This window comes from Rhodococcus jostii NBRC 16295 (assembly GCF_001894825.1).
Taxonomy (GTDB): domain Bacteria; phylum Actinomycetota; class Actinomycetes; order Mycobacteriales; family Mycobacteriaceae; genus Rhodococcus_F; species Rhodococcus_F jostii.
This window is the reverse complement of sequence record NZ_BCWY01000042.1, coordinates 1-57,671: the sequence shown is the minus strand read 5'-3', so window position 1 is coordinate 57,671 and position 57,671 is coordinate 1. Positions and strand designations below refer to the sequence as shown.

52 protein-coding genes and 2 pseudogenes (1 of these 54 running past the window's edge) are annotated in these 57,671 nt (G+C 65.2%); 26 read left to right on the top strand and 28 right to left on the bottom strand.

Annotated elements, in window-relative coordinates:
- The 10 genes from RJ1_RS47880 to RJ1_RS25395 form a co-directional block, all read left to right on the top strand.
- On the top strand, positions 1–307 hold the 3' portion of the coding sequence (locus RJ1_RS47880) for a hypothetical protein (protein ID WP_240319672.1). The gene continues 14 nt to the left of window position 1, outside the view; 307 of the gene's 321 nt are visible here — the last part of the coding sequence; its start codon lies off the left edge, out of view; the stop codon is at positions 305–307.
- Between the two features lie 31 nt (positions 308–338).
- Positions 339–656: a hypothetical protein gene (locus RJ1_RS25435; RefSeq protein ID WP_073365045.1), complete on the top strand. Its 318-nt coding sequence runs from the start codon at positions 339–341 to the stop codon at positions 654–656.
- An 11-nt stretch (positions 657–667) separates the two neighbouring features.
- Positions 668–1,183 (top strand): flavin reductase family protein, encoded by a 516-nt coding sequence (locus tag RJ1_RS25430; protein WP_073365043.1) that lies wholly within the window; start codon positions 668–670, stop codon positions 1,181–1,183.
- 70 nt (positions 1,184–1,253) lie between these two features.
- Positions 1,254–1,916 (top strand): TetR/AcrR family transcriptional regulator, encoded by a 663-nt coding sequence (locus tag RJ1_RS25425; RefSeq protein ID WP_073365040.1) that lies wholly within the window; start codon positions 1,254–1,256, stop codon positions 1,914–1,916.
- Between the two features lie 228 nt (positions 1,917–2,144).
- Positions 2,145–3,560 (top strand): aldehyde dehydrogenase family protein, encoded by a 1,416-nt coding sequence (locus RJ1_RS25420; protein WP_073365038.1) that lies wholly within the window; start codon positions 2,145–2,147, stop codon positions 3,558–3,560.
- A gap of 45 nt (positions 3,561–3,605) precedes the next feature.
- On the top strand, positions 3,606–4,796 hold the full coding sequence (locus tag RJ1_RS25415; RefSeq protein WP_073365036.1) for an aromatic ring-hydroxylating oxygenase subunit alpha: 1,191 nt from the start codon (positions 3,606–3,608) through the stop codon (positions 4,794–4,796).
- Positions 4,797–4,860: 64 nt separating this feature from the next.
- Positions 4,861–6,210, top strand: a complete 1,350-nt coding sequence (locus RJ1_RS25410; protein WP_073365034.1) for an MFS transporter — start codon at positions 4,861–4,863, stop codon at positions 6,208–6,210.
- A gap of 116 nt (positions 6,211–6,326) precedes the next feature.
- Positions 6,327–6,473 carry a DUF1059 domain-containing protein gene (locus tag RJ1_RS25405; RefSeq protein ID WP_073365032.1) on the top strand — a complete coding sequence of 49 codons (147 nt, stop codon included), beginning with the start codon at positions 6,327–6,329 and terminating at the stop codon, positions 6,471–6,473.
- A 110-nt stretch (positions 6,474–6,583) separates the two neighbouring features.
- Positions 6,584–7,465 (top strand): SDR family NAD(P)-dependent oxidoreductase, encoded by an 882-nt coding sequence (locus RJ1_RS25400; RefSeq protein WP_073365030.1) that lies wholly within the window; start codon positions 6,584–6,586, stop codon positions 7,463–7,465.
- A gap of 5 nt (positions 7,466–7,470) precedes the next feature.
- Entirely contained in the window at positions 7,471–7,704 is a 234-nt protein-coding gene (locus tag RJ1_RS25395) for a ferredoxin (protein WP_073365028.1), read from the top strand.
- Positions 7,705–7,738: 34 nt separating this feature from the next.
- Here the strand turns inward: RJ1_RS25395 and RJ1_RS49340 are convergent, their stop codons facing one another.
- Positions 7,739–7,927: a TA system antitoxin ParD family protein gene (locus RJ1_RS49340; RefSeq protein ID WP_378380555.1), complete on the bottom strand. Its 189-nt coding sequence runs from the start codon at positions 7,925–7,927 to the stop codon at positions 7,739–7,741.
- Positions 7,928–8,067: 140 nt separating this feature from the next.
- On the opposite strand from RJ1_RS49340, the gene RJ1_RS25385 reads away from it, so the two are divergent.
- Positions 8,068–9,660: an HD domain-containing phosphohydrolase gene (locus RJ1_RS25385; RefSeq protein ID WP_073365026.1), complete on the top strand. Its 1,593-nt coding sequence runs from the start codon at positions 8,068–8,070 to the stop codon at positions 9,658–9,660.
- A 37-nt stretch (positions 9,661–9,697) separates the two neighbouring features.
- On the opposite strand, the gene RJ1_RS25380 is transcribed toward RJ1_RS25385, so the two are convergent.
- On the bottom strand, positions 9,698–11,461 hold the full coding sequence (locus tag RJ1_RS25380; RefSeq protein ID WP_378380540.1) for an ABC transporter ATP-binding protein/permease: 1,764 nt from the start codon (positions 11,459–11,461) through the stop codon (positions 9,698–9,700).
- A gap of 142 nt (positions 11,462–11,603) precedes the next feature.
- Here RJ1_RS25380 and RJ1_RS25375 point away from each other — a divergent pair, with 142 nt between their 5' ends.
- Positions 11,604–12,728 carry a serine hydrolase domain-containing protein gene (locus RJ1_RS25375; protein WP_073365022.1) on the top strand — a complete coding sequence of 375 codons (1,125 nt, stop codon included), beginning with the start codon at positions 11,604–11,606 and terminating at the stop codon, positions 12,726–12,728.
- Positions 12,729–12,835: 107 nt separating this feature from the next.
- Here the strand turns inward: RJ1_RS25375 and RJ1_RS25370 are convergent, their stop codons facing one another.
- On the bottom strand, positions 12,836–13,102 hold the full coding sequence (locus RJ1_RS25370; RefSeq protein ID WP_174695016.1) for a hypothetical protein: 267 nt from the start codon (positions 13,100–13,102) through the stop codon (positions 12,836–12,838).
- A gap of 822 nt (positions 13,103–13,924) precedes the next feature.
- On the opposite strand from RJ1_RS25370, the gene RJ1_RS25360 reads away from it, so the two are divergent.
- The 3 genes from RJ1_RS25360 to RJ1_RS25345 all read left to right on the top strand — a co-directional run bounded on the left by RJ1_RS25360 (position 13,925) and on the right by RJ1_RS25345 (position 15,918).
- Positions 13,925–14,272, top strand: a complete 348-nt coding sequence (locus RJ1_RS25360) for a hypothetical protein (RefSeq protein WP_073365016.1) — start codon at positions 13,925–13,927, stop codon at positions 14,270–14,272.
- A 267-nt stretch (positions 14,273–14,539) separates the two neighbouring features.
- Positions 14,540–14,869, top strand: a complete 330-nt coding sequence (locus RJ1_RS25355; protein WP_073365014.1) for an ANTAR domain-containing protein — start codon at positions 14,540–14,542, stop codon at positions 14,867–14,869.
- A 749-nt stretch (positions 14,870–15,618) separates the two neighbouring features.
- A complete protein-coding gene (locus RJ1_RS25345) occupies positions 15,619–15,918 on the top strand; it encodes a hypothetical protein (protein ID WP_240319671.1) in 300 nt (99 codons plus the stop codon).
- A gap of 94 nt (positions 15,919–16,012) precedes the next feature.
- On the opposite strand, the gene RJ1_RS25340 is transcribed toward RJ1_RS25345, so the two are convergent.
- Positions 16,013–16,216: a cold-shock protein gene (locus RJ1_RS25340; RefSeq protein ID WP_073365012.1), complete on the bottom strand. Its 204-nt coding sequence runs from the start codon at positions 16,214–16,216 to the stop codon at positions 16,013–16,015.
- Positions 16,217–16,525: 309 nt separating this feature from the next.
- Here RJ1_RS25340 and RJ1_RS25335 point away from each other — a divergent pair, with 309 nt between their 5' ends.
- Positions 16,526–17,818: a wax ester/triacylglycerol synthase domain-containing protein gene (locus RJ1_RS25335; RefSeq protein WP_073365110.1), complete on the top strand. Its 1,293-nt coding sequence runs from the start codon at positions 16,526–16,528 to the stop codon at positions 17,816–17,818.
- 20 nt (positions 17,819–17,838) lie between these two features.
- Here RJ1_RS25335 and RJ1_RS25330 read toward each other — a convergent pair whose 3' ends face one another.
- The 5 genes and pseudogenes from RJ1_RS25330 to oxdA form a co-directional block, all read right to left on the bottom strand.
- Positions 17,839–19,071 (bottom strand): GTP-binding protein, encoded by a 1,233-nt coding sequence (locus RJ1_RS25330; protein ID WP_073365010.1) that lies wholly within the window; start codon positions 19,069–19,071, stop codon positions 17,839–17,841.
- Between the two features lie 115 nt (positions 19,072–19,186).
- Positions 19,187–19,825 (bottom strand): nitrile hydratase subunit beta, encoded by a 639-nt coding sequence (gene nthB, locus RJ1_RS25325; RefSeq protein WP_073365008.1) that lies wholly within the window; start codon positions 19,823–19,825, stop codon positions 19,187–19,189.
- A 25-nt stretch (positions 19,826–19,850) separates the two neighbouring features.
- Positions 19,851–20,474, bottom strand: coding sequence for a nitrile hydratase subunit alpha (gene nthA, locus RJ1_RS25320; protein WP_073365006.1), 624 nt, complete (start codon positions 20,472–20,474; stop codon positions 19,851–19,853).
- 73 nt (positions 20,475–20,547) lie between these two features.
- On the bottom strand, positions 20,548–22,107 hold the full coding sequence (locus RJ1_RS25315; RefSeq protein WP_073365004.1) for an amidase: 1,560 nt from the start codon (positions 22,105–22,107) through the stop codon (positions 20,548–20,550).
- 13 nt (positions 22,108–22,120) lie between these two features.
- Positions 22,121–23,195, bottom strand: a pseudogene (gene oxdA, locus RJ1_RS48895) (aliphatic aldoxime dehydratase).
- A gap of 738 nt (positions 23,196–23,933) precedes the next feature.
- On the opposite strand from oxdA, the gene RJ1_RS25300 reads away from it, so the two are divergent.
- Positions 23,934–24,980, top strand: a complete 1,047-nt coding sequence (locus RJ1_RS25300; protein ID WP_073365001.1) for a helix-turn-helix domain-containing protein — start codon at positions 23,934–23,936, stop codon at positions 24,978–24,980.
- Between the two features lie 186 nt (positions 24,981–25,166).
- Here the strand turns inward: RJ1_RS25300 and RJ1_RS25295 are convergent, their stop codons facing one another.
- The 3 genes from RJ1_RS25295 to RJ1_RS25285 all read right to left on the bottom strand — a co-directional run bounded on the left by RJ1_RS25295 (position 25,167) and on the right by RJ1_RS25285 (position 28,317).
- Positions 25,167–26,354 carry a cytochrome P450 gene (locus tag RJ1_RS25295; RefSeq protein ID WP_073365108.1) on the bottom strand — a complete coding sequence of 396 codons (1,188 nt, stop codon included), beginning with the start codon at positions 26,352–26,354 and terminating at the stop codon, positions 25,167–25,169.
- 159 nt (positions 26,355–26,513) lie between these two features.
- Complete coding sequence (locus RJ1_RS25290) at positions 26,514–27,227, bottom strand: class I SAM-dependent methyltransferase (protein WP_143048852.1); 714 nt, start codon at positions 27,225–27,227, stop codon at positions 26,514–26,516.
- Between the two features lie 622 nt (positions 27,228–27,849).
- Complete coding sequence (locus tag RJ1_RS25285) at positions 27,850–28,317, bottom strand: pyridoxamine 5'-phosphate oxidase family protein (RefSeq protein WP_073364997.1); 468 nt, start codon at positions 28,315–28,317, stop codon at positions 27,850–27,852.
- Positions 28,318–28,681: 364 nt separating this feature from the next.
- Between RJ1_RS25285 and RJ1_RS25280 the strand changes: the two genes are divergently transcribed.
- The 4 genes from RJ1_RS25280 (at position 28,682) to nrdF (ending at position 32,231) form a co-directional block, all read left to right on the top strand.
- Positions 28,682–28,972 carry a hypothetical protein gene (locus tag RJ1_RS25280; RefSeq protein WP_073364995.1) on the top strand — a complete coding sequence of 97 codons (291 nt, stop codon included), beginning with the start codon at positions 28,682–28,684 and terminating at the stop codon, positions 28,970–28,972.
- Between the two features lie 469 nt (positions 28,973–29,441).
- Positions 29,442–29,831: a hypothetical protein gene (locus RJ1_RS25275; protein ID WP_073365106.1), complete on the top strand. Its 390-nt coding sequence runs from the start codon at positions 29,442–29,444 to the stop codon at positions 29,829–29,831.
- 101 nt (positions 29,832–29,932) lie between these two features.
- Positions 29,933–31,048: a CapA family protein gene (locus tag RJ1_RS25270; protein WP_073364993.1), complete on the top strand. Its 1,116-nt coding sequence runs from the start codon at positions 29,933–29,935 to the stop codon at positions 31,046–31,048.
- A 202-nt stretch (positions 31,049–31,250) separates the two neighbouring features.
- Positions 31,251–32,231 carry a class 1b ribonucleoside-diphosphate reductase subunit beta gene (nrdF, locus tag RJ1_RS25265; RefSeq protein ID WP_073364991.1) on the top strand — a complete coding sequence of 327 codons (981 nt, stop codon included), beginning with the start codon at positions 31,251–31,253 and terminating at the stop codon, positions 32,229–32,231.
- Positions 32,232–32,349: 118 nt separating this feature from the next.
- On the opposite strand, the gene RJ1_RS25260 is transcribed toward nrdF, so the two are convergent.
- Positions 32,350–34,542: a putative bifunctional diguanylate cyclase/phosphodiesterase gene (locus tag RJ1_RS25260; RefSeq protein WP_073364989.1), complete on the bottom strand. Its 2,193-nt coding sequence runs from the start codon at positions 34,540–34,542 to the stop codon at positions 32,350–32,352.
- 27 nt (positions 34,543–34,569) lie between these two features.
- Complete coding sequence (locus tag RJ1_RS25255; protein ID WP_073364987.1) at positions 34,570–35,058, bottom strand: hypothetical protein; 489 nt, start codon at positions 35,056–35,058, stop codon at positions 34,570–34,572.
- 746 nt (positions 35,059–35,804) lie between these two features.
- Here RJ1_RS25255 and RJ1_RS25250 point away from each other — a divergent pair.
- Positions 35,805–36,785 (top strand): alpha/beta hydrolase, encoded by a 981-nt coding sequence (locus RJ1_RS25250; RefSeq protein ID WP_073365097.1) that lies wholly within the window; start codon positions 35,805–35,807, stop codon positions 36,783–36,785.
- A gap of 434 nt (positions 36,786–37,219) precedes the next feature.
- Here the strand turns inward: RJ1_RS25250 and RJ1_RS47860 are convergent, their stop codons facing one another.
- From RJ1_RS47860 to RJ1_RS25240, 5 genes are all read right to left on the bottom strand, one after another.
- Positions 37,220–37,342: a hypothetical protein gene (locus RJ1_RS47860; protein ID WP_255284905.1), complete on the bottom strand. Its 123-nt coding sequence runs from the start codon at positions 37,340–37,342 to the stop codon at positions 37,220–37,222.
- A 90-nt stretch (positions 37,343–37,432) separates the two neighbouring features.
- Positions 37,433–38,854, bottom strand: coding sequence for a WS/DGAT/MGAT family O-acyltransferase (locus tag RJ1_RS25245; RefSeq protein WP_073364985.1), 1,422 nt, complete (start codon positions 38,852–38,854; stop codon positions 37,433–37,435).
- Between the two features lie 394 nt (positions 38,855–39,248).
- Positions 39,249–39,401 (bottom strand): hypothetical protein, encoded by a 153-nt coding sequence (locus tag RJ1_RS46845; protein WP_162850312.1) that lies wholly within the window; start codon positions 39,399–39,401, stop codon positions 39,249–39,251.
- A gap of 174 nt (positions 39,402–39,575) precedes the next feature.
- The gene (locus RJ1_RS46840) at positions 39,576–39,731 is read right to left on the bottom strand and encodes a hypothetical protein (RefSeq protein WP_162850288.1); all 156 of its coding nucleotides are present in this window, start codon (positions 39,729–39,731) and stop codon (positions 39,576–39,578) included.
- 116 nt (positions 39,732–39,847) lie between these two features.
- Positions 39,848–40,771 (bottom strand): LysR family transcriptional regulator, encoded by a 924-nt coding sequence (locus RJ1_RS25240; protein WP_073364982.1) that lies wholly within the window; start codon positions 40,769–40,771, stop codon positions 39,848–39,850.
- A gap of 185 nt (positions 40,772–40,956) precedes the next feature.
- On the opposite strand from RJ1_RS25240, the gene RJ1_RS25235 reads away from it, so the two are divergent.
- Positions 40,957–42,243, top strand: a complete 1,287-nt coding sequence (locus tag RJ1_RS25235; protein WP_083400416.1) for a glutamate dehydrogenase — start codon at positions 40,957–40,959, stop codon at positions 42,241–42,243.
- Between the two features lie 43 nt (positions 42,244–42,286).
- Here the strand turns inward: RJ1_RS25235 and RJ1_RS46070 are convergent.
- Positions 42,287–42,463 (bottom strand): annotated as a pseudogene (locus RJ1_RS46070) (transposase); the annotation flags it as partial.
- Positions 42,464–42,791: 328 nt separating this feature from the next.
- Here RJ1_RS46070 and RJ1_RS25225 point away from each other — a divergent pair.
- Positions 42,792–44,162 (top strand): MFS transporter, encoded by a 1,371-nt coding sequence (locus RJ1_RS25225; RefSeq protein WP_073364980.1) that lies wholly within the window; start codon positions 42,792–42,794, stop codon positions 44,160–44,162.
- A gap of 569 nt (positions 44,163–44,731) precedes the next feature.
- On the opposite strand, the gene RJ1_RS46065 is transcribed toward RJ1_RS25225, so the two are convergent.
- From RJ1_RS46065 to RJ1_RS25190, 5 genes are all read right to left on the bottom strand, one after another.
- Positions 44,732–45,295, bottom strand: coding sequence for a hypothetical protein (locus tag RJ1_RS46065; protein WP_143048851.1), 564 nt, complete (start codon positions 45,293–45,295; stop codon positions 44,732–44,734).
- A 500-nt stretch (positions 45,296–45,795) separates the two neighbouring features.
- Entirely contained in the window at positions 45,796–46,278 is a 483-nt protein-coding gene (locus tag RJ1_RS25205) for a hypothetical protein (protein ID WP_073364973.1), read from the bottom strand.
- Positions 46,275–48,449 carry a hypothetical protein gene (locus RJ1_RS25200; protein ID WP_240319669.1) on the bottom strand — a complete coding sequence of 725 codons (2,175 nt, stop codon included), beginning with the start codon at positions 48,447–48,449 and terminating at the stop codon, positions 46,275–46,277. The genes RJ1_RS25205 and RJ1_RS25200 overlap by 4 nt, the downstream gene beginning before the upstream one ends.
- Positions 48,446–50,266, bottom strand: a complete 1,821-nt coding sequence (locus RJ1_RS25195; protein ID WP_073364971.1) for a hypothetical protein — start codon at positions 50,264–50,266, stop codon at positions 48,446–48,448. The genes RJ1_RS25200 and RJ1_RS25195 overlap by 4 nt, the downstream gene beginning before the upstream one ends.
- A complete protein-coding gene (locus tag RJ1_RS25190) occupies positions 50,263–51,813 on the bottom strand; it encodes a tyrosine-type recombinase/integrase (RefSeq protein WP_240319668.1) in 1,551 nt (516 codons plus the stop codon). Before RJ1_RS25190 ends, RJ1_RS25195 begins: the two co-directional genes overlap by 4 nt.
- A gap of 95 nt (positions 51,814–51,908) precedes the next feature.
- On the opposite strand from RJ1_RS25190, the gene RJ1_RS25185 reads away from it, so the two are divergent.
- A complete protein-coding gene (locus RJ1_RS25185; protein WP_240319667.1) occupies positions 51,909–52,292 on the top strand; it encodes a helix-turn-helix domain-containing protein in 384 nt (127 codons plus the stop codon).
- A gap of 788 nt (positions 52,293–53,080) precedes the next feature.
- Here the strand turns inward: RJ1_RS25185 and RJ1_RS25175 are convergent.
- The 3 genes from RJ1_RS25175 to RJ1_RS47305 form a co-directional block, all read right to left on the bottom strand.
- A complete protein-coding gene (locus tag RJ1_RS25175; RefSeq protein WP_073364967.1) occupies positions 53,081–53,695 on the bottom strand; it encodes a hypothetical protein in 615 nt (204 codons plus the stop codon).
- 960 nt (positions 53,696–54,655) lie between these two features.
- Positions 54,656–55,438, bottom strand: coding sequence for an IS630 family transposase (locus RJ1_RS46055; RefSeq protein ID WP_218026510.1), 783 nt, complete (start codon positions 55,436–55,438; stop codon positions 54,656–54,658).
- Positions 55,327–55,797 (bottom strand): helix-turn-helix domain-containing protein, encoded by a 471-nt coding sequence (locus tag RJ1_RS47305; protein WP_073364963.1) that lies wholly within the window; start codon positions 55,795–55,797, stop codon positions 55,327–55,329. Before RJ1_RS47305 ends, RJ1_RS46055 begins: the two co-directional genes overlap by 112 nt.
- 652 nt (positions 55,798–56,449) lie before the next feature.
- Here RJ1_RS47305 and RJ1_RS25155 point away from each other — a divergent pair.
- Positions 56,450–57,358: a hypothetical protein gene (locus RJ1_RS25155; RefSeq protein WP_073364961.1), complete on the top strand. Its 909-nt coding sequence runs from the start codon at positions 56,450–56,452 to the stop codon at positions 57,356–57,358.
- Positions 57,359–57,671 lie beyond the last annotated feature (313 nt).

Genomic DNA, 57,671 nt, shown 5'->3' with positions numbered 1-57,671 from the left:
CGTCGTCCACATCGCGACCGACGCTCGCACAGCGCGCTCCGAAGTGATGTGGGAGCGAGAACATCCGTCGGCTGCGGACCCGGTTGGGGTCGACGCCGTCGTCTATGTCGGAACGCCGGGCGGGCTCGCGAGCTTGATCCTCGACATCGGTGCGGCGGATGTCGCCGACGGCGTCACGGTGGTTCCGGCCGTTGCGGCGGGGGATTCGCGTGATGCATGCGTGCGCCTGCTCCTGGCCGAGGTGCTGCCGATTCTCGAAACCCATGGCCTGACGCCGGACCCGACGGTGCGCCGACGTGCCAGCTGAATTCCATCCACCACCGAGAGCGCAGTAGCCCGTGCGGATCGTTGTCGACAGGACACCCGGAGCGCCACAGATCCGGCTCGAAGAGGCCGGCGAGTTCGGTTCCCTCCATATCGAACCCGCTGATCCGGAGCAGGGTATCTCGGCAGAACAACTTTCGTCCCTCGGCCGTCTGTCCGGCGGGCGGAACGTCTTCGTGGATCCGAACACGATCCGTGCCCTCGCGGGGGCAAGGGCGTCCGACGATTCGTGGTCGGCCGGATTCGAGGCGATGATCGAGTATGCCGAGCGTCGCGGATGGCTCAGTCCCGCAGGGGAGATCAGGGTGCACATCATCGCAGCGAGTGAATGAGAGGACGACACATGTCGACACGATTGGACAGGAGTGCGCGCTCGGTGGTGGACACTCGGGCGTTCCGCGACGTTTTGGGACATTTCTGTTCCGGCGTGACGGTGGTGACGGCGGTGGTAGGCGACGAACCGGTGGGCTTCACCTGCCAGTCGTTCTCGGCACTGTCGCTGAACCCGCCCCAGGTGTTGCTGTGCCCGAGCAAGCGTTCGACGAGTTGGCCCACGATTCGTACAGCCGACACGTTCTGCATCAACGTGCTCGCCGCGGGGCAACGCGACCTCAGCGATCGCTTCGCGCAATCGGGTGGCCCGAAGTTCGACGGAGTGCCGTGGCGTCCCGCCAAGCACGGAGCGCCGATCCTGGACGGTGTGGCGGCCTGGTTCGAGGTGGCGCTCGGTGCGGAGCACGACGGTGGCGATCACCTGATTGCAGTCGCCGACATGCTCGACTTCGAGGCCGACTCGGCCACGCAACCTCTGGTTTTCCACCGTAGCCGGTACGGCGAGATCGTAAGCACGGGTTCATGAGTGAGACGATTCCGTCGCCGCGTTATCGGACGGATGCGTGCGATCCGATTTTCGATCGAAAGTGGGAGTGATGGGACGACCGGTAAAGCCTCTGATCAGTCGGAGTTCGACGATCGCGGCAAGCATCGAGATCATCGACACCGAAGGAATGGATGCATTCAGTCTGCCGCGCGTCGCCAAGCACCTGAACGTGAGGACGTCCTCGCTGTATCACCACTTTGCTGATCGTCGTGAGCTCATGACGGAGGTGGCGAAGGAGATCATGACGGAGGCTCTCGTTCCCGATCTTCCGCCGAACACGCATTGGGTGGAGTGGTTCGTCGACCTCAGTCTCAACTACCGTGACGCGATTCTCCGTCATCCCAATGCGGCGCTGGTGCTGGTGCAGTTCCTTCCGCGCGACGTACTCACGAGCACATACGAGAAGTGCGCTCGAATCCTCGACGACGCGGGCGTACCGGCATCTCTGCACGTGGTGATGTTGGACGGGCTGGAAAAGCTCTCTCTCGCGACCACTCTCACCGATCTCATGCGCGACCCGGTCGACAGCAGGGAGATCTTCCCGAACGTCGATGCGGGGAGGCACCCGACGCTTACCCACGCCCTGGCGGCCAATCGATGGTCGTCGCGCGAACTCTTCGTAGTGACGATCCGCGGATTCCTGGCCGGTGTGATGAGCGGGGCCACGGCGGCACCGAGTGACGCAAGCCTGCGAGATCTCATCGGATCGTGAGCGGTGTCGAAAATATTGCAGCCTAGGCCTTTTCGTCTCTCGGACGTGCGTTGTCTGCCTTGACATCCTGGTACCTACAACCTTAAGGTATGTTCCAGCCGGGTGATCCTGTCCAGAGCGAAGAGTGACTTCAGCGCCGGCCTCGTCCATTGCGGGGTGTGAGACCTGTCAGGACATTCATTTCGAGCTGCCCGGTGAATTCGAACTACCGATGCGGAGTGAGCCATCGTGACCTTTGATTTGTATGTGGATGGTAAGTGGACTACCTCCGCGAGTGATGAGCGTATCGACGTGGTCAACCCGACCACGGAGGAGCTGATCGGGGATGTCCCCGCCGGCTCCGCAGAGGATGTCGATCTCGCGGTCGCCGCTGCGAGAAGGGCGTTGGAGCGATGGTCGCACACCGGGCCGAGCGCACGGGCGGAACTTGTTTCCCGTCTGGCCGACGAACTGGAGCGGCGGCAGGACGAGATCACCGACCTCGTTGTCGCCGAGGTCGGAACCCCGCGCAGGGTCGCTCGTTGGGCACAGGTCGGATTGGGCATAGTCGATCTGCGTGAGGCGGTGACCGCTGCCGAGGACTTCCCGTTCGAAGAACCGCTCCGCAATTCCCTGATCGTGCGCGAGCCGGTAGGTGTGATCGGATGCATCACGCCCTGGAACTACCCGTTGCACCAGATCACTGCGAAGATCGGCGCTGCACTCGTCACCGGGTGCACGGTGGTCGTCAAGGCCAGCGAGGTGGCCCCGTTCTCCGCCCGCGCCCTGGCAGAAGCGGTTGATGCAGTCGGGATCCCACCCGGTGTGTTCAACCTCGTCCATGGATACGGACCGATCGTCGGCGAGGCCATCGCCGTTCATCCGGACGTCGACATGGTCAGCTTCACCGGATCGAACTCGGTGGGCAAACGAATCCTCGAACTTGCCGCCCGAACGGTGAAGCGGGTGTCGGTCGAACTCGGTGGAAAGAGCGCAGCGGTGCTGCTCGAGGACCTCAGCGACGAGGAGTTCGCCAACGCCGTGCCGCACACCGTGCGCGCGTGCTTCATGAACGGCGGACAGTCCTGCAATGCGCAGACCCGCATGATCGTGCCGCGCTCTCGCCTTGCCCAGGCCGAGAAGCTCGCGGCTGCGGCCGTCGCTGCATACGCTCCGGGTGACCCGACCGACGGCAGCACGAAGCTCGGCCCCATGGTCACCGCAGCCCAGCGAGAGCGCGTTCTCGGCTACATCCGAACGGGCGTCAAGGAAGGCGCGAAGCTCGTCGTCGGCGCGGTCGACGCACCGGCACGCACCGGTTTCTTCGTGGAACCGACCGTGTTCTCCGACGTGGACCCGGACGCCACGATCGCACAGGAGGAGATCTTCGGACCGGTGCTGTCGATCATTGCGTACGACACACTCGAGCAAGCGATCGAGATCGCGAACGGCACGATCTTCGGTATCGCAGGCGCCGTCTGGTCCTCCGACCCCGCGCGCGCGAAGTCGGTTGCACGAAGACTGCGTGCAACGCAGATCGAGGTCAACGGTGGGAAGTTCAACGGCGCTGCGCCATTCGGCGGATTCAAGCAGTCCGGTCACGGGCGTGAAGGCGGGGCATTCGGTCTCGACGAGTTCACCGAAATCAAGAGTCTGCAGCTTTAGCGTCGTTCTTGCAGGGCCTTTCGGGCCCCCGAAGGAGTGTGCACGATGTTATATACCGATCTACCGTACGACGAGGCGACGAAGGCTGAATTCGCACGATCGATGTTCGATCACATCGAGAACGGCACCACCGATATGGCGCCGGCGATCCTCGAGATCGATCCGAGGGTCTATAACGATCCGGAACTGGCGGCCCGCGAGCGCATCGAATTGTTCGGATACGTTCCGATCATCGCAGCGCACAGCACCGAACTGCCCGGTAAGAACGACTTCCTGACCGTCCAACTGCCCAACAACGAAGTTGTTCTGGTCCGGCAGGCCGACGGGGGAGTGCGTGGCTTCGTCAACACCTGCCGGCACCGAGGAGCCAGGCTCGTGCCTGACGGCAAGGGCACGAAGCGGGTCTTCTCGTGCCGCTATCATGCCTGGGCCTATGGGAGCGACGGCACCCTGCGGTCGATCGCGGACGAGCCGACGTTCGGAACGGTCGATCGCAGCTGTATGAGCCTGCTGGAGGTCCCGGTAGAGGAGCGGCACGGCTTCGTCTGGATCATCGACTCCGCTGCCGGTGATCGCAAACTCGACGTCGCCGAGTGGCTCGGCCAGGAGTTCGACGATTCCCTCGCCGCCATGGAGATGGACAAGTACACCTGCTACGTCGCCGAGAACTTCGATGTGGACATCAACTGGAAGGTCCTGATGGACGCCTTCCTCGACGGCTATCACATCACCTCGACTCATGCCGGAACTGTTGCCCCGTACTTCTACAACAATGCACAGTTCTGGCAGCCGATGGGTAGGCACGGCCGAATGGTGTCGGCACGCAAGAGCATCGACACGGTCCGCGGTGAGGAACCCGGGGACGCGTCGATCGATCGGCACATCACCGTTGCGCACTTCCTGATGCCGAATATGTCGGTCCTGCGTCAACCGGACCATCTGGAGGTTCTCAACTTCGTACCTGCTCCGGGCGTGGCCGTCGGGACTCGCATGCAGATGCGCCTCCTCACCCGGGAACCCGCCGTGACCGACGAGCAGAAGGCGCGGTGGGACAAGAACTGGAACATCCTCATGGCCGTGCTCCGCGACGAGGACCTCGTCGTCAACGAGGGACTGCAGAAGGCGGTATCGAACACCGACATAGGACCGCTCCTGTTCGGGCGCAACGAGATTGCAAACCAGCACTTCCATCGGTGGATGGCCCGGGCGTCGGCGGATCCGCGAAGGTGGGGATGATAAGAACCCACCGGCACGTCGCCGACTCATCGGACCCAGCTACTCCAAACCTGAAGGAACTACCATGTCGAAGCTATCCGGTCCGGGGACGGAGAGGGCCGTCTCGGGCGCCCGCTCCGTGGTGCTCACCTGCTTGGCAATTACCATCCTCGATGGTGTCGACCTCATCATGTTCGGCGCGGTTCTACCGACCTTGCTGGAAACAAAACAGTGGGGAATCACCACCGCATCGGCGGGGCTGATCGGAAGCCTGTCGCTGTTCGGAATGATGGCCGGTGCGATGCTGGCCGGCTACATAACAGATCGTATCGGTCGGCGACCCGTCGTACTCGCCTGCATCGCGAGCTTCAGTCTGTTCACCGGGTTATGCTCCCTTGCACCGAACCTGGAGGCATTCGGCCTCTTCCGGCTGATAGCGGGCCTCGGCTTCGGCGGTGCACTCCCCACCCTGATCGCGCTCACGCAGGAATACGTCAAGGTCGATCGACGACAGTTCTACAACGGCGTCATCCAGACCGGCTTCCCCATCGGAGGTGTCCTGGTCTCCATTGCCGCCATCTTCATGATCCCCGCCTTCGGTTGGAAATCGATGTTCGCGGCGGGTGGGATCCTGGGCGTCGCCCTGTTTGTCATTGCATTCCGGCATCTGCCCGAATCGATCGCCTTCCTCACGAGCAAGGGGCGGCACGACGAGGCCCGCGCGCTGGCCGACCGCTACGCGATCGATGACGGTGCGGAATCGGGCATGGCCCTCGGCCGGTCGCGAAGCGCAGATACCGAGACGATGTCGGGACTGAAGCTCCTGCTCGCACCCGGCTACCGGATCGCGACGATCATGTTCCCGCTGATCACCTTCTTCGGCCTCCTCGTGTCGTACGGCATGAACACCTGGATTCCGCAGATGTTGCGGTCGTCCGGCTACGATCTCGGATCCGCACTTGCCTTCCTGCTCGCCTTCAATCTCGGTAGCGGGATCGGCATGGTCGTCATCACGGGTCTGGCGGATCGACTGGGTTCACGCCCAGTGATCTCGGTGAGCTTCATCGGTGGTGCGCTCGCTGTGGCCGCACTGACTCTGCAGCCGGCACAGGCGCTGGTGTTCGGGTTGGTCCTGCTGATCGGATTCTGCGCCTCGTCCACGACCGCTGTCTACGGATTCGTCGGCGTCTTCTACCCCGCTGCGGCACGTGGCACGGCGCTCGGACTCGCGGTGGGTCTCGGTCGGTTGGGCGGCGTCGTCGGCCCCATTCTCACGGGCCTGATCATGAGCTCCGCCCTCGGAGCAACCTGGGCCTACTACGCATTCGCCATCGCCGGAGTGGCTGCCGCGGTGCTGGTGGCGTCGGTTCCTCGGAACGAGCGAGCCGTGAGCGAGACGCCTGCGGCTGTGGAGAAGGCCACGGAACCTGCCTGACCACGAATCGAGCCCACGACCTTGAAGGGACAACATGCGAGCGGGTCACGAAGACCATCAACGGGCAGAAGTCACGTCGACTTCAGGAAGGCACAGAAAGGCCGACAACTATGAGAATGAAAACGAGACTGACCTGCCCGTGCGGCACAGCAATCGCCGGCAGTGACGAAGACGATCTGGTGGTGAAGACTCAGGCGCATCTCGCTGAGTCGCACCCGGGAATGGAGTATTCCCGCGACGAGATCCTCTTCATCGCGTACTAGCCCAAGCGCGTGTACGCACATTCGACCACACCGCAGCGTTGCTCCGACTGGAAGTCGCTGTGATCCACCATTTTCCATCCCTGTTCACATGCTCGAGCTGAGGAGATTCCATGAAACTCGAAGGTAAGGTCGCGTTGATCACCGGTGCCGGGTCCGGACTGGGGCGAGAGGCGTCGCAATTGTTCGCGTCGGAGGGCGCGAAGGTCGCCGTCGTCGACATCGATCCGGAGCGCGCGAAGGGCACGGTCGAGCTGGTCGAGAAGCAGGGCGGTTCCGCGATCGCGGTCGCTGCGGATGTGCGAGTCGAACAGCAGGTGATCGATGCGGTGGCGGCGACGGTGGCGGCGTTCGGCAAGCTCGATATCGCGTGGGCCAACGCGGGCATCGTCTCGCGTGGTGGTGTGCCGTCGGTCGCGGGTGGTGAGCAGGTCGAGTTCCAGGATCTGACCGACGCCGACTGGCAGGACGTCATCGGCGTGAACCTGTCGGGTGTGTTCTACACCGCGAAGGCTGCGGTGCCGGCGCTGCGGGCCAACGGTGGGGGTGCCATCCTGGCGACATCGTCGGCGGCATCATTCGTGGCGTACCACAGCATCGCGGCGTACTCGGCGACGAAAGCCGGTGTGAACGGTATGGTTCGGGGGCTGAGCCTGGATCTGGGCAAGTACGGAATCCGAGTCAATGCGATCGCGCCGACGCACGGAATGTCGCCGAACTTCCTGGCCCCGGCGGGTTCGCCGGTAGTGGGGCAGTCGTACGAGGAGGTGGCAGGTCTTTGGGATCCAACAGTGTCGCCGATCCCGCTCAAGCTCAATCGTCCACCGTCGCTGAAGGATAACGCACGTGCTGCACTGTTCCTGGTGTCGGATGAGTCGGCGTACATCTCGGGGGTGACGCTTCCGACGACGGACGGCGGCACGTTGTCTCGTGTGGCGATGATGTTCCCGGAGGATGGGAACAATCCGCCGCCCATGGTCACCGGCGAAGAGTGACATTGATGACTGAGCACTACTTGGAGTCGCATCGCGACACGCGCCGACTGCTCGTAGATCGGTCGGTGTGCGCCGGGCACGGTATGTGTTACAGCCGTTCCCCCGAGGTCGTCGACTGTGACGATGCCGGCTATCCGATGATACTCCGTGACGCACTCGGGTTCGACGAGCACATCGCGGCGGCCGAGGAGGCCGTTGCGGTGTGCCCCGAACGGGCACTGACTCTTGCGTCGTCCTGACTCTGCTGCCTGAAGCGACGGCTGTCCGACTCGTCTATCCGCAGCTCATGTGCGACTCCGCAGCGGCGAGGGCTGCGGGCTCGGGAGGCACAGAAGTCGAGATCCAGCCGCCGCGCGGCTTCGTGTACGACGCCACCCGAGCCCAGTGTTCGAGTTGCAGGCGGTCGGTGCGGTGCTGTCGTTGTCCCTCGGCCGTGGCGCCGGCCACCAGGTCGGCAGCCAGGCGAGTGACCGTGTCCGCTGTCCCAGGAATCGCTTCGCTCTCTCCCCACTGGGTGCAGCTATCTGCTACATACTGGAGCGAATCGGCCGTTGGCTCGTCTTTCGCGCCGGCATGGCCGTGTTCAGGTGGACAATGGGAAGATGCACCCGCATGGGACGCTGTCCGGCTCGGGAAAAGGTCTGAGCCGAGCTGAACTGCTGGCCGCGGTATCGCTGGCGATCGACCTCGGTCTGGGTCAGCCGATGGAACACATGCTTCGGTCGTCCTTGATCGCGACGCGGATCGCCGAGCGGATGGGCCTCGACCCGCAACAGCGCGCGACCGTGTACTACGCCAATCTGGTCGGGTGGATCGGTTGTCACGCCGACTCCCACGAACTCTCGGCGCTCTTCGGCGACGACATTGCGTTCCGGGCCGACACCTACGCGGTGGACATGACCGGCCTGCCGTTTCTGCGGCTGATGATGAGTCACGTGGGACGCGGATTGCCGGGCTGGGAGCGCGGCATCCGTGCCGCTGTCTTTCTGGTCGCGGCTCGCAGCCAGGTCGCCACGCTGATCCACTCGCATTGCAGTTCCGCCGGGGTTCTTTCCGATCGGATGGGCCTGGACGGGCAGGTCGGAAAGGCGCTGGCCTACGTCTTCGAGCGCTGGGACGGCCGGGGGTTGCCCAACGGTTCCCGCGGAGAGGGTATCCCCGTCGAGATCCACATTGCTCACGTGGCAGACGTCGTCGAGGTGCACCTGCGGACGGGTGGACTCGAGCACGCGAAGGGCGTTCTTCGTTCCCGGCGCGGCAGTCAGTTCAGCCCGGCCGTGGCGGACGTGTTCGAACGTGACGCGGCGGCGATCGTGGACGGACTGCTCGAAATGGACGTCTGGATCGCGGCGTTGGCTCGTGCGCCGGATCGCGACCGAACCCTGACGGCCGAGGAGAGCGACGAATTGCTCGGGGCCATGGCTGATTTCGTCGATCTCAAATCTCCGTTCACCCTGGGGCATTCGCGTGGCGTCGCGAATCTGGTGGCCGGGGCGGCCCGACGCCTGGGCATGTCGCCGTCGGACATCACGCATCTCTACCGTGCCGGCCTCGTGCACAGCCTCGGCAAAATGGGAGTGTCCAACCAGATCTGGGAGAAGAAGGGGCCGCTCACTACCGCTGAATGGGAACGGGTACGGATGTATCCGGATCTGACCGGCCGGATACTGAGCCGAGTCAGCGGCTTGGAGCCGGTGGTGTCCGTCGCAATGAAGCACCGGGAACGGATCGACGGGTCCGGCTTTCCCCGGGGGATCGCCGGCGCGGAGTTGACCGCGCAGGACCGGCTGCTTGCCACGGCTGATGCTTATCAGCGATTCCTCGAACCGCGTCCATACCGGCCGGCGCTCGATCCTCGTGGCGCTGCTGATCGGTTGCGAGAAAAGGCGCGCGCCGGACGCCTCGACGCCGAGTCGGTGACGGCCGTGCTGGCGGCGGCCGGGCAGCGGCTGTCGCGGCGGACGCCCTGGCCAGCCGGCCTCACCGACCGCGAGGTCGAGATCCTGCGACTCGTCGCGCAGGGCCGGTCGAACCGAGAAATTGCCGCTGAACTGTTCATCGCCGAGAAGACGGCGCGCAACCACGTCGAACGTGTCTACGCCAAGCTCGGTGTCAACAACCGCACGCAGGCCAGTCTCGCCGCGATCGATCGGGGTTTGGTGGGCTTCCCGGTAAATGCGGTCGTCGGGAAGTGAAGCATCAGGAATCTGGCGGGACCGGCTGCGCGGGGCGTCATCGCCGGGATGCGCCGGGCCGGGATCGCCGGTCCAGTACCCACACCGTGGCCAGCGTGAGGCCAACTGCGAACGCGGCGAGCGCGACGAGGCTGGCGCCGGTGCCTCCGTGGAAGGTGTCGCCGTAGGCGGACATGGCCGGCAGCGTGGTGCTGTACCGGTCGAGATCCAGGTCGCGACCCAGTGCTTCGAAGGCGTGGCGGTTGGAGAGTCCGAGGCTCATCAAGCGTCCCGGGACGGCCATAGCGTCAACGGGGACTATCGCGCCACCGAACAGAACCTGAGGGAAGCAGAGCATCGGCAGGGCGAGGGCGGCCTGTGCGGCGTTGGAGACCGCGGCGGAGGCGAGCAAGCCGAGGGCCAGTGCCGAGGTCGCCTCGATCAGAATCGTGACGAACAGGAAGGCGGATACGTCCCATCCGACGGCGGGGAGCCGACCGAGGGCCCGCAGGACACCGAGGAGCAGTGCGCTCACTCCAGCCAGCGCCGGAAGCAGCGCTGTCACCTTGGATGCCACGTAGGCGCCCACGCTGAGCCCGGCCAGGCGCTCCTGCCGGAAGACGGCCATCTCCCCGACGATCTGGAGAAGGCCGTACGTCAGGCCGAAGAAGAAGCCGGCGAATGCGATCCAGAACACGATCTGGGCCGGGCCGAGGTCGGCTGCGCTATGCGGATCGAACGCGCCGCGCTGGAACAGCGTCGCCATCATCGCCGTGACCAGCACCGGTGAGCCGAGCAGGACCGCCAGGGTCAGCCGGTTGCGGAGGAGAACGTCAATGTTGCGTCGCGTGAGTAGCCACCATTGCCGCACCATGCCTGTGCGTTCGACGGCTGAACGGGTGGCCGGGATGGGCAGTGGAGCCACGGCAGGCCGGGCTTCCGACGTCCCACCGCTGGCCGCGAATCGCTGCGCCCAGATCTGAGGAGTGTGCTCACGCGCCAGCCGGTCGTACACGTCGGCGAGGTCTTCCACGTCGAAGTAGCGCCGAGCCTCGGCGGGGCTGCCGGTGAAGGCCAGGTGGCCGTCGCGAGCCAGGAATACCACTCGGTCACACCGGTCGATCCCGGCCGGCTCGTGCGTCGTGAGGACGACTGTGACCCCGTGTCGGCTGAGTCGGCGCAGCAGGCGCATCACGTCGGCTGCGGTTGACGGATCGAGCCCGGAGGTGGGTTCGTCGAGGAAGAAGAGGTGTGGTCGGGTGAGTAGCTCCACGGCGATACTGGCCCGCTTGCGCTGGCCGCCGGAGAGTGCACGGACCGGGACCTCGGCCTGATCTGCCAGGTCGAGGTCTTGCATGGTCTCCTCGACTACCCGGTCCGCTTCGGCCGCAGACGTGCCGGCAGGCAGCCGTAGCCGCGCCGCGTAGCGCAGCGTGCGCCGCAGGGGCATCTCGCGGTGGATGATGTCGTCCTGGGGCACGTAGCCGATACGGGAATCGGCGCTGAGTCGGGCGCCGCGAACCACGCCGTCGTGCCGAACCTCCCCGGAAGACGGTGGTTGCAATCCCGCGAGGATCTCCAGCAGTGTGCTCTTTCCTGCTCCACTGCCGCCGGCAATGGCGACCAACTCGCCTGGTTCGACCGACAGTGACAGGTCCTGGAGGATCTGCCGCGCCCCGACACGCCTGCTCACGTCGACGGCATCGACCCGCCCGCCGCCCTGCGCTCCGGGTGCGTGATCGGAAGTCCGCGTATCGTCCCGCTCGCACGTCAATTCGGTCATGACCGGTGATCTTCGTGATTCCTGAATTCGTTTTGTCATGCCCTGATCATCGGTCCGCCGCTTCCGTGGTCGCATGGGGCGTTTGCCTCAAATTGCGAGGTCCCCGAAAACCGATCCAAGTCGGAGCCGATAAGGCAAGCTTCGGGCAGATCGACGTTGCAGGCATGGATTGGGGAGAGGTGTGGCACAAACATTTCTCAGGCGGCGAATCGTCGCCGTCTCGGCGATCTTGATGACGGGTCTGGTGGGATGCGGTGAGTCGGGAGTACAACCAGCTGGGTCCGATGTGCAGCTCACCGAAACGATTCCGAAGGCGATGGCGCAAGCCGCGATTCCCGGGGCAATCGTCGGTGTCTGGCAGGACGACGCCGCGCCCTACGTCCAGGCGTTCGGGGTACGCGACACGGCGACCGGCGACCCCATGGCGCCCGACTTGTTCATGCGCGTCGGCAGCGTGACCAAGACCTTCACCACCACCGCCGTGCTGCAACTGGTCGATCAGGGAAAGGTAGGCCTCGACGATTCGATCGCCAGGTATGTGCCCGGAGTCCCCAATGGAGACACGATCACCATCCGTCAGTTGGCGGCTATGCGTAGTGGGCTTCCCGACTTCACGGACGTGGTGATCCCGGCGCTCCCGAGTCAGCCGCAGCGCCAGTGGACGCCCCAGGAACTGCTCGAGATCAGTTTCAGCCATCCACCTCTTTTCGCGCCGGGCGCCGAGTTCGACTACTGCAACACCAACACCACGCTCCTGGGCCTCGTGGTCGAGAAGGCCTCGGGCCAGCAGCTGGACGCCTACATCGCCGAGCACATCACGCGGCCCGAGAATCTCGGCCACACCTCGGTCCCAACCAGTGCAGCCATTCCGTCCCCGCACGCCCAGGGATACACGAAAACACCAGACGGCGCGACGGTGGACGCGACCGACTGGAACCCGTCGTGGGGATTCGGCGCGGGAAACATGATTTCGACGCTCGACGACTTGCGTGTGTGGGCGCGCGACTTGGCAGAAGGAACGTTGCTCTCGCCGGCCACTCAGCGCGAACGGGAGCAGTTTCAGCTGGCGCCGTCGGAAGGTACGGGTTCGCTGTACGGACTCGGAGTCGAGTACCAGAACGGCTGGATCGGCCACAACGGAAATATTGCCGGCTACCAGACCTATGCCTATTACCTTCCCCCCGAGAGCAAGACGGTGGTGGTGATGGTCAATTCGAATGTCGACCCGCTGGGCGTGTGGGACTTCTTCACTGAGATCGTGAGGATCGTCAGCCCGGACCATCCCTGGCCGGCGCCCCCGTCGTAGAGGTCAGTTGAGAACGCTTGCAGCCAAGCGGATCAGGTATGTCTTCGCCTTCAGTGGGGCGCTCCGGCAGACGGTAGCCGGTGTGGGCGCCGACGAAAGGCCGGCCTTCAACCAGCGGACGTCAGCAAACCGACGATTGAAATCGCGATTGCCGAGGCGGCGCCACAGATTGTCCAGGCCTGCACAGCGGTCCGGCTCCAGCGGGGATTGCGGATCTGGGTGGCCGGTGCGGGGGCAGCGCCCGGCCCACCGACACGCGACGGTTCGGGTTCATGTCCGTGACGGCGCGACAGCGCATCCGCGGCGAGCGCTGCGCTGAGAGAGGCGACCACCACGATCAACGTGACGGCGATGATCACAACAGTCCAGGGCATATTTGTACCGTGCCTTTACGATTCCTGGGATGTCGACGGGTGCGGTCGACGTCTGCGGTGCCGATCGTGGTGCGCGTGTGCAGCGTCCGTCATGGAGAAGGTCGGAGCAGCACAGCTGCCGTGATGAGGCCGGCAAATGTCGCGGCGACGATCGCCGCGGTGGCGCACAGTGAGTTGGTGACTATCCAGGCCGGCATGGCTACGGATAGTGAGGCACCGGCACCGATGACCGGCTGTATGAGGCGTTCTGTACCGCCGGGTATCCGCTGCTTCATGGGTAGCGAGGGATGCATTCCATGCTCCTTTCGCAAGGGATAGATGCAGGCGGTGGCCAAATCGGGTCCGTTTGGCAGTGGCCGCCTGTGAGGTTTGTCTGTCTCCTCCGGTAACGATTAGGAGTGATTTGGATCACAATCAAGTTGCAGGATCTTGTTGTACCGCATTCCTGCGAAGAGCGCCACTGGGCAACCGTCCATGTTCGGATGGCCCTGAAACTGTTCGGTGTGCAGCTCGGTAACCGATATTGAGAGCATTCGTCGTATCGTCACGTGTGAGCGCGTCACCGTTACCGCACTGCGCTGCGATGTTCCATTCGGCGCAGAATGGGGGACTCCTACGCGTCGGGAGGGGCTGGGGCTCAGTGGGATTGGCTCCGGTATCTGCCCGGCGAGGCGGCCGGTGGGCGTTGAGGTCGATGTCACGTGACATGGCGATCGAGACCATGGCCCAGTCGGCAGGAACGCTCGGCGGAAGGCGCGAAGACCAACAGCGGGACTTAAGACCCTATTCGCGAGTGCTTTGGCCGTGCTTACGATTCCGAGCGTGACACTCGGCTCCCTATCCTTGGCCCTTCTGCGTGTGAACTACCGACTGGCGCGGTTTCCGCTGCAACTGGTCGAAGTCGTGGCGGTGTCTCGGCTCGGCGAACGGGAGCCGATGCGGCTCGCGTACGAGCAGATCCTGATCGACTGCGACCGTGCCGCGGGCTACCTGCTCAACGATGAGAACGCGACCAGGCGCGCGGCCGACCTGAAGCGACGAACTGCAACGGTGCGACTGCTGATTGCCCGTGAACATCACCACGTCCAGCATCGTGGTGTGATCTTGCTCGATGAGCAGCGCGAGCGGTTTCGTCAACGCCGTCAGCGGGACGCGGGTCCGCTGACATGACGTGTGCGCTGTTCTGGCATGAGCTGACAACTGTGTCATCGTGGCTTGAAAGTACGTGGTCAGGTACCAAATTTGGCATTCGGCGACACGTGCTGCGAGGCACACGGCCGCCCGACCTGGACGGTTGTACAGATGACAGCTGCGGATTCGTCGGCTACAACTGATCAGGCATCGACAGTGACGTGACTCACATTTCGCGTCCGGACGGGTTCGTCGGCACACCGGCGGGTCGGCGGCCGATGCACGAGAGCGAAGGAGTATTGCGGAATGATCGAGGACAGCACCGAACTATCCCTCTCTCCGGTTCCCGGCCCGACGCGCCTGATTCCCCGCAGGCGACCCGACGGTCGTGAACTCCTCGGCACGGCGAAGGGAATACTGATCGCGGCCCGCGGCTGCAGTGATGCCCAGGCATTCGACGAACTCCTCGACGTCGCTCGACGTCATCACCTGACCGTCCTCGGCGCAGCCCGGAGCCTGGTCGACCTCGCCGCCGGCACCGCACCCCGTCGGTGCAGTCCCGACGTTGTCCGATTCGACGAGTGGGAGCAGCTCCTCATCCAGCTCCCCCCGCGCCGACACGCTCAGGCGAGTTGAAGCGCCAGGGGTCGTGGGCGGTGAGTTCCATTCATGCTGATCCCCACGAGACCAGCAGCACGGAATCGAGCCACCCACGCGACAGGACGCCGCAGCCCGATGACGACACTATCGTGTGGCCGGAACCGAGCCCGCTCGAGTCTTGGTGGAAGCACGTGATCGACGACCACGAGATCGCACTCCCCGAGGGTGGGCCCTCGATTGACGTCGGCACGTAGTCGGCGGAAGGCTCGACGTACATCGATGCGCGATCGTGTCGACGAAGTTCCCCGAAATTTGTGAAGTTCTCACCGTCGTTCCGGGTGACGCCCCGGGTGTGTCGCCGCGAGGTTTGGCGGACGCGAACGTCGCCGCCGTCCAACGGCCGAGGACTCCCACACATGTCCGGAGGGGTACTCGAGGGCGCACCGTGTTGTGGACAGCACGCGCGTGAAACCGCCGCAACAGACAATGGGGATTGGTGTCGAATCGGTTGTCTGTGATCATGGCCGGCCAACCGGTCACTGGCAGGCTGATGTTTCGGGAGGGATGTCTACGGGCACGCCAGAACTATGACGACCGAACACGGCGCGAGGCACGTCTCAGGATCCGGGTCGGTGGGGGACTGTCCCCTTCCACCTCTGAGGTCTGGTAGTCGGTTACACATTGTCGAGGGTCGGCCCTGGCGCCGGGCACTCGACTGCATGGGGGAAGGCGGCCGGGAGGGTAGAAGGCCCTGGCACGGGGCGACGAGCGTCCACGATCTGGATGTGCTGCTCGTTGTGCTCTCGACCGATCCGCGCATGGTGTTATGCATAGACGTTGCGGACGGAGATGCGGCCGACCGCGGCGGCATCATCGAGGTGCGCCCTTCCGAGACTGTAATGTTCCGTCACGGCATTCTGTTCGACGCAGTGAAAAAGCGTTCAGGACTTAACGTTCGGATGTACGAAAGCTACCGCGGGTCGGATGCGCATGCGATCCTGGATGCCCTCGACAAGGAATATCACCTCGATACCCCGTGGTTTACCCCCGCGCGGTGGATCGAGGGCCACGGAGTCGACTTCTAACGGAGCCGATAGGTGACACCGGTGTCCGAGCAACGACAACCGAACGACGGATCGAACGGGGACCGCACCCACCGGATGCGGTCCCACAGACTAGTTAGACAGCCCGCACATTCGTGGCCTGCGGGCCCTTCTGCCCCTGGCCCACCTCGAACTCGACGCGCTGGTTCTCATCGAGCGACTTGAAGCCGCTGCCCGAGATTTCCGAGTAGTGCACGAAGACGTCCGGAGTTCCGTCGTCGGGTGCGATGAAACCGAAGCCTTTCTCGCCGTTGAACCACTTCACAATGCCCTGCGCCATGCCGATACTCCCTACAACCTCGATCCGGGCACTCACATCGAATTCCCGATCTCGATACCGTTGATCCTGCCACCCTGGCGACGGCTCGGCGCGACCGCACCTGATCAAAGGAAGCGAGCGCACTGCTCGAGAGGTCACTGCGCCCCTCCGACCACCCGACATGGGTAGTGGACGATGCTCGAGATTCCCGTCCGGGACGCCAGGCTGCGGATCTCGGTGGCACAGGTGATCACTACGCCCCAAGTCTGGCTCGCTACGAGACCGGAATTCCTGGTTCGAGGAGGCGCCGACCCGAATACACTGGTCGAGGTGACCCGAGAGGATCCCGATCGGCTCTCAGCCGACGATGCACACATCTTGGGGCTCGAATCAGCGGTGATCACCGGCCATACGCTCAAGCTGGTAGTACTCGAGCCGGGCATTGGCCCGCTCGACCTCGAGGCCCTGCGGACTGCGGTCGCGGAGCGGCTTCCGATCGAGCCGCGAGCGACGCAGCGGATCGACACCTCGGGACCTGAGCCGTGCTGGACCGAGGCGACCGCGTTCGAGATCAGCGACCACGTCCGACGCAGGGAAGAGCCCGGGTGTGCCTCGCGGGCCGACCTGTGGCGGGCCGTCAGCAAGCTGATGTCCGAGCACCTCGACCACGATCGTCCACTGTGGACGATCGATCTGATCGGCCCACTCGGCGACGGCCGCGACGCGATCGCGGTCCGGATTCATCACGCGATGGCCGACGGGATCAGCGCCGTGCGTTTCCTCGACGAGGTGCTCTGGGATCGCCACCCCGAACCGAACCCGCGGGGACCGCGACCGGGCCTTCGCGCCGCTTCGCCGCAGCGTTCGCGGGTTGACGAGGCGCTGCGGATGCCCGCGGCTGTGCGCCGCGAGCTCGGCCATCGCAGCTCGCATTCGCCTTTCGACCGCCCGATCAGTGCCGCCCGCGAGCTCGCCTTTACCGTCGTCCCGCTCCCGGAACTGAAGGCAATCGGCGCCTCACGCCCCACCCACGCCACTGTCAACGATGTGCTCCTCGCGATTGTCGCCGGCGGCCTGCGTAGCTGGCTCGGCACCGGCGACGCGGCGCTGCCACGTCTTCGTGCTCAGGTCCCGGTCAGTCTTCACCATCGGGATGAGGAAGCGGGTGCGCTCGGAAACCGCGATTCCTTCCTGAACGTCGATCTGCCGCTCGCCGAGGCTGATCCGCTCACCCGACTCGACCGGATCAACGCCGAGACCAGCAAGGGTAAGCGCCTCGACGACGCCGAAGAGCTCTTCGATCTCTTCCACGCTCTCGGACGCGTGAAGCGGGTCGGGGAAGCCGCGAAGCGACTCGCCGGAAGCCCGCGCGAGTTCAGCCTTTCGATCTCGAACGTCCCCGGCCCGCCCGCGCCCGTCAGCGTTTCCGGACGCCGGGTCGAGCGCCTCTTCTCCTCCTCGGAGCCCGCCGCTCACCACGCGCTGCGGATCTCCGCGATCTCCTGCGCCGGGATCGTCGGCATCGGGCTCTGTACCGACCCCGAGGCGCTACCCGATGTAGTCGGGCTGGCGGAGGCTATGGAAAATTCGTACTCCGAATTACGTGGCGCCGCGATCACGTGACGTGACACACGCGGGGCCAACTACTCGGCGATCCCGGCTGGCAATGCGGTGGTCCTGGAGACCTGGTCGCTGTGGCCGTTGTCGAGTGGGTCGGGCCAGGTTGTCCAGGTGTCGGGGCCGAGTTCGATCTCGGCGGTGGTCAGCAGGCACGCGTCGAGCTGGTACCGCAGTGCGTCGGGGTCGATTCCTTGGCCGATGAAGACCAGTTCTTGCCGGCAGTCACCAACTGGCTCTTCCCATTTGTCGCGTATACCCGCGCGGCGGTAATCGTCATCAGGCCAGTAGGACTCGGGTAGGAATTTCCACCAGCGTCCGACGTAGTCGTGTCGGATCAGGTGGCCGGCCTGGGAGATGCTGCCGATCTCGGTGAATCGGCACGCGTTCCAGAAGTAGCCTTTGGCTCTCAGGAGACGCCCATTACCCCATTCGCTGGTGAGGAACTGGTGCAGCCGCCCGGGGTGGAAGGGGGCGCGTTCACGGTAGACCACGGAGCTGATGCCGTATTCCTCCGTCTCGGGGGTGTGTTCTCCCTGGAGTTCTTGGAGCCATCCGGGTGCCCGGGCAGCCTTCTCCAAGGAGAACAGGCCGGTGTCCATGATGGTTTCGAGGGGGATCAGGCCGTGGGACATCGACTGTATGCGGGCAGCGGGGTTGAGCGAGTACAGGACCGCGGTCAGTTCGGTCAGGTGCTCTGCTGTGACAAGGTCGGACTTGCTGACCAAAATGACATCGGCGAACTCGATCTGATCGACCAGCAGATCGGAGATGTCGCGTTCGTCGTCGGGTGCGTCGGCCTCGATGCGGCCACCGGTCTGGTAATCGTGGAGAAAGCTGTGGGCGTCGACGACGGTCACCATGGTGTCCAGCCGGGCGATATCTGCCAGAGCGTGTCCGTCGGCGTCGATGAAGGTGAACGTCTCAGCGACCGGCAGCGGCTCGGAGATGCCGGACGATTCGATCAGGAGGTAGTCGAATCGTCCGTCAGCGGCCAGTGCACCGATTTCGGCGAGAAGGTCCTCGCGCAGGGTGCAGCAGATACAGCCGTTGGTCATCTCGACGAGCTTTTCTTGAGAGCGGCTCAGTGAGATCTCCCGTTCGACTTCGGCGCTGTCGATGTTGATCTCGCTCATGTCGTTGACGATGACGGCCACCCGCAGGCCTTCACGGTTGCGCAGGACCTGGTTGAGGAGGGTGGTTTTTCCTGCACCCAGGAATCCTGACAGCACGGTCACAGGAAGTCGTGTGTCGGCCATGGTTCTGAATCCTTCCGCGGGTTTGGTGAGATGCCGGCTGTGAAGCGGGCGTCGGCGGGTACGCGCACGCGGCGCGTACCCGCCGACGCCGTGGGTGACAAGTCTGGGCGCAGAGTCAGGCCGCCGGTTCGAGGTATCCCTCGAACAGGTCGACTACGACGCTGCCGGCGTCGGTGTCGTCTCCGAAGAGGTCCTCGGCCGCGAACTGGACGTGGTACGTCGGTTCCTCGCCGGCGTCGGCGCGGCCGTGGCCGATGGCGTCCGGGAACGGCCATTGGTCAGTGGTGCGGTGGGTGACGGTCCCGACCCGGCCGCGGCAGTAGGCCGGCATGCGGATGTGCCCGGGAACGTACTCGTCGCGCACCCGGACACGTTGCCCGACGTCGAAGGTGATGGTGTCGGTGCGGGCCGGACGTCCCTCCGACTCGGCCGGCCGGGACAGGGGAAAGGGGCCCCCGGCGAGGGCTTCGAGTTCGTGGTGGGTGAGGATGCCTTTTTCGACCATGAGGGTGGCAACGCCGATGACGTACCTCTCGTAATACGGCGTCATCATGTAGTGGCGGGGTTCCATCCGTTCGACGACGTGGCGGACCTCGTCGACACTGAATGCTCCCAGGTCCGCCGCTCCCAGGAACAGCAGGCTGTAGGGGAGGTGTTCCCACTCGGCGTGGAAGGTGGGGCCGATATCGGCGTCGACGGTGTGGGGGACCTTGCCGAATCCTTGAACACCGGCGAGATCGTGTACTCCATCCATGGGTTTATCTCCTTGGTTCGGTGGTTCAGTTGCCCGGGACCTGCGGGACTGCTATCCCGATCAGGCAGTCCTTGGTGACGATCTGCTGTAGTTGCTCCTGGGTCCAGCCTTCGGTGCCGGCGGGCCGTTGGGGGAGCACGATGTAGCGGGTCTCGGCGGTGGTGTCGTACACGCGGATCTCGACATCCTCGGCGATATCGGTGCCCATCTCCGACAGCACTTTTCGAGGTTCACGGACGACGCGCGCACGATACTCGAAGCTCTTGTACCAGGTCGGCGGCAACCCGAGGATGGGCCACGCGGTGCATGAGCACAGGGAGCACACGATCACGTTCTTGAGGGTGGCGGTGTCCTCGAGCGCGACGATGTACTCGCCCTGCGGTCCCAGATAGCCGTACTGGTCCACGGCTGCGGTGCCATCGGTGAGGAGCAGTTCGCGGAATTCCGGGTCGGTCCATGCTCGCGCTACGAGTTCGGCGCCGCGTTTCGGGCTGAATTCCTCCTCGAAGGTCTTCTTCCACCCTTCGGTGTAGCCCTCGGGGACCAGGCCCTTTCCGTCGAGCGCACGGAACAGCGCCCACGCGCGATCAGACGCCGGCGCTTGAGCTGGTGCCGCGTTGTCTGGTGTGTGTTCGATCGTTGTCGACATTGTTTCGACTTTCTGTAGGGGCTGGTACGGGCGAAGTGGTGGTATGAGTAGCCGGGTAGGACGGGCCTCGGCTTCAGGCGGGGCTCAGATGCGCAGAGGCAGCCGGGTGGCCGGTCGGTGTGGGGAAGGCGCCGCGGATCTGTTCGAACGCGTGGCCGGCGCGAAGAACTGTGGCGTCGTCGAATCGCTTTCCGATGATCATCATTCCGACGGGAAGACCGTTCACCAGCCCTGCCGGCACCGAAAGCGCCGGATGACCGGTGACATCGAATGGGGCGGTGTTCGCGATCATTCCGAGGGCCTTGGTGACGTAGGTGGCGCGGTCCACGTCCCGCCCCGGTAGTTCTGAGGCGACGTAGGGCAGGGTGGGCATGATCAGGACGTCGTAGTTTTCCAGCGCCGAATCGTAGGCGGCGCGGGCGCGCGGCACCAGGTTGCGGGCCTTGCCGTAGCTCGATCCGCCCAACGCGGCGACGCCGTGATGGCCGCACAAGGCGACGAGTTTGACGGTTTCGGACAGTGCATCGGCGTGCTGGATCCGGTGTTGCGCGAAGTACGCCATCAGTTCGGGATCGTAGAGGCCGTCAGCGTTGAGGCCGTAGCCGTTGCCGTCGAGCATCTGGTAGGCGCCCCCGTCGGTGGCGATCACATTCCATACGTGGAACGCGTGCAGGTGCCATGGGATGCTCACCACGTCGACCACACCACCGGCATCGGTGAATCGTCGTGCTGCCGCGCGGACAGAATCATCGACCTCCGGCTGTGAGACCGCGTGCCCGAATCCCTGACTCACGACGCCGATCCGCAGACCCTCGATCCCCGAGTCGAGTTTGGACACATAATCATCCACCACGAGGTTCTCGGGTTGGCGGGGATCGTGGCCGTCGCGGCCGGCGATCACCGAGAGCAGGAGGGCGGCGTCCTCGACCGTGCGGGTGATGGGCCCGAGATGGTCGACAGTGCGTTCGATCGGGAAGGCACCGGTGTAGGGGACCAGCCCGAATGTCGGCTTGTGTCCGACGACGCCACAGAATGCGGCCGGAATGCGGATCGACCCACCCTGGTCGCCGCCGATCGCGAAGTCGACATCGCCGCCCGCGACGAGAGCGGCGCTGCCGCCGGAGGATCCACCCGCCTCGCGGTCAGGATCCCACGGGTTGCGGACCGGACCGGTGGCCGGGGTGAAACTCGAACCGGAAAAGCACAGATCCTCACATACCGCCTTGCCCGCCACGGTGGCGCCTGCATCGAGCAGTCGGGTGACCACGGTTGCATCGCGTGTGGGGACGAACCCCTCCAACGATCGCGATCCGTTCATCATGGGCACCCCGGCCACGGTCACGTTGTCTTTGATCACCACGCGACGGCCGGTCAGCGGCCCACCCGCCGCGGTCGAGATGCTCGTGGTCACGTACCACGCGCCCAAGGGGTTGTCGTTCGCATCAGGTGTCGCGTGATCGCGGGAGGGTGCCGAGGAGGTCTCGTCCGCATACAGGTCGTCGACCACGTCGTAGGAACCGAGCGCGCTATCGACCAGGCTTGCGAACTCCTGCCGATCCGCAGCGTCAAGGTTCATGCCGTAATGAATTGCAGCAGAGCCGATTGCTTCGTCGTCTGGTCGGGTTACTGTCATCTGGTGGTGCTCCTCACGTGACTAGACCTAGCGCTCGAGCTGATTGGGCGTCGCGCAGCATGCCGGTCTGGGGGTGGCAGTTGATGTACTCGTAGAGTTGGTCTTGCATGTCGAACACCGATACCTCGTGATAGAGCCGCAGTTTTGACAGGCCGGCTGCGACGCGGAAGAAGGTGGTGAAGATTCGCAGGTGGGTCGGATGGGATTCTGCCCAGCGCTCGAGTTTGTCGAGTGAACCCCAGTGGCCGATGTTGTAGCTCAGATCGAGATAGTTCCCGTCCAGGTCGATGTTGCGCACGAAACCTGTTGCTGTAGCAGCCCACGGACTCGCCGTTGTCGCGGAGAAAATCCATGCCCTGCTGCAAGGTTGGGAGGATTTCCTCGAGATACAGGGCGCGTTCTTCGGTTTCGGCATCTTTCCAATCCTGGCCGGACCGAATCAGCGCGATGTTGTCGTGGCCCTGCACCAACACGCGGCCACCCGCAGCAGGATCGCCGCTGATCACCCGTAGGTCGCCCGAGGGCTGCATCCAGTCATTCTGGGCGATCGGGAAACGTTCGCGCATCGAACCCCAGTACCCGTGTTCGTTGATCTCGCCGCTGATCCCGTCCATGACGGCACCGACACCGGGGAGGTCGTCTTGGAATGCGTACAGCGTTTCGAATTGTTCGGCCCGCGGGGCTACGATTTCGCGAAAATAGCCAAGTCCCTCTGATAGTCGTTCGTCCGATGCCCACCAGTCGGTCACAGCAGGGCATCGGAGCCAACGGCTGTGCTCAGCAACGTCTTTCCAGTATCCTACGACGATCAGATTCTCGTAGCCCTGATTGTCCGCATGATGGGTCAGGTCGTGGTGCAGTGGGCCGTCGTCCAGATCGAAGCTGGCAACGATGGCGCGCATGGCGGCAAGTGCGGCCGGACGTTGCTCGTCGCCGCGGAACTGCACGCCGAGATACGCCATCACTACCTGCTCCAAGTGCCCGTCAGCACGTCCTACCCACATGGGGAAAGGAGGTTGGTAGTCGTCGGGCACACGCCGGGTCAAAGTCCGCGGACATGTCAGATGGTCGTTGATTGCAGATTCCATGACGACTCCTGATTCATCGAGTGGGGGCTTGCCGAGAACGTTCGGCAACTCGGTCGGATTTGACGCTATATTCTTGTGCCGGTGTGAATGTGACTGCGAGCGCCAGGTTGTTCGGTGTCCTCGTCGTGCGCACCCGCCAAGTGTGCGTAAAGTGCAATCGACCGTCGGTCGGCTCGTACAGTGGCGATTCTGTTCACACCGTCCTTCATGCCGTCCTTCCAACGGTAGGGGCGGATCAACATTCGGAGAAGAGCGATTGCGGCGTCGAGCAGGAGCGGCATGCCACGAGGCGCGATTGCTCGATTGGGGTCCACCGAGTAACGAACGGCGATGACTTCCATGGTTCGTCCTTGTCTACATGACAATCCGGGGATTTCCGGCGTACTCGAACGGTAGGAGCTTCCGAGGTGTGATGTTTGACGCTCAGCGACAGCCTCCTTTGCACTCCGCGACATCGTCATCTCGGGGCGGAGCCACTACCCGCTCTCCGAGTGATGCGTCCCGGCGCGAGGGGGGAGGGCGGGCGTTGATTCTCCATTCCCACCGGCTCCGGGCACAGCGCCACAGACTGTGTCGATCTGTTCCCAGCAAGTCCGGTCGTCGCGAGTTGCTCCACACAGGTTCCCGGGTTTGTCACGAGTGGAAATCGTGTTTCTTTCGCGTAAATAAGTCAGTGCGCGTTGACATGCGGTTTCCCCGCTCCTAGCGTGAGATTCACACGAGGAGAAGGAGCCGTTCATGTCGCCGTTGCCACCGCCTGACGGCGACCGCGTGGATAGCACCTGTCCGGATTGCCCGCCCGCGAACACCCCGGCGATGCCACCCTGGCTGTCGAGCGCAGGGTCGACACCTCAGCATCACCGTGAGGTGGTTCGGACCACTACCCTCGGCACCTGGATCGACACGATCCGCGACACCTTCGTCGCGCTGGATATCAATCCCGCCGAGCCCGCCCACTTCACCGGAGCCGTCCACACCCGCCATTTTGCGCACCTGATGGCTGCCGACGTCACAGCCACATCCCAATCCTTCCGCAGAACAGCCAGGCTTACCAACCGCCACCCACTCGATCTGATGCAGATCGGCATGGTGGTCGCCGGCGAGGGACAGCTCATCCAGGACGGGCGCACCTGCATTCTCGGTCCTGGCGATTTCGCCCTCTACGAGACCTCACGACCGTTCACCTGGAATCTGCATCCGGAATGGCACCTACGCGTGTTCACCTGGCCGCGCTTGTCGGTGTCGCTCACCGAGACCCAGTCGCAGCAGTTGACAGCGCGGACTGTCAAGTCCACTTCCCCTGTGGGACAGCTGCTGTCGCCCATGCTGTCCAACCTCCTCGCCTCCGACGGGGAGGTCTCCTCCGGGGGTGCGATCGGGCTCGCCGGCGGGTTGGCGGACCTGGCCATCACGGCGGCGCAGGAGGAGTGTCAGCCCGAGGATCCGGATGCCAGCACGCGGGAGTTGTACGCGAACATGGTGAGGTACATCGGACAGCACCTCGACGACGCCGACCTGTCTCCGTCCGGGATCGCTCGGGCCTTCTTCGTCTCCACCAGAACCGTCCACAGGTTGTTCGCGCGTTTCGACGCAACCGCCGCTGCCACGATTCGCGAACACCGACTCGAGGCCTGCCGCCAAGCGATGGTGGTCCCCCGCAACACCCCCCGATCCCTGACCGACATCGCAGCCCAGTTCGGGTTCGTCGATCTGTCAGTCTTCAGCAGGGCATTCACGGCGACCTACGGCATCAGTCCGAGCCGCTACCGCGAACAGCACCGATGATCGACGACCGAAAGCCCGTCGCGAGTCGGCGCCCCAGTTTTTTTCCGATCCTGGAAGCAGGATCTTCCTGTCAATCTCCGGTGCAGCCGGTCACAGCATCTCGTCGGTGCAGTCCTGCGCTTCCCGTACCAAGGCGGTCACGCAGACACCGTATCCATACGACGCCGCACCGCCGCCACATGAGCTCTATGTGAGGGCGGGCAGGGCTCCGACGCCGCTGACGAACGCGGACAGCAGCAGCTCCGGCTCGCCGACCGCGCGGATGCCGGGGTGCGCGGTGAGCAGTTCCTCGAGCATCACCCGCAGTTCCGCGCGTGCGAGGTTGACTCCGAGGCAGTGGTGGATGTCCCTGGCGCCGAACCCGAGGTGATTGCCGGCGTTCGGGCGGGTGATGTCGAACCGGCGCGGGTCGGCGAAGACACTCTCGTCGTGGTTGGCGGACAGGTACCACATCACCACCTTGTCCCCTGTCTTGATGTGGGCGCCGCCGAGGTCGGTGTCGACGGTGGCGGTGCGGCGCATGTAGGGCACCGGGGAGGCGTACCGGATGGCCTCGTCGATCGTGCCCTCGATGTGGCTGGCGAAATCGGTTCGCAGCAGCTGCATCTGGTCGGGGTGCGTGCTGAGCAGGTGCAGCGCCCACGCCAATGTTTGTCTCGTGGTTTCGAATCCGGCGGTGATCAGCAGAATGACGAACGAGCCGAACTCGGCCGGGGTGAGTGACCGGCCGTCCACGGTCGCCGTCAGCCGCGACGTGAGGTCGTCGCGCGGATCGGCCTTGCGCCTTTCTCTCAGTTCCAGGGCATATCCGTAGATCTGCCCCAGCCCGGCCGCGCCACCGGGAGCGGTGACGAACTCCTGCCCGCCGCCGGAGATCACATCGCCCGCCAGGTGCACAATCGTCGACCGGTCGGATTCCGGTATCCCGAGCAGCTCGCAGATCACCTGCACCGGCAGCCGGTTCGCGACCTGGGAGACGAAGTCGAACACCGTGTCCTGCGGGACGTCGGCGGCGATCTGCGCGGCGTACGTGCGTATCCGGTCGGTAATGCCGCGGACCGACGCCGCGGTGAACGCCGACTGCACCAGCGAGCGCAGATCGTGGTGGCGGGGGTTGTCCATCGCGATCATCGACATGGCGAACTCGAGAATCTCGACCGGGACGTCATCGATGGTGAAGCCCTTTGCCGAGGAAAACACCTCGGGGTTGCGACTGACGGCCACCACGTCGTCGTAGCCGACCACCGACCAGAAACCCGGGCCCGCGGCTTCGGCGTGGTACACGACCGCAGGCTGGGCACGCAGCTCTTCGAACAGGGCCAGTCGGCCAACGTGACTGCGGTCCCAGAAGGTGCGTGTTCCAGGCGAGATCATCGTGGAATTCGTCACCGGTTCCCCTCGTTTCGGTTGACTCCGATCACAGATATCGGTGACTCTACTGCGGCATCAGCTGGCAAGCCTGGTGTACCCGCTATCGCGGCAGCCGAACTCTGCTCATCGAATTGCTGACGTGGGACAAGAGGTGTGCCTGTATCACCGTCGTGGGTTTGCCTCCTGCGATCGTCCGGTGGCTGCGCGGTATCCGATCAGATAGGTGATCGTCGGACCTGTGTCGGGGTGGAGTTGCCCTGTCTCCCAGACGTAGTCCGGCGAGCGGTAGTCGTGGACGAGTTCTTCGAGCTCCTCCGGTTGGTAAGTACGCAGGTTCGAGACGATGCCATCCCAGATCACTGCGCAGGGTACGACGGGTAGTGCGTACGTGAGGAGAAATCGGCTGAGGCGGCGTGGCCGTAGCGAGGGGGTCGTCAGTGCAAGAAATAGCAGGGCGAGCGGAGGCAGGGACAGCACGGTCGTCCATCGTCGCTCCGTGAACTCGAAGACGCAGATCGCGGACCGCTGACGGAAGGCATCACCGAGTATTCGCTTCGCCGGTAGCGGCGAGAAGTGATGGAAGCTGGTGAACAGGGTGCGCACGCCGTCCAACTCGTCCGGCACTTCGGTGGCGTCAACGGACTCTGAGAGGAAATGTACTGTTGTCCCGAGCCGATCGCACAGGCGCTCAAACGCCGGGAAATTGGGATGCTTGTCGGTCAATGTCAAATTCGTTGATCCAAGGGACTCATCCAGGGCGGGTTTCAGCTCAGCCCAGGGTCCTGTCGCGCCCGAGCACAGATCAACGATCTTGTTGGTCCCCTGCGCCTGAAGCACCTTCGTGATCAATGGCAAGGTTGGGAGATAGACGCTCATGCGGAGCATGAGACTCTGTTGAAGAAAGTCGGTCGTCATGTCGCGAAGCGGGGACGGAAACCATTGCTGATCTTCGAATTCGAACAGATGACGGCGTCTCATCGCGAAGATTGCCTCTCGAATTGGCACATCTCGATCACATTGCCAGGGCGGTTCTCTGCGAGTCGCGCGAAGGTCCCCGTGGCTCTCGCAGCATACCCGCGAACAGCCAGGCCAGGGCAGTGTTTCGCTCGGAGGGTTGATGCCCCGCAGCGAGGGTCCGACGATGGCGCCCACAGTCGCGCTGAAAACGGCGTGCGGGTCGGACGCAAACGCATCGAGTGGATCATGCGGGAGAACGGTCTGCGTGGCGCCCACTTCATCGCGCCGAATCCCGGGCGACCGAAACCATTCCGGTCCACGGCTGGACGCGTTCTCTTGTCAGCTGTTGTCAGGACCGATACGTCAGATCATCAACCACTGTTCAGATCTCGCCCGCGCCAACCGTCGAAATCCATGCAGAAGGATCACTCAACGGGACCACCGATCTCAGAGATCGCTGAATGGTCGCCGGCGCGAACTCTGGCCTGTGTCGTCGATGCCAAGAGCACTGCACCAGGCCACGATGTCGGTGGCCCGTTCCTCAGGTCGAGAACACCCACCGGGTGGCCGTCTTCGGGAAGTCGTCGGTTGCCTGGAAGGCGAAGGCGACGGTCGGACGGACGGTCCAGATCGGTCCCGCGTCGATCGTCTGACCGTACTTCTGCCTGTACGCCTCGGTAAACCCCGTCGGGAGGTCGGAAAGCTCGGCCCGGCCCTCGACGATCACGGCGTCGTCTCCGTCCTCGGCAGTGATGACACAGCGATCGTCTGCTCTGAGGTTGGTAGACTTCACCGAGGTGATCGCGGTCGAAAGACAGTAGACGTCGTCCAGCCACAACCCCCAGAGCGGCATCGCGTGCGGGCGGCCGTCGGGCCGAACCGTCGACAGAACGGAAGTGCGGGCACGATTCAACAGGTCGACGGCCCACCGCCACGGAAGGACGTCCCTCGTGTCCTCAGCGATCCCGTACCCGGGCATGTGCGGCCGTTCGGCCCTCGGCTCCACCATGCAACAAGAATCCAGCATCAACCCACGACGTACCAGCGGAATCACGGCAGCGACCTCGTCGGCCCAGGAAATTCCATGCTCGCGGACATGGAAGATCGTAGGTCGGGTTCAGAGCGGCGAAGTGGGTGTTCACCAAAGGCCCGGAGGTCACCGGCAACGACTGACTTCACCGGCCGACTCCGCCGACCGCGACAGCCCCGCCAGCGGGCGACCGATCCGCGTGTGCCCGCCGGAATCGCACGGCACACGTCGCGGCCCGGGAATCGGGTGCGCCGACACGATGGCGCGGTGGCCTTGCGCTTCGGCTGGTCCCGTCGTGGGTATCCCGAGAACCACATCGACGACACACACCAGGACCGATCCGATGACCTCACATCTGCACATCATCACCGATCATGAAGAGATCCGCCGCTGGACTCAGGCGCATCACGGCGCTCCGGCACGAACGGCGGGGACCGCCGCCCGCTCCGGCGCCCTGCACATCGACCTCGTCGGTGTCCGCGCCGCAGAGCTCGAGCACATCTCCTGGCAGGAGTGGTTCACTGCCTTCGACGAGCAAGGCCTCGCTCTGTGCTACCCGGACCCGCACATTCACGGCGGAACCAGCGCTTGGTTCGAACTCGTACCGCGCGGTGACCCTCGCGTAGCGCCCTGACCCGCGTCGAGCGGCGCACCGCGGTGATCGCCCGCCGCGGTCGGTGTCGGCACGGATAGGCGAAGGCCGCGCTCGGTGCGGTGGAGGGGTCACCGGACGGCCTTGTACGACGGCAGCCCACCGAGGCTCCACTCGATGTCCGTTGCGATGGTCGGCCACACCGGGCACGCAGGCAGTACGCTGCGGCCGTCGCGGGCGGAGTCCACTGCGACCGGACAGGCCCTGGAATTCTGGTGAGAGTCGCGGTGTCGACGGTGGTTTCTCCGGAGTCCGACGGGCTGAATGTCTTCTGTCCGTGTAGTTGTGCTCAGTAGAGGGGGACTAGACTTGTGGTCGGAAGGGCGACTGTTCGCATGAGATGCGGGCCCGGCACCGCGGTTGCCGGTATCGAGCTCGTCGAGACCGAAAATGCACCCTCAGCCATGTCGTGGTGGGTCGGGTTGGCGAGCCGGGCGGGAAGAGGTTTGTGATGAAGGTGACGGCGAAGGCCACCCGCTGTGGCGGTTGGTGGGTGGTGGAGATTCCGGGGGTGGAGGCGGTTCTTACCCAGGCGCGGCGGCTCGATCAGGTTTCCGCCATGGTGGCGGATGCGGTGCATCTGGTCGAGGATGTGCCGGCCGAGGACGTCGAGGTCGTCCTCGACTACGAGATCGGGGATTCGGCGGCGCTCATGGAGGCTCGAGCGGCCCACTTGCAGGTCGAGTCCGCCGCCCACGCGCAGGAATGTGCCGCTCGGGCGTCGCGGGCCGCGGTGGCGCATTTGCGCCGATCAGGCCTGTCGGTGCGCGACATCGGTGTCATCCTCGAGCTGAGCCCGCAACGGGTCTCTCAGCTCGACCGCGCCGGCACGCGGGCCTGACGATGGGCCGAGGACCGGTTCGAGCGACGGGTGCATTCTCCGAGGCGTGATGTCGGTCTCCGAGTGTGTCGCAGGTACCCGTGCTGTTGCTGAGGATTTCGATGTCCGACACCATCACAGTGTTCCTCGCCGGCGATGTGATGACCGGGAGGGGAGTGGACCAGATTCTTCCCTTCGCGGGCGACCCGGAGCTGCGGGAGCGTTGCGTCCGCGACGCACGCGAGTACGTGGCGTTGGCGGAGAAGCGGAATGGTTCGATTCCCCGCCCCGTCGGGTTCGAATGGCCATGGGGCGAGGCGTTGCGGGTCCTCGACGAGGCTGCGCCCGACGCACGTGTGATCAACCTCGAAACGACCGTCACCACATGCGCCCGCTTCGTGTCCAAGGGAATCAACTACAGAATGCATCCGTCGAACGTCGGGGTGCTCGCCGTTGCGCGGATCGATGTCTGCGTACTGGCGAACAATCACATCCTCGACTTCGGTGCCGGTGGGCTCGAGGACACCCTCGACGCGCTGGACCGCAGCGGCGTACGGACCGTCGGTGCGGGGCGCGCCGCGGCGCAGGCGTGGTCGCCCGCGGTCGTGCACGCTGGGACGGGCAGCAGACTGGTGATCTGGGCGGCGGGTATGTCGTCGAGCGGGGTGTCGCCACACGGTGCGGCTGGGGGTAGCCGGCCTGGCGTCGCCTACCTTTCGGAACCCACGCGCGCCGAGGCGGACCGTGTGCTCGACCGGACGCGGCTGATGCGGCGGGACACGGACGTTGTGGTGGTATCTCTGCACTGGGTGTCGAATTGGGGATACGACGTGCCGGATGCGTACGTCGAGTTCGCGCATCGGCTCGTCGACGGTGGCGTCGACGTGGTCTTCGGGCATTCGTCTCATCATCCGAGGCCAATCGAGATCTACCGTGGCCATCCGATCTTCTACGGTTGCGGCGACCTGATCAACGACTACGAGGGCATCAGGGGACACGAACGCTACCGCGATGACTTGCGTCTGCTCTACCTGGTGGTCCTCGACGCACGCACTCACGAACTGCTCGAGCTACGAATGGTGCCGATGAGGTCTCGGCAGATGCAGCTGCATCGCACGCCGACTGGCGACACCGAATGGTTGCGGCGGGTCATCGACGAGATCAGCCGCGGCTTCGGGACCCGCATCGACGCGGCCGACGAGTTCCTCGTCGCCCGTGCGGTACACGAGAACCCCTGAGTTGCGGGTGGTGTGCGCGCGGCCGGGTGCGTCAAGCGTAGCCTTTCGGGTCGTGTTGTGAATGATATTGATAATCAATCGATTTCGATATTCGTTGGATGGGACGTGTGCGCAGAACCCACACGAACCGGGGGGTTACGTCGTCGGTGGGACAATGAAGTGTCGTCACGAAACACGCGCCCGTCGAGGAGGCGCACACGCGGTGAAATCACGAAACGTAGGTCGGCGCCTCGACCGCGTCCGCGCGATCGACTGGAACCGGGTGCCCGATGCGACGGACGCCGCGGTGTGGGATCGGTTGACCCGCAACTTCTGGCTCCCGGAGAAGGTGCCGCTGTCCAACGATCTTCGCTCCTGGCAGACGTTGACCCGGGCAGAGCAGCAGCTGACCGTCCGGGTGTTCACCGGGCTGACGCTGCTCGACACCGCCCAGGCCACGGTGGGGGCCGTCGCGATGATCGCTGACGCCGTCACTCCGCACGAGCAGTCGGTGCTGACCAACATGGCATTCATGGAGTCGGTGCACGCCAAGAGCTACAGCTCGATCTTCTCCACCCTGTGCTCGACACGGCAGATCGACGAGGCGTTCACCTGGTCGGAGGAGAACGCTCACCTGCAACGCAAGGCGCAGATCGTCCTCGACTACTACCGCGGCGACGATGCGCTCGCACGCAAGGCGGCCTCGGTGATGCTCGAATCGTTCCTGTTCTACTCGGGGTTCTACCTGCCGCTGTACTGGTCCTCACGAGGCAAGCTCACCAACACCGCCGACCTGATCCGGCTGATCATCCGCGACGAGGCGGTGCACGGGTTCTACATCGGCTACAAGTGCCGGCGCCGGCTCGAGCGGATGCCCGTCGGCCTACGGGCCGCCCACCACAAGTACACCCACGAGCTGCTTCACGCCCTATACGAAAACGAGGTCGGGTATGCGCGGGATCTGTACGACGAGGTCGGCTGGACCGAGGACGTGCTGCCGTTCATGCGGTTCAACGCGAACAGGGCGCTGGCGAACCTCGGCTACCACGCCGTGTTCCGGGACGACGAGTGCCAGGTGAATCCGGTGATCGTCGCTGCCCTGGACCCCGGAGGCGGGGAGACGCACGAATTCTTCTCCGGTGCCGGCAGCTCGTACGTGATCGGCAAGCACCAGCACACCGAGGACGCGGACTGGGACTTCTGACCCCGCGTGCCGCCCGTTGCAACGGCGGCGGCCCGACACCGACTCGGGGCATCCGGTCGCAGCACTGAGGAGGCGGCAAGTCACTGCGCCTTCGAGAATCGATCAATTGGACAACGCGTCACGATTGCGGCCGCAGCAGCGCGGCGACGGTGCCGGCGGCGGCGGGTTCAGCGAGGTAGGAGCCTTGGGCGAAGTCGCAGCCGCAGGCGTGGAGGGTGTCGAGTTGGGCCCGGGTTTCCACGCCGTCGCCGATGACTGTGGTGTCGTAGGCGCGGGCGATGGTGGTGAAGGCGGTGACGACAGCTTCGGGGCGGCGGCCGGGGAGTGCGGTGATGTAAGACCTGTCGATCTTGAGGGAGTCGAATATCGGGTATCGGATGAGATACCCGAGTGGGCCGTGTCCTGTGCCGAGGTGATCGAGCAGCAGTACGACCCCCAGCTCGTGGAGCGCGGTCAGGGCGGCGACCGTGTGGGTGGTCACCGACGCCGACGCGGTCTCGCTGATCTCGAGGCCTAAACGGTGCGCGGGCAGCCCGGTGTCGGCAAGGATGTCGGCGACCTGGTCGGCGAACGCGCGGTCGCGCAGTTGCACGGTGCTGACGTCGACGCGGATCCCCACGTCCGTTGGGTGCCAGGCGGCGGCCTGCCGGCAGGCGGTGCGCAGCGCCCACGAGCCGAGAGGGCCGATGAGGCCGGTCCGTTCGGCGACGGCGACGAATTCGGTGCGGCTGATGCTGCCGAGAGTGGGGTGCGCCCACCGGGCCAGGGCCTCGACAGCGGTGACAGCGCCGCGCCGTAGGTCGAAGATCGGTTGGTAGAGCAGGGTCAGCTGGTCGTTGTCGAGTGCGGTGCGCAGGTCGGTGGACATTCGCAGGACTCGATCGGCGTCGTAGCTGTCGCGGTCGTCCGGGTGGTAAAGCGCGTGACCGCCGGCGCCGGTGCTCTTGGCCCGGTACATCGCCAGATCGGCGCGCCGGATCAGTTCCTCGGCGGTGCAGGTGGGGTCGGAGACGGCGATGCCGATGCTGGCGCGCAGCGGCACCGGGGTTCCGGTGGAGTGGTCCGGGGTGCGCAAGGCGGTGGTGATCCGGTCGGCCAGGACGGTCGCCGCGTCCGCGGTGCCGATGTCCTCGCAGACGAGGACGAACTCGTCGCCGCCGAGGCGGGCGACGGTGTCGGCCGGGCGGACCGCCCCGGCCAGCCGCCGCGCGAGCCGGATCAGGGCGGCGTCGCCGTGGGCATGGCCGAGGCTGTCGTTGACGATCTTGAAGTCGTCCAGATCGACCAACAGCAACGCGAGCAGGGTGCGATCGCGGTGGGCGGTGTGCAGGGCGGCGGTGATCCTCCGATACGCGGCGGTGCGATTTGGCAGCCCGGTGAGTGGGTCGTGCAGGCTCTGATGCCGCACCCGGGTTTCGGCGTCGATCCGGCCGATCGCGGCGGACAGCACCGCGGCGACCGCGCGCAGGAACGCGACATCGCGGTCGGTGTAGTCGCGGGGCCGGGCGCTGTGCACGGTGAGCACCCCCCACCCGGCGGCGTCGCCGATCGGCACACTGATGCCGCTACGCAACCCGCGCCCGGCCATCGTGGTGGTGGCGAACCGGGTTTCCCGCTCCCGGTTCGGGCAGATCACGATCTCCCCGGTGGCCACCGCGTACCCCGGTTGGGACGCCGGGCCGGCGGCGAAGGCGTGCGGGGTCGGGGGTTGTCCTCGGTAGGCGAGGACCTCGAGCGCGTCGCCGGTGTCGGTGATCCGGGAGATCGAGGCGCACTGCACACCGATCAAGGTGGCGGCCGCGTCGACGGCGGCGGGCAGCAGGGTGTCGAGGTGGGCGTCGACGGCGAGCTGGCCGAGTTCGGCCAGGGCGTGTTGTTCGCGGGCCCGGTGCGCGGTCGACTCGAGTGCCTTCCGGAATCGGCGATCCTGGGTTGGGCGGTCGCGGCGGTCGCGCGCTATCGTGGCGATCACCGCCGGGCCGGCTTCCCCGTCGCACACGGTAAATGTGGAGACGGACACCGGGATCGGCGCTCCGGTGCCGAAGTGCCGTAGCTCGCTGATCCCCTCCCAGTGCCCGTGGCGGGCCAGCTCCGCCTCCACGACGGGCGTCTGGGCCAGTCCGGCGTCGGTGAGGAATTCGGCGGTGGTCCGGGCGTGGGCGTCGGCGGCGTCGCGCAGGCCCACCAACCTGATTCCCGCCGGGTTGAGAGACAGGATGCGGCCGGAGGCGAAGTCCGACACCATCACCAGGTCCGGCGCCCGCTCGAGCACCGACCGCCACAGGTCGGGATCGGCCGAGTCGAACCGCATTGCATGCCCTTTCGTGGTCCGTGATGCTCATCTTCCGGCTCGTGCGTAGGGGGAGTCGGCGGTGGTGATGACGATGGACCAGTCGACCCGTTCGCACAGGGCCCAGGCGAGCTGCACCATCGGCACGAAGTCGCACCGATGAGTACCTTCGTGAAGTTTGTCGATCATCAGATCGGTGGCAACGATCACCGGAGCCGCGGCCCCACCGCTCTGCAGCGGTGAGGCCCGGTCCTCGCGCCGCCCGGCGGCAGGCATTCCGGCGCTGGCCGAGGCTTCGGCTGCGTGTTGCGCATCGTCTCGCGTGAGGACGATGGCAACGTCGTACTCCGAGGCTGTCCCGCCGAGCACGTATGCGGCGCAGTTGCCGGCCACGACGAACCGGATCGCATTGGCAGAGAGGAGTTTTACCACCGGCACCAGGGTTCGCTGTAGCTCCTCCCGGGCATCTGTCGCCCGGGGGTCGGGGAACCCGTTCGACAGCGGTGGATGCCGGTGGGGTTGTCGTTCGGTGACCATGGAACTGGCTTACCCGATCCCGATGCGATGAACCCTCGCGCCGGCACCAGCCCGGGCCGTGGCACCGACGGCCGAGGGCGTGTTCGACTTGCAGACCACCGGAAGGAAACGAAGCCACCGCGCGCCGCCAACGGGCAGACAATTCGTGGCCGCGCCGCGCGACTCCACTGCCACGACTGCCTGCGCCCGGTCTCAAAACAATCCTGCAGTATGTTATAGTACGAGTTTACAGATACATGGTTTTGTTTACGTTCGGTCCGCAGGATCGGGGCAGTGCATCTCGGACGCACCGTGGTCGCAACGACGGATCCGGCAGCAGGTCGGGTGCGCCACGGCTCGGATTCCTTGATGCCCGGGGGAGCGTTGCGGCTTGCAAGCGGTTGACAAAGTAGACGGTGGGCCCTCCTATGTGTGGTGATGCGTTGTTTTCTTCTGTCCTATCGCATTTCGCGTCTGCGAAGGTGGGCCGGGAGAAGGTCCCGGCGTCGTGCAACGAGGTTGTCGAAGATCCGGCAGCCGCGGTGGCTCTGACCGGTAGCAGCAGTCGCGCCCTCGACGGGGGGCGAGAGAACACGGCCGAGTTCACTGCCGGCGCCGCACGGCTCGAACGATGCGAAGGAGATTTCCCGACGGGCCAGCGCAGATCGCACTCCACCGGCGTTGGGCGTCTCACCGATGCCACGCCGTCGGCGGCCTGGCCGCCGTTCGTCAGCCAGGAGTGCCGGACTTCCGTGTGCGCGGATCCGATGTCCGACTTTTTCCCGGGGGCCAGCCTCCGTTCACAGGTTTTGGCGCACTCGTTGCGGATGACGGTCAAACCGCTGCTCGGGGTGTGGGCACAGTGGCCGAGTCCCCTGTGGCCGGCCGGAGTGATCGACTACGCGGCCCGGATCGTCCCGCCGCTCCGTGGGGTCGGCCACCGCTCCGTGCGCCTCGAGCACTGTGCCGCCGAATTGATCGACGCCGGCAATCTGGGAAATGAGACGGTGGTGCTGTATCTGCACGGTGGCGGTTTCCTGACCTGCGGGCTGAATACCCACCGTCGGCTGGTTGCGCGGATCTCGGCCTCTGCCGAGGCGGCGGTGCTCAGTGTCGGCTACCGGATGATGCCCAAGCATCCGATCCGTGATGCCATCGCCGACGGAGTCGACGGTTACCGGTGGCTGCTCGGACAGGGGTTCGAGGCGAGGAAGATTGTGATTGCCGGTGATTCTGCCGGCGGCTACCTGACGTTCATGACGGCGCTTACGCTGGTCGATCTGGACCTGCCGCGTCCGGCAGGCCTGGTCGCGCTGTCACCGCTGACGGACATGGATCCCGCAGGGAAACTTGCCCACCCGGGCGCCGGCCAGTGTCCGGTCTTTCCACGTTCGGTCCTCACGGCGCTCACCGGCTTGGCCGATCAGGACGCTCACCGCGACGCCACTGGCAAACCATGCGCCTCGCCGGTAGACGGCATCCTGGAGGGCCTGCCGCCTGTGTTGATCCAGGTCGGTTCCACCGAGATGCTTTACCCCGATGCCGAGCTGATGGCCGAGCGCCTCGCGGCGTCCGGGGTACCCATCACCTTCGAGGTGTGGGACCGGCAGGTCCACGTGTTCCAGGCGGCCGCCGACCTCATTCCCGAGGCAAACCACGCGATCGCGCAGATCGGAAACTTCGTCCGCACGGCAACTACCGCACACACCCTTCACAGCGATCGCTCTGACGAAACGGTGGCATTGTGAAAATCGCGCCAGCGCCAGCGACCCATACGCGTGAGGTATTCCATTTTCAGAGGAATCTGCATGGTTGCACCACGGAAGTTGGTTCCGCCGTAGGTGATCCGGAAAATGCTGGCCGCGACAATACGAGGGACGGCGCGTCGAGTCCGAGGTCGGTTGGCGCAGGAGGGCCTGCGGGCTCAGAACGCGCGGGCCGTCAGCCGATCGTCGTCGGAATTCATGGTGATGCGGCGTGGAGGGCTACGCGGTGGTCGGGGCACCGAAAGCGGTGACGACGGCACCGGCGTTGGTCGAGGTCCACTCCGGTGAGGCGGGGCGAGGTATGGAGGCCGCCAATCCGCTGGACCAATCGCAGCGCGAACGAGTCACGAGACCGAGGGGTGTCGGCGGGTCGTTCGTGAAGAGAGGGCCAAGGGCGGTGATGCGCGCGGCGGGTGTCAGCCGTTGGCGTGGAAGGGGGCGCCCTGTCCGCGGCGCCGTGACGTGGGGCGGCGGAGGAGAGTCTGGAGGGCGGCGGTTCCGCCGAGCAGCAGCATGAGCAGTGTCTTGTGGGTGTTCATGGGTTCATCTCCTGGTGGGCGGAGGCCGGTGCTGTGCCGGCGGAGTGGCTGTCGGCGCGGTGGACACGGCGACGGCGCTCATGGTGGCGTTTACAGGCCGACCACCTGTTCGAGGGCGTCGAGTTCGGTGTCGAGGTGGTCGAGCATGGGGTGCAGGGTCGGGATGGTGCGCCGGCAGCCGGTGAGCCCGAATACGAGTTGGTCGTCGCTGCTGGTGGCGGTGATGTTGAGGGCTTGCCCGGTGACCGGGATCGACAGTGGGTAGAGGGAGTCGAGGCGGGCGCCGTTCCAGTACAGCGGGGTGTCGGGTCCGGCGACGTTGGAGATCACCAGGTTGAACGGCGGCCGCTGTGGTCCCCGCCGGCCGAGGAGCATCTCGATACCGAGGGGGGCGGCGCCGAGGGCGCTCATTGCCAGCACTTGGGCGGGGCTCATCGTCCGCAGGGCGTGTTTGCCTTCGCGCATGCAGGTGCGGACGGTGTCGAGGCGGTGGGCGGGATCGGGCAGGTGGGTTGCGAGGTTGCACATCAGGAGCCCGATCCGGTTCCCGGTTGCGGATTCGGCATCGGTGCCGGAGGGGGTGGGGCGCAGGGAGACCGGGACCATCGCGATCAGCGGGTCGGCGGGCAGCGCCCCGAGGTCGTGCAGGTAGGTGCGCAGGGCTCCGGCGGACATTGCCAGGATGATGTCGTTGACGGTGGCGTCGGCGTGTTTGGCGAGCAGCCGGATCCGTTCGAGCGGCCAGGTGCGGGCGGCGAAGTGCCTGGCGCCCGCGATCGGGACGTTGAACATCGTGTGTGGTGCCCGCATCGACAGCGGCCCGCCCTGGGCGCGTAGGGCGCGGTCCACGGTGCCGGTCAGCGCCGGTGCGAGGCCGGCGACCTCGCCGGCCGCGCCGCGGGCGCCGCGCAGGACCTGGGCAGGGAGGGCCCGCAGATTTGTCGGCGTCGATGACACCGGTGCCGGCCGGGCCGCGTCGGTCGCTGTCACGGGTGCGGCTGATTGCCAGGGGGCGGGCATGCCCCGGCGGGTGGGGTCCTCGCTCATGCTGCGGCGCAACAGGTTCATCGCGGAGGCGCCGTCGGCGAGGGCGTGGTGGATCTTGGTGTATACCGCGTAGCGGCCGTCGGCGAGGCCTTCGATCAGGTGCATTTCCCACAGTGGGCGGCTGCGATCGAGTGGGGCGCCGTGCAGTCGGGACACCAACGTCGTCAGTTCGGGCATGCCGCCGGGCTGGGGGAGGGCGTCGCGGTGCACGTGGTAATCGACGTCGACATCGGTCGCGGTGTCCCACCCCCACTGTCCCAGGGTGGTCACCGATCGGCGGGCCCGCTTGCGGAACAGCGGGGCGACGTCGTCGGAGGCAACTGCTGTCTCGAACATCGCCCCGATCGCGGCCGCGTCGGCGCCGTCCGGCGGAGTGAACAAAGCCAGGCCGCCGACGTGCATGGGGTGCTCCCGCGACTCACCGAGGAGGAACAGCGAATCGGTCGGCGACATCGGCAGCAGCATGCGAGGGGTCCTTCCGTTCTGCCAGGTCGAGTACGCGCACTGCCACTGCGGGTACTGCAGGGGCTGGTGTTCAGCTCCGGGTAATCGGGTCGTAAGATAACGGTTAGGTGTGGTTCATGTCACAAACCGGCATCCCTGTTAGTTGTACAGCAAGGACGTAGAACGCGCGAGGGCGAAACGTCCCGAAGCGGGCAAGTCGGGCACTGTCGCCGGTCGGCAGGGTGTTGAGTCGTGGGTCGAGACCGGCGAAAGAGCGGTACCCGGTCACCGGCTCGCCTGGCTCTCCCCGAGCCCTGATTGCCGGTGCCGGAGCAGAGTGGGTGTCGCGGCTAGGGTATCCGGCGACGTTGCCGAGCGAAGCCATACTCGTGATCCACCCATTGAGGGCGCGTTCTCAGCCGTGGCGAGGTGCGATGTCGTTGACCTGTTCGTAGCGGTCCTCGAATCCGTCGGTCACGATCGTTCGGTGACCGGATGCGGGGCGGGAGAGCGCCCTGAAGAAGAGGACGAGCAGTGCTGCTGCCGCATGCAGAACCAGTGTCACCATTGTGATCACGAAACTTTCTGTTGAATCGCAGTATGGGCCCCGCAGGGTGTCCCGTCTTTTGCCCGCGGATTTACGGCTGAAAGAGTAGCTGACGGATGAACTGGCCACTTCCGCACGGGGCGGCGGATCCTCGCTGCACGAGTTTTTTTCTCGCGCCAGGCGCGACCAGCTTGGTCACGGACGGCCGTGGGCCATGGTGCAGAGAGAGATGCGGAAGCTGGTGGGTAGCCGGTGGTTTCCGTCCGGACCGCGGACGAAGAAGCCTGCGCCGGCCAACGTGCACTGTGCCGCAATCCGGCGGCGGTGCGGGTGCGGAAAGGCATCATTCATCCGACTGTTGTATCCCTCGCCCTGCGGGGATCTGGACGCCCGCTCAGTCGGATCCTGCCGGAAGTACCTGTACTGATGTAACCGTTCACCTGCGGTAAAACGTGTGTCGTCTTTGGCTACGCGTACGGCGACCGCGCGGCGAGCCCCTGTGCGGCCGCCGCGGTCCGTACGGCGTCGATCACCAGTTGCAGCGGCGGTCGGTGCGCTTCTGTTCCCCGATGGGCGATGGAGATCGTCCGCATGAGCGGTTCGGTGAGCGCGACGACGTCCATTCCTGGCGGCCGCAGCGTCAGTCCGAGATCGGAGACAAGGGTGACCCCCAGGCCCGCGGCAACCATCGCGAGTGCCGTCGCCTGCTCACCGACCTCATGGTTGATCCTGGGTTCGAATCCGCAACGCTGACAGGCCAAGCGCACCGCGCGGCCGAAATGCGACTTGGGTCCCGCAAGGATCCAGGGATGTTCAGCGAGGTCCGCCAGCGCCATGGTTCTGGCGGAAACCGTTCCCGGCGGCAACGCTGCGTGCAGTCGCTCCACCGCGATCACCACTCTGGTCAACTCCGGGTCCCACTGCATCGGGTAGTCGGAGTAGTCGATCACGAACGAGAAGTCCAGCGAACCGTCCCGTACTGCGACTGCGGTGTCCTCCGGCGCAAGCTCCTTCGTTCGCACCTCGATGCCGGGATGTTCGGCGGCCAGCAACGTCAGCGCACTCGGTAGCAGGCTCGACGCGACGGACGCCCACACGCCAACGGTCAATCGGGCCGTGACCCCGTCCTGCGTTTGCTCGAGGGCAGTCGTCGCGCGGTCCACCGATCGCATGATCTCTTCAGCGTGCTCGGCGAGGAGCAGGCCGATCTCGGTGAGCTGTACCCGCCGACCGCGCCGCTCGAATAGCTTTGCGCCGACGTCGCGTTCGAGTTGTGTGAGCTGTTGGGATACTGCGGATGTGGTGTAGTGCAGCGCCAGCGCCGCGGCTGTCACGGTGCCTCGGCGGTGTAACTCCCGAAGCATCCGCAACCGGCGCAAAGACAGCTCCATGCCGCCAGCCTATGCATCCATTCCGAACCGTCCAACCGGACCACGCGTGCGCTGTGTAGAAAGCGTGAACGCAATCATTCAAGATTCTTAACTGGACGCCTGGTCACCAGCGCGCGCACTCTGGCGTCATCGGCTGAATGGTTCTGGCGACGATGATTTTCTGAGGACGATTGGGGTAACTCGAGGTGACCACGACGGAATGCGGGTTCGGGCGCACCCCCGAGCACCGAGAGTATGACTACCGTGAGAACACTGCGACGCAGCGTGGGGTCGATGTGGCGACGGTGCGCAGCGGTGAGTCCCTGTTACGTGTGACGTGGTCTGATCCGGTCACCGGAGCTCAGGGTTACCTCGTCGTGCACACGTTGGTGTCCGGCCTGGCAACCGGGGGCACCCGAATGCGAGCAGGCTGCACGATGTCGGAGGTGGAGGATCTGGCCAGAGGCATGGCTGCCAAGACCGCGGTTTTCGACCTGCCTGTCGGCGGCGCGAAGGGCGGCATCGATTTCGACCGGAAGGACCCCCGCGCCGTCGGTGTACTGGAGCGGTTCTGTCAGGCGATGCGCCCGTGGCTCGCCGCGCACTGGGTGACCGCGGAGGATCTGGGGGTGCCTCAGCATCTGCTCGACGACGTCTTCGCGCGACTCGGTCTTCAGCAGTCGTACCATGCCGCGATCAGCCGTGCGGAAGATCCGCAGAGGACTCTGCGCCGGGTACGGGCCGCCTTGAACGCCCCGGTGCCCAGCGGTTTTCTGCTGGGCGATGTGATCGGCGGTTACGGAGTCGCGCAGGCCTGCATCGGTACGGTGAAAGCATATGGCTGGGCTCCGGCCGACACGACGGTGGCAATCCAGGGCATCGGCACCATGGGGGGCGGCGCGGCCTGGTATCTGCACGAGGCCGGTATGCGCGTGATTGCTGTCGCCGATGCCCTCGGCACGCTGTACTGTCCCGGTGGCCTGGACGTTCCCGCGCTGCTCGACCTGCGGGACGGCTACGGGGAGATCGACCGCTCCCGGGTCCCGTCGCATGTTCAGCGGTTGCCGAGCGCGGCTGTGATCGCTACGGCGGCAGACGTCCTCGTCCCGGCCGCGATCTCATATGCGATCACGACGGACAACGTCGACCAGGTCGCCGCGAAAGTCGTGATCGAAGCTGCGAATGCCGCGACGACCCCGCGGGCCGAGACGGTGCTCACCGGCCGCGGCATCCCGGTGGTCCCGGACTTCGTTGCCAATGCCGGGGCAGTCGCCTGGGCTTGGTGGGTACTACTCGGTCAGGTCGGCGCCGACCCGGAGGACTCGTTCCTGCGGTTGCGTACCGAAATGCTGGCCAAGGTGGCGTTGCTGATCGGGCAATGGATCCTGGACGGCGTGGCGCCACGGCAGACCGCGTGGGACCTCGTCGCAGCCAACCACAGCGCGCCGGCCGCGGCCGATCTTCTGGCAGTGCCGGCGCTCACCATCCCGTGAACGGTGGGCGATCAGCGAGAGAACACCGGGCCGCCGGTTAGGGGACTGTCACTTGCTCCTCTGTACCGTCGCCGCTGGCCTTACGGGCCAACAGTGCTCGCGTGTCGGGGTGGCAGCGGGCCTGAGCGAGCGCGATGCGGTGAATTGCGGCATTGAGCTGACGGTTCCCGTTGCGCGAGAATCGATGTCGAGCGCGGTTTGACGACCATACCGGAAGCGGCACGGTCCCGTTGGCTCCCCCGGGACCATCGTCTGCCTTGGCCTGCGCCAACAGCTGTGCGCCCACTTCTGGTGATCGATCTTCGGCTGGTCCATGGGATCGATTGTCCAGTTCATGATCTCGACTTCCCGCCAAGCGGGGCGCGGCTTGCGGGGAATGCCCAGATCAACCGACTATCGGACAGCCTCGCCCTGACTATCGCGCTCGGCTCGGTCATCTCGCTGATCCTTCCGGTGCGCTGATTGCGTGGTGACGAACCGGGGAGCGAATTGACACCGCCCTATGTGACTCGCCCAGGTGTGGGAGGTCGATCCGTTATCGTCTACGGATGAGCGATGACGCGACTCAGTCCGGTCCAACCCGCGCTCCGACGAGCACCCGGCGGGCGGTGCTCAACACGATGAAGGGCTCGGCAGGAAACCTCGTCGAGTGGTACGACGTGTACATCTACACGGTCTTCGCCACGTATTTCGAGGCGCAATTCTTCGACGAGAACGACGCCAACTCCACGCTGTACATCTATGCGATCTTCGCGGTCACCTTCGTCATGCGACCGGTGGGGTCCTGGTTTTTCGGCCGGTTCGCCGACCGTCGTGGCCGCAAGGCGGCCCTGATGCTCAGCATCACCATGATGTCGTCGTGCTCCTTCGTGGTGGCGGTCATGCCGACTCGCGAAGTCATCGGGTATTGGGCGGCGGTGATTTTGGTCCTCGCTCGGCTTGTACAGGGATTCGCCACGGGTGGGGAGTACGGCACCTCGGCGACATACATGTCCGAAGCGGCGACCGCGAATCGGCGCGGCTTCTTGTCGTCCTTCCAGTACGTGACCCTCGTGGGCGGTCACGTACTCGCGCAGTTCACGCTCCTGATCGCGCTCAGTGTTCTCGATGTCGAGGCGTTGAACGATTGGGGATGGCGGATCGGCTTCTTCATCGGCGGCATCGCCGCCCTGGTCGTGCTGTGGATTCGGCGTTCGATGGACGAGTCGCTCAGCGAGGCGCATCTGAAGGCCATCCGCGCGGGTGAGGACCGGACGGCGGGGTCCTTGACGGCGTTGTTCACCAAACACTGGCGTCCGCTGCTGCTGGTGTTCCTCATTACCGCGGGTGGCACCGTCGCGTTCTACACCTACAGTGTCAACGCGCCGGCAATTGTGAAGTCCACGTTCGGGGAAGACCGGGCGCTGACGGCAACGTGGATCAACCTGCTGTCACTGATCTTCCTGCTGCTGCTCCAGCCGGTCGGCGGCATCATCAGCGACCGGGTCGGTCGCAAGCCTCTCCTGATCTTCTTCGGCGTTGGTGGCGTTATCTACACCTACGTCCTGCTCACCTACCTCCCGCAAACCACCTCGCCGCTGATGGCGTTCGCGTTGCTAGCCGTCGGCTACGTCATCCTCACCGGGTACACCTCGATCAACGCGATCGTGAAGGCGGAGCTGTTCCCGGCCGACATCCGCGCCTTGGGCGTGGGTCTGGGCTATGCGCTCGCGAACTCCGTCTTCGGCGGTACGGCGCCGGTACTTTTCCAGGCGTCCAAGTCGGCCGGTCACGTGGGCTGGTTCATCTTCTACGTGACGGTCGTGATCGGGGTCAGCTTGCTGGTCTACATCTTCGGGCTGAAGAACAAGGCGGTCACGGTGCTCGATCGCGAGCAGGGGAGCGCCTGGGCCGTGCCCGTGGGTTCGGGTCCCCGCTGAGCTGATCCCCGCGGTCCGGGTTCCGGGGGATCGGTGCGGGTACCGCCGGCCCGTGGTGGCCGGATGACTGGCCGGACGGACCACACGGAAGCGGACCCCGTCGGACCCGTACCCGCTATCGGTTCAGTTCGTGCGGGTGCCTGGCTCGACTCGGCAACACCAGTGCCGTGTGTCCGCAGCACGCAAATCACGCTCGGGTGTGCTCGCGCCGGCTTCACCGTGACTGTCGCTTGTTTCTGTTTCGCAACGCGACCACTTGTTTTACTGCGCCTCGCGACGTAGCGCGTCTGTATCGGTACGAAGCTCGTAGACCTGGAGCACTACTTCCGAAAGGCCGACTGCCCCGCGCTGTCGCAAGTCGCGTTCGATGCCTTCATGACCCCTGTACCCGGGCTGCGTTCTAGAGCTGGAGGAGTCCTCTGTGGTCGGAAAGTGCACAACCGATCCCTAGGTGACGTCCGCCCAAGGTCAGACCGGCACGTCAACCGATGCCGGTGACGTCCGGTGCGACCGGTCGCTCTCGACCGTGACACGTGTCGGATGGCCTCGTCGCGGCCCATATCACGCGGCTACGTGAGAGATGCCAGGGATTGCGTCCGGGCGGCCCAAAATTCGAGATCTGCAATTCCCCAGAGTTTGTCGACCGCGGATGCGCTGTTCACCGAAGGCTTCAACCCGCCCAGCAGTTCGTACTGCATCCTGGCACGGCCCAGGATCGGTCGTATTGTGTCGGCCGCGACGATGCCCGAAAGGGACACTGCGACCGCGCTCAGTACATGGGACCCCAGATCGGTCAGAAGCACGGTCAGGGTCAGAGCCGAGGGCACCGTTTGCACGAAGCCGAGGGCTGTCCAGGCGCGGTGGCCGTCTTCGCCTTTGACTGCGGCTTGAAGGTCGGCTCGCGCTTTGCCATCGCCCACCTTGACTTGCTCGTTGAGTTCGATCAGCCGGTACGGAACACCGCACTCTTCTCGCGCGCCGACCCTCAGTACTTCCGGGAGTTCCCTTGGTGCGCTCGCCTTTTGGAAGACGTAGGAGGCGAAGAAGGGCACTTCCAGGAACTCGGGTTGTTCGCGGGTTGCGGGGCCGATCTGGTTGCCGGATTGTTGAGCGCCTCTGCGTATGACGACCACGGGGCGACCAACCGTCACCCGTGATGCAGATGGGTTCCGGGCAGAGGGTCGATCGTCTGCATCGTCACCGTGCCGAGGAACGAGAACAGCCGTGAGGAGCGATGCTGGATCGGGCGGACAGGACCGCGCGGTGACGGCGGCGACGTCGTCGGCATCTTGCGTGACGGCGTGCCGTGAGAAGCGCTGCTACCAACACGAACCGGCCCCTGGTGCGATTGGATGTAGTCGTCGACACTGGTCCCACCATGAGCGGAGTCATCGGCTGTGATCGTCATACGCCGGCCCGAGGAGGCCGGCACCCTTCTCGACGCCGGCACCATGCGATGCCCGCAGTGCCGGGGCACGGTGGTCCGGTGGGGACACGGGCGTGCCCGCACCATCCGCTCGGTGGGCGAGACAACCCTGACCGTGCGCCCACAACGGGTGCGCTGCCGCGACTGCGGTGTTATGTGATCTGTCAAGGTGTCCGTTGAGGTGACTGTCTCATCGGGATCTCGGCGTCATTCGAGTGGTGTCTCATGCTTGACCGTGGTTCGGGAGTCGTTGCGTGCTAGCGGGTTCCGCAGCGGGGCGCTTGTCGAAGTGCTGATCGGTGTGACGTTGTCGTTGCTGCGGTCCGTCGGCTGGTGGTCGTGTTCGAGTTGGGCCACCCGCAGGGCGAGGGCCTGGATCTGGTTGGCGTAGGTCTTGATGGTCTGCTTGAGTTCGCGGACATGGGCGGCGTGTTCGCTGCGCAGGGCTCGTTCGGTCTTCTTCAGCTGGCTGACTTGGTCACGGAGGTCTTCGAGTTCGGGCCGGGCTGTTTGCGGTGTGTCGAGCCGTCGTTTGATTTCTGCTGCCTGGGGTGAGCGGTAGTACGACGCACGGGATACTCCGGCTTCGACGCAGATGTTGGACACGGTGAGCTTGCCGTCGGTGATTTCGGGATGCCCGGCCAGCAGCCGATCGAAGGCTTCGTTGATCTTGCGGTCGGTCTCGGTCATGCTGGCTCCGGTTCTGTGCTGTGGTTCAGGGTGATGAGGTGCTCGAGTTCGGCGACGTGGTTGGCCAGAGCCGCCTGTTGCAGCGGCGGGAGCGGTTTGCCGTCGGCGAGTTGCAGGGCTTGGCGGGCTTGATCACGGGCGGTGGTCAGCCGCGGCAGGTGAACGGCCGATCGCCGGGCGTTGGGGCAGGTCGAGCACATGTTGAGCAGCGGGAGGGGGCGTCCCAGGGTGCTGGCGCGCTGGGCGCAGAGGGCGGTCTCGCGTTGGTAGAAGCAGTCACCCAGAACCCCGGGATGCAGTGTCTTGGTCAGGTGAGCGAGCATGGTGCGCAGCCGGGAGGGGCGGGCGACTACCCCGGGCAGATCGCCGAGCTCACGCCGGATCCGGTCGAACTCGGCGTCGACGCGTCGGGCCGCGCCGCCGCCGGAGCGACCACCGTCGTTCCAGTCGCGGTAGAGGTCTTCGAGGTAGTCCAGCTGTGCTAAGGCTTGTTCGGCGGCGACCTCGGCGGCAAACCCGGACGCCGAGGTACCGGCATATCCTTGGAATACCGCGATTTGCGTGTGTTTGTATTGCCTGGCGCCAGCGACGACCCCGAAGGGCTGGTGAGCGATGTGCCAGGCGAGGGTGCGCCGGAACTGGCGGGTGTTGAAGGCCCATGGCGTCCCTCCTGCCGGCGGGCGCGGGTCGGCGCCCGCAGAGGTGTCTGCACCGCTGAGCGTGGCGGTGTCGTCGGGGATGTAGAGCGTGCCGGGGGTGCTGAACAGGTCGTTGCAGTGGTCGCGGAAACGGCTGATCCTTTTTGGCACCTCGGACATGAGCCTGTGTTTGCTGCCTCGCCGGTAGCCGAATAGGTGGGTGGGATCGTCGTTGATGCGCAGCAGGATCGCCACGGCTTGGTGCACGATCTCCAGCACGACCCATTCGGCTTCCTCGCCGGTGAGACGGCGGTCCTTGAAGACGCGGCCGCGGAGCTTGTAGCGGGTGCGGCCGTCGTCCCCGGGCTCGGTGAACGCGCAGTCGCGGCCGAGTTCGCGTACCTCCCCGTCGCGCATGCCTGACAGGTAGGCAATCGTTATCCAGCATGCGGTCCGAAGGTGGGTGAGTTCTTTGGTCAGGGCCCACGGTCCCAGGCGTGGGCGCCAGGGCTGTCCGGTCTCCGGCCAGGGCGAGATCGGGGTGTCCAGCCAGCCTTCCTCGTATCCCAGTTCGTCGGCGGCCTCTCGTAGCCGATGTTGCCAGCGGACGAGATCGCCGACCCCGGTCAGCAGCTCGATCACCCCGTGCCCCGGAGTCTGGACGATGCCGTTGATCACCGTGTCGTCGCGGCATCGGTGAAGGTGGTCGCGCGGTGCGGCTGGGATGCCGCGGCCGGCTGCTCGTCGGCGGGAGATGAAGGCCTCCACGGCCGCGGCAACGTCACCGTGGCCCAGCTGCCGGTTTCCTTGAGCGGCAGTGAGTGTGGCGATCTCGCGCTGGGCGGCGAGGATGTCGTGGCTGGCGGTTTCGACGTAGAAGATCGCGGCCTTGATCAGCGGAGCGATGACGTGCTCGGGGATGCGGTCGGTGGCGTTTTCCGGCGACCGGGTCCTGCCGACCACGGCGGCGCCGGTGCGTCCCGGCCAAGGGTGGATGGCGAGTCGGTCGGCGGACAGGAACGGGCCGTGCGCGGCCAGGCGCTTGAGCACGCCGACCAGCCCGGTCGCCCAGGAAGGGTGGTCCTTCCACTCGGCGAGCGCGATCTCCAGGTGGTTGCGGGTGACGTCGGCCAGGCGGGGCGCGCCCAGCCGTGTCAAGGTCTGCATGATGACCCGCAGCTGGAGGAACTCGCGGGGCAAGGCGGTGATCTTCAATGGTCGGGTGCTGGGGCCGCTCAGGTGGCTGGCCGGGATCGCCCGTCGTAGGCGCGAGTGCAGATACTCCTTCGCGGTGCGGATCGCGATCTCATCGTCCAGAGTGGTGAAGTCAACGCGGGTGTGGCGCGTGGTGCGGGGGACGAATGGCCGAATGTCCCACACGTCGTCCCCGAAACGAGGCCCCCGCTGCCCGGCCGCGGCGATCAGGTGCTCGGGCAAAACGTTGGCGTCGCCGGGAATTGGGTCGATCGCGGGACCGGCGAGAGCGGGTTCTCCGGCCGGGGTGCTGGGTTGGACGAGCAGCGCGTTGTTCACGTGATGTGCTCCAGGATCTGGGCGGGAATAGACAGGTGTTGGCCGTTCGCTTCGGCGATCAGGCGGGCCGTGATGATCTGCTCCGTCGTGAACTTCGGGGTGATGGCAGTGGTGATCCGGTCGAAGGCCAGCCCGTAGCGGGCGCGCCACTCGGCCTCGGGCAGGTCCTCGCGCTGGGCGTCGAGGAAGTCGGTGAAGGCAAGCAGACTGGGCAGGTGCCGGGTGGTGTAGACCGCGTTCGAGCATTCCAGGCAGCCCCAGATCGCCACCGGACAGCCGGTTCCCTTCGTGCGCGCGAACGGGGAGGCGTAGAAGTCGGTGCAAGACGCGAGGAACACATCGGACTGCTCGGACATCGCGGCGCTCACCTGCGCGGGTGTCAGCGCGGGGGTGTCCGTGTCGAGGGGACAGCCGTGCTCGTCGGCCACCACGGGCGGGGGCAGAGCAACCTCGAGTGCCTGGGTCAGGCCCGCTTCAATGGCCTGCTCGTGCAACTCTCGGTGAGCGTCGATGTCGGCGTAGTGCGCGGCGGCCACCTGTGGGGAGTGGCCCGCGGTGAAGTCGTCGAGCACGCCCGCGGCCTGCAGGTATCGACGCGACTTGTAGGTCTTGCGCAGCCGCCGGAGGTCCAGACGGACCGGGTCACCTCCACGATCGGTCAGCGTGTCCAGACCATTCCGGGTTGCCCATTCGGTGATCCGGCGGCCGAAGCTGCCGCCGGTGCCGAACGAGGTGTGCACGCCATCGCGCCGGACATCGGTCCACAACGCGTCCCCGCCGGTCAGGTCGCGGCCCCGCGCGGTCAGCCGGAGCGCCAAGCGGATCAGGCCGCCGGGGAAGTGCAGGGCGCCGCCATCGGATACCCGGATGGTCTTGTGCGCGTCGTTGCGGGCACGCTTCTTGACATAGGCGATGCTGACGAACCCACGCGCCGGGTTGACCAGGCAATCCGCCCGAAGCCCCTTGGCGCACTCGGGTTCCAGCCCGGTCTGGCAGATCAGCAGGACGACGAACGGCACCAGATCGGCGGCGGTCAGGAGCAAGTGCTCGTTGAAGCCGCCGACACCGCCCGGTCTGCTCCGGACGGGCCGGACTCGGCGATACTCGCTGGTCAGCGGTCCGTACCGGGCAATGTGCCAGAGCACGTTCTCCAACCGGGCCCAGCCCTCCACCTGCGGGTTGGCGCCCTCGGCGGCGAGCCGTTCACCGGCGGCGATGCGGTCCCGGATAGCGCGGACATCGGCCAGCGCGGCGGCCTGGATGGCCTCGAAGACCGGCAACGGGTAGGCATCCAGCGGCTGCGGACGGGGCTGGAACGTGTGCCTCGTCGCGAACCCGACCCGGGCCTGCATGGGCGCACTCAGCGCGTCCGGTCGGGTCTGGTCGGCCAGTCTCAGCAGCCGCACCACCGTGCGAAGGGCCGCGTGGGGTTCGCCGCTGTCCGGCCCGTACTCGGCGGCGAGCTTGGTCTCCCAGGCGTCGAGTAGTTCCGGCTCGAGGTCGTCCAGGCCCAGCTCGTCGGCCAGCCCGGGTTCGGCCGTCGCGGCGAAATCGAGAAACGCCCGCAGGTGCCGCACCATCTGGTGAAACCCGCTCCACTCGCGCACCGTCCCGTCCTGCCCGCCGATGTCGGCCAGCTCCCGCGCCAACGGACGCACCAGGCGAGGACAAGGCAGCTCGGACAGGTCGATGCGTCGCGGGCGGCCGTCGAAGACCAGGTTGAACACGATCGGCCCGAGTGTGGGCACTGCGGCGGGCGGCTCGAGCAAAGACACGTCGGTGGGGAAGCGAACAGCACGTCCGCGCCGACGGCTCACGCCACCACCCCGGCGTCACCGTGCTCGTCGCCGGGGACGACGTTCTTGACGGTCTCCAGGGCCGCCGCCTGGGCGTCCCACTCGTCCAGCGCCGACAGCACGATCTCCTGCGCCTCGTCGAGCACGTCCAGGTAGGCGTAGACGGTCGACTCCTGGCTATGTCCGAGCAGCAGCTGTAGCTTGCGCATCGGGTTGCCGATCAACAGTCGTTTGACCTGGGCGTGGGTGAGTCGCCGATCGGTCTGCATGCCCAGCGCCCGCACCGTCTGCCGCAGCAGCAATCCGAGCATGTGGACGGCGAATGTGTGTCTCAAGGTATGCGGAGATGCGCTGATCTCCAGGTCGAAGCGGGCGCAGCGCTCATTCGCCCGGTGAAACGCCGACTGCCACGTCGACGGCGCCAGCGGCCGACCGTCCTGGCCCAGCCACAACCACAACGGGCCCGCCAACTCACCGGTGGGGGCCACCGCCATCAGGTGCCGCCGCAGCTCCATGCCGAGCCGGGAGTACGGCCACGAACCCTGCCCCTCGGCAGGCGTCAGCGTGGTCCGGCCCGCCCGCCGCACCAGCACAGTGTCGTCGCTGACCGGGTAGCCCGGGCCGGCCAGCCGACGCGTGACCAGTTCATCGCGCTCAATCTCGATGTAACGGTGCAACGCGGCCAAGGCCCGGCGGTTCACAAACACGGTGCGGGCCTTGTTGCGCTTGGTCACCGCCGCAGCCAATCGCAGATCCCCCAACCCCCGCTTGCTGCCCGAACCCGCTCCGAGCGGCGGTATCTCGCCGACCAGCAGACTCGCGGCCTCACCGAGCCGCATGCCGGTATAGACGAGAAGGTCCGCGAACATCGCGTTGCGCTCACCATGACGGCCCCGCCACGCTGGATCAGGCCGCCCGTCCGGCAATTCGCCGCGCAACCCCACATCCCGCCACAACAGGTAATCCTCGAACGCGATAAACCGGATCGGCTCGGTCTGCCGGTCAGGCTCCTGCTCGACGTTCACCCGTACCCGCTTCAACCCCTGCGGCGTCATCACCGTCTTATCGACGTAGCGAAACGGCGCAGCCGGCAACAGCCCCTCATACACCGCCCAGGTCGCCCACTTATCCAGCGCCGCGATCGATCGGCGCCACGTGGACACCGAGACCTGATGTTCCCCAGGCGAATGCAGCCGGACCGCCTTGTAGGCCCGCAGATCCGCGCCGTCGCACTCCCAAATCGTCTTGCCGCCCCGCGACGCGTGCAGGAACCGGCAGAACAGCATCACATCCCGCGCGTACGCCGCGACGCTGTTCGCCGCCCGGACTCCCCAGCCACCCAGCTCCCGGAAGAACCGGTTCAGCTCCACGTCATAGCTCCCGTCCGGGGACAGCACGAACGGCAACCCGTCTCGCGCGCCGGCTCGGTGCAACACCCCGCTCGAATCCGCGCCCAGCGGCCCCTCGGCCGCCCTGCTCCCCTCTGTGAAGTACAGCTCCACCATTTCCTCGCCCGCGCCGAGCCCCCCGTCGTCGCCCTCGACCGCAGCACCCATCAGCTTTGCCACCAACGCCCTCTCTGAGACAGCTCGATTGACCACATAAGGATCAGGAGCATGAGACAAGATCAACAGCAAACATAAGCGGGGCCACGCACATCCTGTTGCCCACCGCCCTGCAGGTACGCCGGGCCGACACCACCGAGGTGACCGGGAATGCGTTGGCCCACAAGGCGAACGGCCTGGGGTTCCGGAGCATCGCCGAGCGGATGGGCCGCCCGCAACCGACCGTGCGCCGCTGGCTACGCCGCGCTACCGGTGAGCATCTGCAGTGGCTGCATCGCCCGGGTATCGAGCGGCTGGTCGTCGTCGCCCGCGAGGCGTTCTGCAACATCCGGTTCGTCGGGAATCCGCTCGGAGACGCACTGTGCGTCCTGGCGGCGGCCGCGGTCGAGGATCGTCGCCGCTTCGGGTTCCCTGATCCGCCGTGGGACCTGATCGGGATCTACACACAGGGACGTCTGCTGTCCTCACCACGCAGCGGCTGACAAAACTGTCCCGTCCGGTCTTGCCGTGCCCGGGTGCGTCCGTCATCGTGCCGATCGTCTGCGTTCGCAATGACGCACAGCAGTCACCGTACCGACGAGCCCGTCAGCCTGCCGACGAACGGCGACACCTGCGTCTGCAAATTCCGTGACGCCATCGTCTGCATTCTCAGCGACGGCCAACACCGGATACGTCGGCGAGTTCTGCTGCGGCGGCGGGCATACGGAGGAGTTGGGCGATCTCGCCGCGAGTGGCCTCACCGATGTAGCGGAGTATGGGAATGCGGGGAAGGTTTGCGGCGTATCTGACGCCCGGGACCTCGGCCACGTTCGTGTTGAACGGCGCCCGCGCGTTGCTTGTCTGGGCGAGAACCGAGCGCTCCTTGTTGCTACTGGAATGGCGGTGTCCGGACCGAGTTTCCGATCGACACCACGGTTCGGGTGGGCCCGGGCGGTCTGCGTTTTGCGGACCCGCGTATTTCCTGTGGTCTGTCAACGGCTTCAGACCGGCACATCCCGGTAGCCGGGCCGACTCCCGGACGAGCACAGTCCAGTTGGCCGCGTTGTTGCCGGAGAGGCACAGGATCGTGCCGGTACCGGAAGGGTTACCGTTCTCGGCCACCCGGGTGTCCGTTGGTGCCGATCCGCCCAGGTCGACCCAGGTTCCGGGAACCGCAGTGGCCGAGACGAACTGGGAGCCGGCTCCGGAATCATCAGTTGAGGCAACGAATCATTTCTCGCGGGCAAAGTGGCATGAGGCGCCAGGGAACTCCCGCTGCTCTCGTGGCAGATCAGGGCGCAAACTTCCCGACGGCGTCGAGGTTTGCGAACAGCTCACCAGCCGTGAAGAGTTGGGCGCCGGCAGCATCGTTGAGGGTCTGTGCGAAGTATGGGGAGAAGCGGAACGGCCAATACGTGGGGCCGATCCCGCCACCGTGCGGCGTCATGAGCGTCGGCATCATCTCACCGACGTTGTAGGTGGCGACCATCCTCTCGCCCTGGGCGACCCCGTTGATCGTCACAGTCCCGTACGCGCCGTCCATCCGCAGCCAAATATCCTCGGCCACAACAGAGTTCCCAGTCTTGCTGACGAACCTCGGCCCACCGGGATAGAATACGCCCATGCAGGCGTCGATATGGTTGGTGTGCGAGCCGATTGGCAGGTAGAGACCGGTCTTCGCGGGCTTGGCCTCGAAAGGCGTGATGCCTTCGACTGCGATCTCGTTGTCGTTCAGCATCGCGACGACTCGCGGGGGGAAATCGAAGTTGGCATATCCGAACGGCGTGAAGTACGGCATTCTCATACACTCGGCCTGAGCAGTCGGCAAGGGCGCGTACAGAAGTAGCGCCAGAACCAGAATGATCGCCGAAGCGACCGCTCCTACAAACGCACGCAAGATACGCATCTCTGCTCCAATCCTCGGGTTTGTTCGGCGTGGCAGCGGGGCGAAAGTAGCGCCAAAATGCGCTGAGATGCGCCAAGAAGCCTCATATAGTAGGGTACGCGCCCCACTCCTGGCATCAAAACGCTATTTTGCTCGGATTGACTTTCTTTTTGCGAAGTAATCGTCATTGGTGCGCGCAGACGGCCGATGAGCGAGGACGCCTTCGGGGGAAGTGTCGTAGTTCTCGTCGCTGTTGTATGTGGCGGCGTCCGACTCTCCCGGAGCTTCGGGGTGATAGTGGCCGGGACCCGGCGGCAGGCGTGACGTCCACAGTGGGCAGCGGGGAGACACTATGCCCGGATGTTTGAAGAAACCATGACGTGTCCTTATTCGAAGGATGTGATGGCCTCTCCAGTGAATGACTACAACCGTATTCGCCGACGCTCCGTGGTGCGAACCTTCGGTGTGATCTCAGATCCGGCCGGGCGAATACGGGTGTCAACCACATAGCCGACCTGCGGAATGAACAGTCGGGTGATCGTGTCTGTATCGGGATCGATTTCGAGGTACACGGGCCACCTCGCCTTTTCCGGGCGATCGAGAACCCCGGCGGTAACTACAGATTGGGATTTCCTGGGATCCAGACGCTACGCCGAGGGCGAGGGAGCCGTTGATCCGCAGAACCGAGCGGTCCGCCAGGCCGAGTCGGCCCTGACGAGCCTGTCGGACGTGGAGGACTGAGGTGTGGGGGACGTGGTGTCCGTTGAAGGTCAGTTCGACGGTGTTGGATGCATCGGCCGCGGACAGCGGGATTCGGTTCGAGTGGATGTTCGGGCCGCCGGTTGCGGCCATGAGGAAGGTGACGGTCTTGTGTGCTCGGGTGTCGTATGCGGCGACACCGATGACGTCGGCGAGGCCCCACTCGAGGTATTCGTCGGATCCGCTCTTGCGCTGTTCCACAGAACTAGTAGACCGTCGCGGCTAAGTATTGGGATATTGGTGGCGGTGTTTGATGCGGGCGTCGTCGGTGGTGAAGTGCCACTGGACCTGGCGTTGATCGGCGTTGGTCTGTCGTTGCCAGGCGGCGAGTTCGGCGTTGAGTGTCTCGAGGTCCTCGATGCGCCGGTCCAGACACTGGCGGGTCAGCACAGAGAGTTCGATCTCGGCAATGTTGAGCCACGAGCCGTGTTTGGGGGTGTGGTGGATCTCGAGCCGTTGCGCAAGCGCGAGCGCCTCGGCCGGCTCGAAGGCCTCGTAGAGCGATCCGATGCCGTGGGTGTTGAGGTTGTCCATCACCAGCACCACCGTCTCTGCGTCGGGGTAGTCCACGCACAGAAGGTCTTTGACCTGTCCGGCCCAGTCGATCTTGGTGCGCCGGGGCCGGGCATCGACACGCCGCCATCCGGCCAGGGGCTCGACCCAGCAGAAGATCGAGCAGGTCCCGTGCCGCACGTACTCGGAGTCCTCCTTCAGATCGCGTCCCGGGCCTGCCGGGATCGGGTCACGCGCGTGAGCGAGGAGCTGGTAGGGCTTTTCGTCCATGCACACCACCGGCCGCATCGGGTCGTAGATCCGGGCGTAGACCGACAGGATGTCTTCCATGCGGGCCGCGAACTCTGCGTTGGCCTTTGGTGGGATGGTCCAGCACTTCTTCAGGTGAGGACGAAGTTTCGTTTTTTTAAAACCCGGCCGATGGTTGAGTGGTCCAGGTCGGGGATCCCCTCGGTCAACGCGACGTGCTTCTCCAGCAGTCGCAGCGACCACCGCGACCGACCCTCGGGCGGCTTCGAGCAGGCCAACGCAATCAACCTGGCCTCGATCTCCCCCGTGATCTGCGAGGGCACCGGTGGGAGGTCACGCTGCTTGCGCCCGATCGTGGCCTCCACGTCCTGACTGGTTTCAGCGAACCGCTTGGCCACCAGCCGCAACGTCTCACCCGAGACTCCCAACCGTGCTGCGATCACCTTCTTCTCATCGACCTCCCCGACCGAGGTGTCCAGCGCCAGCAACACCCGGGCCCGTCGGATCATCGAGGCCGGATGCACCCCGGTCGTGGTCAACCGTTCCAAGAACTCACGATCAGCCGAGTTCAACGTCACCGGACGCTTCTTCTGCGAAGGCATTGACAACAGTCCTGACCGGCAGAGAGGAAGGGGAAGTCTGCCGCCCCAACCTTGCAACGAAAACAGGCCAGAACTAAGCAGCGACACGCTACTAGTGCCGGGTCAGTCACCTCAGGTGCGGGTGGCTCGATGACCGTGGAGGACTACTCGGGATCCGTTTGTGCAAGCGGATCGACCACTGGGACTGAACGCCATGGTCCAGGTCCGGCGCCAGTGAAGGTATATGACGATGTCGATCCGGATTTCGCAATGATCGGTGCCGTGTGGAAGCGATCGAGGAGTTGGCGGCCGACACCCGGATCGACGTCGTGAGCTAATGCAACCCGCACCGCACCGCCGGATGGGTTGGAGATCCGCTCCTAGGCACCCGGACCACGAAAGTGGTTCCACCGCAGGAAATTCGCCTCCTCTGCCGCACCGGAATCCGGGTGGGCCTCTACTGCCCGGGACCATGATGTTCGGTATGGATGCTGCCCGCGGTATACAACCGGGTGAGAGCGCGATACGTGCGCATTCTCGAATGAGGCAACGAAGAAGATTGCACGCGCATCTTGCGCGAGTCGACGCGGATCTTGACACAGTGCTATCACCGCGATTGGCTGGTACGCAAGCTTGTGTTGATTCGCCCGATGGTGTTCTGGGAGGTTGACGTATGCGCGGCATAGAGTTAGCGGGCCCGGAGCATCGACGTGGAGCAACCCTCCACTGTAGGACCGTCTCGGTGCTGGCAATGGTTGGAGTGTGTCTTCTCTCCCTGGTAGCTACCCGGACAGCCAGCGGCGAACCAGCGGCAGGCACCGTCGACACCGGGTTCGCGATCCCCTTCGCCGGGGCGCCGGGCTACGAGCGCCTGGCACCGACGCAGTTGACCAGCCCCGGTCAGCTCAACGAGCCGCTCGGTCAGCAAGCGGCGGACGAGATCGCCGGCCAGGTGGGGCTCAACAGGGCTGACGCGTTATCCGAGCAGCAGTATCGCGATCTCATCACCGGAGGCGGGGTCGGCGGTAGCGGCGAAGCTGCGGAGGTGATCGATGCGTGCGCCCGGATCCTGACCAATACGAACGGCCGTCCCCTCTATTCCGACGTCGATGGCAACCCCACACCGTCGGTTCTGGCCAGCTACGGGCTCTATGTGAACACCAGCGGACTGCTGGAGAGTCCGGCCAACGCGGACGCGCCGACGAGGCAGGTGAACTCGTTGATCGCTCCCGGCGGGTTTGTGGGCACCTGGTTGAGGAACAACGGTGCGACACGAACCCTGATAGCGCTCTACCGGTCGGCGTACACGGTGCAAGCGGTCTATGGCTTCGCATCGCAACAGATTTCGGGTGCAGCTCAGCTGGTGACCAACACCAAGGGGGGTGTGAGGTCGGAGGTTGGCATGTCGATGGCGCCGCCGCTGTGGATAGTGAACTTCGCCCTTCTTTACATATTGCAGCCTTCCCTGGCGGCTGCGATGCCTGCCTACTGGGCTCCCATTCCGTCGGCGGTTGCCGACGCCGTACGGTCGAGCCCCACCGGCCAGGTTCCTTTCAGCGACTATGCGTCGTACTTCCAGTGATTCGGTTCCGGAGCCCGGCGAGGTGTGGACACGTCCGTCTCGTCGCAGTCGGTGACTCGGTGCGTCGTAGTAGGTGGCCATGCCTGTTGTTTCCTCAAGCTCTGGGGGTCCGCCAGGCTTATCCCGAATGCACCGATTCGTTGATGTTGTCGCTGTGAATTCCGTTGTGTGGCAGCGGGTGGGGTGTGGGCGTGGGTGATCGTCCGACCTGGTATGTCGGGTTGTTCCACTGAGTCTTTCGCATCGAGGGTGGGCATGTGTGACCGGTGTTAGGTGATGATCGGCTGATTTCGACCGAAGGTGCTGTCAAACA

Coding starts and splice junctions, on each gene's coding strand:
- RJ1_RS25430 (WP_073365043.1), top strand. CDS start 668: ATGTCGACACGATTGGACAGGAGTGCGCGCTCGGTGGTGGACACTCGG.
- RJ1_RS25425 (WP_073365040.1), top strand. CDS start 1,254: ATGGGACGACCGGTAAAGCCTCTGATCAGTCGGAGTTCGACGATCGCG.
- RJ1_RS25415 (WP_073365036.1), top strand. CDS start 3,606: ATGTTATATACCGATCTACCGTACGACGAGGCGACGAAGGCTGAATTC.
- RJ1_RS25410 (WP_073365034.1), top strand. CDS start 4,861: ATGTCGAAGCTATCCGGTCCGGGGACGGAGAGGGCCGTCTCGGGCGCC.
- RJ1_RS25405 (WP_073365032.1), top strand. CDS start 6,327: ATGAAAACGAGACTGACCTGCCCGTGCGGCACAGCAATCGCCGGCAGT.
- RJ1_RS25400 (WP_073365030.1), top strand. CDS start 6,584: ATGAAACTCGAAGGTAAGGTCGCGTTGATCACCGGTGCCGGGTCCGGA.
- RJ1_RS25395 (WP_073365028.1), top strand. CDS start 7,471: ATGACTGAGCACTACTTGGAGTCGCATCGCGACACGCGCCGACTGCTC.
- RJ1_RS25385 (WP_073365026.1), top strand. CDS start 8,068: ATGCACCCGCATGGGACGCTGTCCGGCTCGGGAAAAGGTCTGAGCCGA.
- RJ1_RS25380 (WP_378380540.1), bottom strand. CDS start 11,461: ATGACAAAACGAATTCAGGAATCACGAAGATCACCGGTCATGACCGAA.
- RJ1_RS25370 (WP_174695016.1), bottom strand. CDS start 13,102: ATGCCCTGGACTGTTGTGATCATCGCCGTCACGTTGATCGTGGTGGTC.
- RJ1_RS25355 (WP_073365014.1), top strand. CDS start 14,540: ATGATCGAGGACAGCACCGAACTATCCCTCTCTCCGGTTCCCGGCCCG.
- RJ1_RS25340 (WP_073365012.1), bottom strand. CDS start 16,216: ATGGCGCAGGGCATTGTGAAGTGGTTCAACGGCGAGAAAGGCTTCGGT.
- RJ1_RS25330 (WP_073365010.1), bottom strand. CDS start 19,071: ATGGCCGACACACGACTTCCTGTGACCGTGCTGTCAGGATTCCTGGGT.
- nthB (WP_073365008.1), bottom strand. CDS start 19,825: ATGGATGGAGTACACGATCTCGCCGGTGTTCAAGGATTCGGCAAGGTC.
- nthA (WP_073365006.1), bottom strand. CDS start 20,474: ATGTCGACAACGATCGAACACACACCAGACAACGCGGCACCAGCTCAA.
- RJ1_RS25315 (WP_073365004.1), bottom strand. CDS start 22,107: ATGACAGTAACCCGACCAGACGACGAAGCAATCGGCTCTGCTGCAATT.
- RJ1_RS25300 (WP_073365001.1), top strand. CDS start 23,934: ATGTCGCCGTTGCCACCGCCTGACGGCGACCGCGTGGATAGCACCTGT.
- RJ1_RS25295 (WP_073365108.1), bottom strand. CDS start 26,354: ATGATCTCGCCTGGAACACGCACCTTCTGGGACCGCAGTCACGTTGGC.
- RJ1_RS25290 (WP_143048852.1), bottom strand. CDS start 27,227: ATGAGCGTCTATCTCCCAACCTTGCCATTGATCACGAAGGTGCTTCAG.
- RJ1_RS25285 (WP_073364997.1), bottom strand. CDS start 28,317: ATGGTGGAGCCGAGGGCCGAACGGCCGCACATGCCCGGGTACGGGATC.
- RJ1_RS25280 (WP_073364995.1), top strand. CDS start 28,682: ATGACCTCACATCTGCACATCATCACCGATCATGAAGAGATCCGCCGC.
- RJ1_RS25275 (WP_073365106.1), top strand. CDS start 29,442: ATGAAGGTGACGGCGAAGGCCACCCGCTGTGGCGGTTGGTGGGTGGTG.
- RJ1_RS25270 (WP_073364993.1), top strand. CDS start 29,933: ATGTCCGACACCATCACAGTGTTCCTCGCCGGCGATGTGATGACCGGG.
- RJ1_RS25260 (WP_073364989.1), bottom strand. CDS start 34,542: ATGCGGTTCGACTCGGCCGATCCCGACCTGTGGCGGTCGGTGCTCGAG.
- RJ1_RS25255 (WP_073364987.1), bottom strand. CDS start 35,058: ATGGTCACCGAACGACAACCCCACCGGCATCCACCGCTGTCGAACGGG.
- RJ1_RS25250 (WP_073365097.1), top strand. CDS start 35,805: ATGTCCGACTTTTTCCCGGGGGCCAGCCTCCGTTCACAGGTTTTGGCG.
- RJ1_RS47860 (WP_255284905.1), bottom strand. CDS start 37,342: ATGAACACCCACAAGACACTGCTCATGCTGCTGCTCGGCGGAACCGCC.
- RJ1_RS25245 (WP_073364985.1), bottom strand. CDS start 38,854: ATGCTGCTGCCGATGTCGCCGACCGATTCGCTGTTCCTCCTCGGTGAG.
- RJ1_RS46845 (WP_162850312.1), bottom strand. CDS start 39,401: ATGGTGACACTGGTTCTGCATGCGGCAGCAGCACTGCTCGTCCTCTTC.
- RJ1_RS46840 (WP_162850288.1), bottom strand. CDS start 39,731: ATGAATGATGCCTTTCCGCACCCGCACCGCCGCCGGATTGCGGCACAG.
- RJ1_RS25240 (WP_073364982.1), bottom strand. CDS start 40,771: ATGGAGCTGTCTTTGCGCCGGTTGCGGATGCTTCGGGAGTTACACCGC.
- RJ1_RS25225 (WP_073364980.1), top strand. CDS start 42,792: ATGAGCGATGACGCGACTCAGTCCGGTCCAACCCGCGCTCCGACGAGC.
- RJ1_RS25205 (WP_073364973.1), bottom strand. CDS start 46,278: ATGACCGAGACCGACCGCAAGATCAACGAAGCCTTCGATCGGCTGCTG.
- RJ1_RS25175 (WP_073364967.1), bottom strand. CDS start 53,695: ATGCGTATCTTGCGTGCGTTTGTAGGAGCGGTCGCTTCGGCGATCATT.
- RJ1_RS47305 (WP_073364963.1), bottom strand. CDS start 55,797: ATGCCTTCGCAGAAGAAGCGTCCGGTGACGTTGAACTCGGCTGATCGT.
- RJ1_RS25155 (WP_073364961.1), top strand. CDS start 56,450: ATGCGCGGCATAGAGTTAGCGGGCCCGGAGCATCGACGTGGAGCAACC.